Raw genomic sequence first — 57671 nt, forward strand, 5'->3', positions numbered from 1 at the left:
TATTGCCGCGGCCATGGAAGGCATCGAGGCATTTTCCGAACTGGGAAGCTATTTCGATCAGCCGCTGCGTGTCTATTCCAGCGGCATGCATATGCGGCTTGCCTTTTCTGTCGCGACGGCATTTCGCCCGGACATTCTCATCGTCGATGAGGCTCTGTCAGTCGGTGACGCCTATTTCCAGCACAAGAGCTTCGATCGCATCAAGGAGTTCCGCCAGCAGGGCACAACCCTGATCCTTGTTTCGCATGACCGGATGGCGCTGCTCAGCCTTTGCGATCGGGCTATTCTCCTGCACGAAGGTGCCGTGGCGCTCGATGGCGAACCGGAAACCGTTCTCGACTATTACAACGCCCTTCTCGGCCAAAAGGAAGCGCAACCTATCCTCACCGAAGAGCGGGAGGATGGCCGCGTCCAGACGAGCTCCGGTTCGCGCAAGGTTTCGATTGTCGAAGCGCGGCTTGAAGATGCTGAGGGCGGCCTCATCGATACACTGGATGTGGGAGCAGAGGTCGCCATTCGCGTAAAGGCCAAAGCGAGTGAGGATGTGGAATCTCTCGTCTTCGGCTATGCGATCAAGGACCGCTTCGGCCAGACCATGTATGGCACGAACACCTATTACAGCGAGCAGGCGCTGACCGATGTGAAGGCTGGCGAAGAGATCGAGTTCTCCGCGCGCTTCAGGGCGGATCTTGGTGTAGGGACCTATTCGGTGGCTCTGGCGCTGGTGGGTGGCGAGAACCACATCGAGGATAATTATGAATGGCGCGATCTCGCCATCATCTTCGACGTTGCCAATACCAGCAAGCAGACCTTCGACGGGCGAATCTATCTGCCCTCGGCCTTTGCCATATCAAGGCGCTAGCAGCCTTTCATAATCCTCGCCAATGGTCGTGACGTCGAAATCGCGAGATCGGCGCTTGAGAGCCTCGATGTCGTGCGAGGCATCAAGAGCAGAGGTCATTGCCTGCGCTAGTGCGCCCGGGTCTGCGACAGGCACAAGAGTTCCGAATGTGCCATCCTTCAGGATTTCTCGCGGGCCGTGGGGCGCATCTGTCGATACGATCGGAATGCCCGCGGCCAATGCCTCGACCAGGACATTGCCAAAGCCTTCGGTTCTGGAGGAGAGAACGAAGAGGTCACCCGCCGCATAGCAGGCTGCCGGATCATTCACATAGCCAGCGAAGAGAACGCGCTCGGATAGTCCAAGAGACTGCGCATAGTCCTGCAGTTCTGTGCGTAGAGGACCGTCCCCGAAAAGAACCAGCCGAGCACCCCTTGAAGGATCCAGTCGACTGAATGCCTCAAGGAGGGTTCGATGATCCTTCACGGCAACCAACCGGCCAAGCGTGATGATAACGGGGCCTTCACCCATTTCGGCAAGCCTGTCTTCCCAGGCATAACGCTCATGGCTGCGCCGCGCCGGGGAGGGCAGGGGATTGTAGATCGTGACAACCCTGCTTCCTTCAAAGCCACGCTGAACGAGATCTTGTCCTATTCCATTCGAAACGCTGATTGCCTTGGTGCTGCGCCTTGCCGTCACCCGGTCGAGGAGATTGACCACCGTATAGGCGAGGCCGCCAACCTTCATCTGTGAAGCGGCGTGATACGAGGGAAAAAACAGAGCCCTGGATCTTGCTAACAACAGCGCCACAGCCATCAGGGCATTAGCAAAATCCAGCGCTGAAAAAACGGCATCCGGTTGTTCGCGGCGCAGGAAAAGGATTGTCCGGAACACACCTTTCAGGGTGAGTATCTTGCCGAACCGTCCGTGCTCCGCCGCAAGATCAAGGCTGACCAACCGCACTCTCCCGTCGACCAGTTCCCGGTTGGGGCCTTGGCCGTTCCAGACGAAAAGAGTGACCTCATGACCTCGGCGGGCCATTTCATTGGCAATCAGAACACAAACCCGTTCTGCACCACCACCGATCAGGGCGGGAATATGAAAGACGAGCCGACGAGATTTCGTCACTGATGCGCCCTTGCCGAATGGTTCGATCGCATGTCGACATATATACCGCGGATGACTGAAAGGCTAAGACCGAACAGCAGCCCTAGAAATGCTCCGATAACGAAAAGTACAGCTGTGCCGGGGGGCCATGATCGACCATTCGGAGGCAGTGGGGGTGTAACGATCCGAACGGTGTCTGTCGTAATCAATTCCCGCTCCGAGATCTGCCGGACACGAACCAGAAAGCTTTCGTAGATCTGGGTTTTGGCCGATGCCTCTCGTTGGAGATCGCGAAGTTCGACCTGTGACTGAGCATCGTTGAAGGCGGAGCTCTTCAGTTCGACCATGTTGGAGCTAAGGTTCTTCAGGGCCTCATTGGCTTTGTCCAGATCCGCCTTGGCTGCGTTTGCTGCGCGCTGAAGCTCATTCTTGATCTGTTCGCGCACCGAATTGAGTTCGCTTTGCGTGCGGGCAATCGAGGGATGGCGCAAGCCGTAGATCATTTGCTGAGAGCTTAACTGTTGTTCCAGAACAGCAGCCCGCAGCTTCAGGTCGCGCAATGTGTCAGAAACTACGGGTATGGTGGCGGCAGAGCTGTCGCTGGCTCGAATGAGAGCATTGTAATTGGCCTGGGCATCGATCATCCGCGTGCGGGCGGCCAGAATCTGCGTATTCGTCTGCGACATTGTTTGCGAACTGACGAGTTGTCCATTTTCGCCCGTCGTCAGCCCATGGGTCCGCTTATAGGCTTCAACAGCTTCTTCCGCCGTAAGGGCGTCCTTCTTCAGGTCGGTCAGGCGGTCATCCAATGCCTTGGCGGCTCTACCCGCCGTTTCGGACTCCGTATTGGCAAGTTCAGCATTGAAGGCTTCGATGATTGCCTTGGAAATTGCAATCGCCTTGTCTGTGGACTGAGCTGTCACGGACAATCGTGCCACAAAGGAACGATCGTCTAGATTGAGCGAAATCTTCGTTTGAAGAACCTTGAGTGCCGCCAGATTGGGATCCGGCTTGCTGTTGGATGTGCTGCTGCCAAAGATGGAGGAAAGAAGCCCTGCGCTGGAGGGTTTATAGAATTCGGTGTCTTCGCCCAATCTCAAGCTTTCCACAACGCGCGCAAGAACATTGCCTGACGTCATCAGACGCGCGCGGTTGGAAATGACAAATCGCTGTCCTTCGCCCTGTTGCGCAGGTTGTGCATAGAGATCGTTATTGATGACCTGAAAATTGGAAGGCTCGATCAGGACATCGGTACTGACGGAATAATAACGAGTTGCTAGAAGCCCATAGCTCGCCGCCAGAAATGCAAAAATAAGGCTGCTGGCGATGGTGAGCTTGAGACCTGCTTTCAACCAGACGTAAACCCGGCGAAGATCTACTTCTAGAAAGTCGCCTACCTTTTCGAGGGTGACAGGCGCACCCTGTCGGTCAATTTCAAGCTGCTGAGAGCCAGCGGAATGAGCGCTCATCTCATAGTTGAGCAAGGAGGAAGCGTGCGAAGTGCGCGCTGTTGGATCTCGCTTGAGAGCAGACATGATGTTAACGCCTCATTTTCCTTAAGAGGTTACCTTAAGTCCATGAGGTTAATGTCCCACTTATGGATTGCTGGGATACTTGCTTTGCGTCTCATATAAGGTGGCATGACATGACCGATGAGCGGATGATCTCCGCAAGCCGCCAGAACGCTGTCGAACTGGCCTTTCTGTTATTGACAGTCACGGCATTGTTGCTGCGTCTTTTCGTTCCCAACCTTCTGCTCGATCTATTCGTGAGCTACACGAGCGAAGGCGGCAATTTCCTGGTGAAGTTCCATCTCGCAGCTTATGCAATCGTGCTCGTCCTGTTCGGATCGCTCTTTGCAAGGCCTTTCGTGCTGCAGGGATCAGACATTGCCCTTTTCAAGAGTTTCATTGTCTGTAGCGGCCTGATCGTTTGTCTGACGGCTTTCATCGTTGTCACAAACGGCTTTGGTGCCACCGGCTTTTTAATCGATACCTATCTGATTGCGATGCTGGCCGGATTGCTGCTCATCAGTCAAAGCCGGGAGGCACGCTACAGAATCGGAGAAATCATTCTCATCGTCATGATCCTGAGCGCTGCTCTGGGCATTGTCGAAATGGTGTTTCAGCAGCGTCTCATGCCGTTTAGTGAAGGAGAGCCGGTCTTTCGACCGACAGGTTTGACGGGGCATCCCCTTTCCCTCGGCTCACAGACTGTTCTTGCGATTGGTTTCTTGACGCTCACACGCTGGCGGCTTTGGATCAAGGTTGCCATTGTGCTTGTGCTGTTCGTCGGCCTTGCAGCTGCTGGCGCTCGCCTTGCCATGCTCGCCGGGGCGGCTCAAATCGTTCTTTTGCTTTACTTTTCTTCATGGAGCGGTCTTTCAAAGCAGCAGGAAAAGAAGATCAAGTTTTTCGCTATTCTGTTCGTTCTGATCCTGGGAAGCGTACTGATTGTCGGGCTTTTTGCTGCAGGTTTCCTCAGCCGATTTGGAGGAAGCCTGTTTGACGAGAACTTCATGGCGCGCGTGCGCATCTACCAGGTCTTCAGTCTGGTCACATGGCGCGATATCTTTTCAGGCATGGACGCAAATGTTCTATTGGCGCTGGTTCGGGAAAAGCTGGACCTGCCTTTCATCGAAAGTGCGCCCGTCTATATCATTCTGACGCTTGGTCTGCCCGCAGCGCTCGGCTTTACCTATATCATCGTCAAATATTTCAAGGCTCTTTTGACGGAGGTACCGGTTCAGGCAAAGATTGCAGGCCTTACCTATATCATCGTGAACCTGTCCAATAACGGACTGGCGACGAAGACACCGGATATCATCTTTCTGACTGTTCTGGTGGTCGCTTTCCGCCATGCAGGATCATCAATACCTGCAGTGTATGGGGATCGATATTTTCACCAGGTGCTATCGACAATCTCCAATGGGCCGCACCGATTGAGCGTGTGAATTCCCTTCTTTGGCCAGGCCGCACCCGTTGTGACCGGGAAGACATTTCCGAGAATGACCTCTTCGTCGTTAAGGGAGAGGATCTCGCGCATCCCCAAGCCACCACCATAAACCTCACTGCCATCCTGTACTGGCAGAAAAAGGCGGCCGTTCTCTTCAAGGATGCATCCACCCGGTCGTGCGCCGCGTTTGTCGACCAGGATGGGATTTAGTTTATGCGGCAGCCATGGCCCCATCAGATCCGGGGCACTGTAGACGACGAGCGTATCTGAGGCGCTGCCTTTGCCGATCTTCTCGGTCGCAAACATGAAGAAGCTGCCATCGCGTTCAATCAAGGTCACATCATTGATGTTGGCCCCCTCGATCAGCACACTCTCCCTGATCCATCGATCCGGAAATTCCTCTGCTCTGTAGAGAACCACTTCCTGCGCGCCCCCGGACTCCGGGATCATGAAAATGGAATCCTTGTGTCGGAAAACATTCGGATAGGAAAGGTGGTGGGGTTCGCGAAGCACGACACGAGGCTGCGAGAGCGTTCCATTGTCTTGGAGCTCCGCAACGCTGATAACACCTTTGTCCTCCCGATAGGGAAACTCTTCGACGAAAACATAGAAACGCCCCTTGTGCTCGAAGGGAAACGGATCTGCGTAAAAGCGTTCACCATCATCCTGTAATTCAATGAAGGGGGTTGGGTCAGGCCTATCCCGCGAAGGCGAAATGCCACTTCCTTCTGTCAGTCGCCAGGCTGTTCGCCAGTAAAACGGCTTATGGTTCTTTGACAATCGGGCGATTACTTTTCGCAGCACCGCGCAGCCAAAATCATAACCGTAGTGCAGGAGAAAGAACGAAGGTGTAAGCCTGTTTCTAGAATAGGAGATTTCATGGCCATGGCCTGCTGAAAGGCGTGCAATGGCGCTGAGCAGCAGCGTTTCTACTGCGGCGTTCAACTCATCTTTTGTATGAGACAGAAAGGCCTGCCGGGTTATCATCGGTTGGGCTTGCGCGATGGCGCGTCCATCAAGGAAGGCTACGATATTGGCATGTCGTGATCGGGTCTTTGTGCTGGCGAGTGCTGCCAGGAAATCCCTGTGGCCGTTGATCTCGACCGTAAGACGCGGCACCTGCGCATTCACAGACCCCTGGGTTAAATCGACGATCAGATCAGCATCGAAATTTGACGATTTTCCTTCCGCCACCGTAGGCTCGGGCAGTCGCAAAAGCTTTCTTTCGCCCGCAAGAACAAGGCGGGCAAGGATGTTCCTAGAGGGATTGCCGGAACCTTTATGGATACTGACCTTATGACCCAATAATGTCAGACGGTGCTGGAGATTGTCTAAACAAACATCCGCCTCACCGGCAATTTTCAACATTATATCCATTCTGCTCCCGCCCCGATGAGCTCAAACTGTAAGCAATTCCCCAATATATTATTAACTTTGGATACTTCTGAGTGTCCCTAAGTGCGCCTAGATTAAAATTTTACGTATTTTAGTTTGCGAATATTCATTGCTCCTGCGCCATTTTGCCTTCCAGAAATTCAGGGAGAGAGTGTGCGTGGAATTCCCCCGGGTTTGAGCAATGATTGCCAGACCATACCGGAAGCAATCCTACGCTGCACTTTACAACAGAACCTTGCATTCTGTCAGTTTGCGTGGAGTGAGGCAGTGATGAAAGTAGCGATTTTTGGCCTGGGCTACGTCGGGTTTACTGCCATGTGCTGCATCGCGGCAGACGGACATTCGGTCGTCGGTTTTGATGTCAGTGAAAAAAAGGTTTTGGGAATTCGAGCCGGACATCCTCCGATCATCGAAGCAGGTCTTGAAGAAATGCTGCAATCGGGCCTCACCAAGGGCTTGATCTCCGCCCATACGAAGATCGGCAACCGTCTAGCCGATGTCGACCTCGCGATCGTTTGCGTCGGAACGCCAAGTGCGCCGGATGGCTCCCACAATATGACCTATGTTGCGGAAGTTTCACGCCAGATTGCCTCGGCTGTCAAATCAGCTCGCCGCAGTACGCCTCTGGTTGTTGCCTATCGTTCGACAATTCGTCCCGGCACTATAGAGGGACTGATCGCGCCGATCTTCCGGGCTGAACTGGGCGCTGATTTCGACGCTTCCGTCGAAATTGTCTACCATCCTGAGTTCCTGCGTGAAGGTTCGGCCGTCAAGGATTACTTCGATCCGCCCAAGATTGTGGTGGGGACCGCCGACGGACAGCCCAATGAGTGCCTCGCTCTTCTCAACCGGAACATCAAGGCACCAACGTTCGTGGTGAACTACGGTGAAGCGGAACTCACCAAATTCGTGGACAATACCTGGCACGCGCTGAAAGTCGCCTTCGCCAATGAGGTGGGCCGCGTCTGTCTTCAGCTTGGTTTGAGCGCATCGAAGGTCAGTGAGATCTTTCTTTCAGACACCAAGCTGAACATTTCGAGCTATTACATGCGCCCCGGCGGTGCCTTTGGCGGCTCCTGTCTGCCCAAGGATGTGCGTGCCTTTCAATATATTGCAGCTGACTGCGGCGCCCACACGCATGTTGTGGATTCGCTCCTGCGCTCGAACGAGGCACACAAGTATCGGCTTTATCAGTACGCCGCGAATGGCTTGAAGCCAGGGGGCAGAGTGCTTCTCGTAGGGCTGGCCTTCAAGGCCAATACCGACGACTTGCGTGAGAGCCCGAACATCGATCTGGCGCGCGCTTTCCTGCGCGACGGCTATGACCTGCATGTGTTTGATCCCGCAATTGATGCCACCAAGCTGGTCGGTGCCAATCTGGGCTATGCCTATACGCAAATTCCGACCCTCTCAAAGCTTCTTGTCGACAAGGCAACCGCTGAGACGACCGCCTACGACCGCATCGTCGTAACCAACGCTACGGGCAAGCTGCTCGACCTCGCAGACAAGGCAAACATCGTCGAGATCGCACACCTGCCTTGAGCAGATCAGTCGATGCTGGCGTCCCCCGGAAGGATAAGAAGATGAATGTCAACCAGACATGGAAAACAAGCACTAGCTTCGGGCCTGTTCTGGCTGGTCGCAAGATCCTGATCGTCGTTGAAAATCTGCCTGTCCCGTTCGATCGGCGGGTCTGGCAGGAAGCGCGCACATTGCAGAAATCAGGCGCGCAGGTTTCCATCATCTGTCCGATGGGGAAGGGGTATACCGAGCGTTACCAGTTGCTCGAAGGTATTCATATCTATCGCCATCCCATGCCACTCGAGGCAGACGGTGCTCTGGGTTATCTCCTGGAGTATTCTGCAGCCCTGTTCTGGGAGACGGTGCTATCGTGGAAGATACTCTTCAAGCACGGCTTCGATACCATCCAGGGCTGCAATCCGCCGGATCTGATCTTCCTTATCGCATGGCAGTTCAAGCTGTTGGGAAAACGCTATATATTCGATCATCACGATATCAATCCGGAGTTGTTCGAAGCCAAGTTCGGCAAGCGCGGTCTATTCTGGCGGTTGCTGCGCATGTGCGAATGGCTGACATTCAAGGCGGCGGATGTGGTCATCTCCACCAATGAAAGCTATCGCAAGATTGCGATCGAGCGGGGCGGCAAGAAGCCGGAAGATGTTTTCGTCGTTCGCAGTGGGCCGGACCTCAACCGAGTTAAGGCGGTCGAGCCGAACCTCAGCCTCAAGAATGGCCGCGATTATCTTGTTGGCTATCTGGGTGTCATGGGAGACCAGGAAGGGATTGATCTGCTTCTGCAGTCCGTTGCGCATCTGGTTCACACCAAGGGACGGCAGGACATTCAGTTCGCATTGGTGGGCGGTGGTCCCGCACTCGATAGCCTGAAATGCATGGCTCATCAGTTGGGCGTCAGCGACTACGTCACCTTTACCGGCCGCGCACCGGATCAGGTCCTGTTCGAGGTCCTGTCTACATCTGACGTCTGCGTCAATCCGGATCGGGTCAATCCGATGAACGACAAGTCGACGATGAACAAGATCCTTGAATATATGGCAATCGGAAAGCCGATCGTACAGTTTGATGTCACGGAAGGCCGTTACAGCGCACAGGCAGCTTCCTTGTATGCGAAGGCGAATGATCCGATCGATTTTGCCGACAAGATTGAAGAGCTTTTGGCTAATCCCGAAAAGCGCGCCTATATGGGCGGGTTCGGAAAGCGTCGGGTTGAGACGGAAATGGCCTGGACTTATGAGATTCCTAAACTTCTGAGTGCCTATAAGGCTGCAAAGCGCGCCTAATCTCATTCACAGGATCTCAGTTCATGAACTTTGTCTGGCTTGTCAATCGGCTTCGCTCCATGAGCCCGGCCGAGATCGCCTGGCGGGTTCAGGAACAGGCTTTGCGAAAGGCGGCGAAAGGCCGCCTGGACCGATGGGATCGATATGATCCGACCGGAAGCGAGGCTCCGAGAATGCCGGGCCTTCTGGCCTCTCTTGAGAGTGCCGCACCGCAACTGCGGCTAGCGGTTCAGCTTGCTGCTGAGCGCATTCTTTCAGGACAGTTCAGCGCGCTTGGCGTGACCTGGCCCGAATTCAATTGGCAAAACGGATTTCCCGAGACAATCTGGACCCTTGACCCTGTAACCGGCAAACATTGGCCGGGCGCGGATGCCTTCTCCTTCGATATCGGATATCGCCACGCCAAGGACTATGGCGATATCAAATATGCCTGGGAATATCACAGGCTCCAGTTCCTGCAGCCGGTTGCGGCCCATTATGCCTTGAGCAGGAATAAGGATGCGCTGGTCTTTATCGAGGCCGCCATCGAAAGTTGGTTTGCGCATAATCCACCCTATCGCGGCATTGGCTGGAATTCCGGGATCGAGCTTGGCTTGCGCGCCATCAGCCTTCTGTTTGTCAGCAGCTGCTGTGGATCCGACCTGTCGCTCGAAACACGCAAGCGCATCCGGCTTATTCTGGTGTCGCATCTTGCCTGGATGCGGCGTTTCCCCTCTGGGTATTCCTCCGCCAACAACCATCTCATCGCTGAATGCGCTGGTGAATTTCTCATTGCGCTGTGTATGCCGGAATTGCCGGACGCCTCCGCGGTTCTGGCCAAATCCGGCCATATTCTGGAGCGGGAAGCGGACAAGCAGATCCTGAGCGATGGTGTGGGGGCCGAACAATCGCCCACCTATGGTGCCTTCACTGCCGAATTCCTGTTGTTGTGCGCTTGCATGGCGCGCAACGCAGGCCGCCCACTTGCGGCCAGTGTCGATCAGGCCTTGTTGCGATATGCCCGTTTCGTCAGCTGGGTAACGTTGCGTGATGCGACGACGCCGCAGATCTGCGATGATGATGAGGGGCGTGTCATCACGCTTGCTGAAGCAGAACATTGCTATCCTGCGTCCGTTTCCGCCGCCATCTGGGGCTATCTCGGCCTCGATGCGGAAGGAGCTGTGCCTGCTCATCCGACATTGAGGGATTCAGTCTTTTCAAGCTGTACGGAAACGGCATCAATGCCGCAGGGCGTCCGTGTCTTCGAGGCTGGAGGCTATAGCGTCTTCCGAGGAAAGATCACCAACAAGGATGCACTTGTGGTTTTCGATCACGGACCGCTCGGCTATCTTTCCATTGCCGCACACGGCCACGCCGATGCCTTGGCCTGGCTGCTTTACGTGAATGATCGCCCCCTTCTGGTCGATCCCGGTACCTATCTCTATCATTCGGGCGGTGTCTGGCGTGACTGGTTCCGTGGCACAGCGGCGCACAATACCTTGCGGCTCGGCGGTCGGGACCAGAGCATTATTTCAGGTGCATTCAACTGGTCGCACAAGGCCAATGCCCGACTTATAGAACAGGCAGACGGCGAGCATCCCGCCTTCCTGGCCTGTCATGATGGCTACCTGAAGGAATTCGGTCTCCTGCACGAGCGCAGCATTTGCGTGCTCGGCTCTTCCATTCGTGTGCTGGATCGCCTTGTGGGGGATCGAAAACCGCCCCTCGTCGAGATGAGCTATCAGCTGGCACCTGCTGCCATAGCCAGGATCGAAGACAATAGCGTATTCGTTTCACTGGAAGATGAGCCGGTTCTTCGGATTGCCTTTCCTGACAATGGCAGGCTTGCAGTCATCGTTGGTGCAGGGCCCGATCAGGGCGGATGGGTCTCCAACAGGTTCGGCACAAAGGAGCCTGCGCCACGCATTGTCTGGACCACGGACAATTTTCCGGCAGAAGCCGTAACGGAATTCCATATCCCTTGATTTCAATCCGAAGATAAGATCAGCTGGTCTCGCCTCGTACTGACAAACGAACCCTGATCATTGCCAGTTTTTCCAGCGTAACCTTCGGATGCAAGGCCGCATTCAAGCCGAGGAAAACTAGTCCGCCAGCAAGGCTGGCGAAGCCCAAACGAAAGAATACTGGCAGGAATTGAAGCTCCTGCGTTGCAAGGGTTGCAGCACCTGCCGTGCCCAGAGCCACAAGGACAGCATAGGCAATGGCGCGCCATGGAACCGAGATGGGCGTCAGGCGATGACTGATGATGATAGAGACGATCATATTGGTTACCGCGCCACCGGCCAGTGCCAGTGCCGCACCGACTTCCGACATGCCGGGGATCAGCACGAAGCACAAAGCAATGCCGACCATGGAGCCGATCGTATTGTTGACGATCAAAAGCTGCGGCCGCTTGTGGGCATGCACCATGGCATTGAACACGAAGCTGGTCACATTGGCGATGATGACCGTCAGGGTGATGATGGCAAACAGGATGGTGTGGTGTCCGCTGTAATCCGGTGGCAGGATAAGGGTCACCAGATCGTCGCTCAATGCAATAAGCAGGGCAGCCGCAGGCAGGCTGAGGGAAATGATCAGCGCCATGACCTGTGTGAAGAAGGCGCTAGCCGCTTCCGGGCCACGCTCATCGAAGCGCCCTACCGCTTCTGGAAAGGAGCCCGTATTGACGGCATTTGCAATGGTGTTGATGGGCTGGCGCGCCAGCGAGAAGATTGCGGCAAAGATCGCAACAGAGGCGGCGCCATGAAACTCGTTCAGCACGACACGCTCGACACTATGCAATCCGAAGCTGACAAGAACGGCTGCGATGATCGGCATCCCCAGCGAAAAGAACTCCCTGCTGGTAAAGCGTGATGGACCAGGGACGATTTTTCGCGCAGCGATGGCGCCTGCAACGAGACCGGCAATCAGGGTGCCAAGATTGGATGCGATCGACACGGTCAGGAAGGAATTATGGTCCGTGACCATTGTCATGAGCGGAAAGGCCAATTGCAAAAAGGCGCGCAGGAATTCAAGCAGCATATAGGCCGTATGACGCTGCTGCAGTTGCAGAACGAGCAATGCAAATCGCGATACAGCCCCTGCAATCAGGTAGACGCAGATCGCGATGAAGAATTCCAGCCAGCGCTCCGGCAGCACAAAGAGCGAGGCGGGGGCTGCCAACAGGAATGCCAGCACCGTTGTTCCAGTTAGAATGCGTCCGGCCTGCAAAAGGCTGCCGCGGCTGACTTCTCCCTTGCCGCCGAGACGCAAGAGCGCGATGCGCATCCATTCGGTCACAGCCAGATCAATCAGTTCGCCGACCGTAACCACCAGCGTCAGAATACCGTATTCATGCTGATCGACGATCCGCGTGGCAACAACCACAAACAGCAACGCGCCCAGGCGCGTGAAGAGTGTGGCTGGAGCGTAAATGAGCGTCGAACGCAGAAGCATGCAGGGTTCCTTGCGGGGGATCGGGCGAACATCCCGCTATAATTTACGAAATCCTTAACGTCGAAACCTTAACAATGGCTCGGTATAATCATTCGAATTAGAATTGAGACACATAATGATCCAACGGCTCGAAGCTGACAGATCGCTGAAGGTCATGATTGCGACTCCGGGTGGCCGATTGGGTCAGGGTGGCATCGATCGTATTATGATGTCTCTTCACGATGAGTTAGCACGACAGGCTGCTCACGACGGATTGAAGATCGAAGCTCGTTTCGTTCAAACCCGAGGCAACGGGCACATCGTTCTCTCGCCCCTTTACCTCATCGGGTTCTGCCTGCGCATGGTGCTGGCACGGCTCTTGGGCCAGTTGGATCTCGTCCACATCAATCTCGCAAGTGAGGGTAGTACCTATCGCAAGCTGGTTATTGCGGCTTTGGCCCGGCTACTCTCCATCCCTTATGTTCTCCACCTTCATGGCGCGGAATATATGATCTTCTGGTCCGAGCGCGACAGTTTCATCAATCGCCAGATCAGGACGATGTTCGAAAAGGCCAGCCGGATCATTGTTCTGGGCCGGCCCTGGCGTGAATTCGTGCGGCGGAAGGTCCCAGAAGCCGCCGATCGCATCGTCATTGTCCCGAATGCAACGAAAGCACCAACCCAGCCCCACATGGGTGGCGGGGATAAGGTTCACATTCTTTTCCTAGGGCGCATCGGAGAAAGAAAGGGTGTTCCCCAGCTTTGCGATGCGCTGGGCGATATGAAAGACCTCTCCGGCTGGAAAGCGACGCTGGCAGGCGATGGTGAAAATGAATGGTTGCATCAGCGTCTGAAGCAACTGCAGCTTGAGGATCGCGTAGCCGCTCCCGGATGGCAGGGTCCTGAAGATGTTGCACGGCTGTTGTCTGAGGCAGACATTCTCGTGCTTCCGTCCTTTGCCGAGAATCTGCCTGTCTCGGTGATTGAGGGAATGGCGGAAGGCCTTGCCATCGTTGCAACGCCGGTTGGTGCAATCGAGGACATCATCACACATGAGCAGAATGGCTTGCTCGTTCCCCCCGGAGATGTTGTGTCCTTGCGGACTGCCCTTGAGAGGTTGCTGCGTGATCCTCAATTGCGCCAAGGCTTAGGCGAGGCTGCCCGGGAGACCCACAGGCGGCAGCTTGATTTGCCGCATTATGCCCGAAATATTTGTTCTGTCTGGGCAAATGCTGCCTGGCGCAACCAACGGTATTAAGGATTGGCGATGAAGGCACTGGATATTCTGCGCGGGCTCTATGTTCGTAGTCCCCGCTTTGTACAGAATGCGGCAAGGCCTTTTGTTTCACTGGTTCCGACCAAGATGAAATTCGGTCGCAATTACGCCGAATGGCGCCAGAGGATCGCCAGGGCCGCAAGCGATCCAACCTATTGCGCCGAACAACACCTCGCCGCTCTGCGTGCGCTTCTCGCCAAGGCCCATGCGGGAAGCCCTTTCTACCAGGCCGAAATCGAGCGTGCCTTTGGAACGTCCTTCAATCCATCAAACATCATGCCTGTCGATCTTCAAAGGCTTCCGGTTCTGACCAAGGCTCGTCTGAGGGCGGCGGGAGACGATGTTCTGGCCGTGCCCCGTCGACAGGTGGATAGTGCTGAAACCAGTGGCTCCAACAGCGAGCCCAGTTTTCCATTCTACCTCGACAAGGATCGTAGTCCCCGCGAGATGGCCTTCGTCTATGATGGCTGGTCGCGGATCGGCTTTGACGAAAACACACCACGCGCCAGCTTTCGAGGCTTCGCACTTCATGACACAAGTCAGATCATGGATTGGGATCCGGCGCTCAAGGAGCTCAAATTTGCCGTCTTTCCTTTGAGTGCGCAGGATGCGTCACTTTATCTCGATGAGATCGACAGACGAGAGATCCGGTATTTCTATGGTTATCCTTCCGCCATTGAACTGTTTTGCCGCCGCCTTCTCCAGATTGGCCGCAGACCGAAGTTACCGATCCTGGGGATTTTACCGATCTCCGAACCTCTCCATGATCATCAGCGGAGCTTGATCCGTTCGGTGCTGGGTCCGGTCAAAATCGCTCCTTTCTACGGTTTGAGCGAAAAGGTTGCCTTCGCCGTAGAGATCGAGGAAGAGGGCGGCATCTATGAGTTCAATCCTCTGTATGGACTGACGGAACTGCTGGACGACGACGACCTGCCCGTGACTGAGCCCGGTCGGGAAGGGCGGATCGTAGCAACCGGCTTTCTCTCCACCGGCATGCCCTTCATCCGGTATGATACCCGCGATTTTGCCCGGTTGGTTCAACTGCCCGGGCCTGAAAACGGTTACAGGTTACGCATCGGTGGCCTTGCCCCGCGCCGCAAGCCGGGCTTTCTGATTACATCAGAGGGAAACCGGATTGTCGCGACTGACTTCTCGCCGGAAGATACAGAATTCTTCAAAGGCATCAGGGAATATCAGTTTTATCAGGACAAACCGGGCATTGTCGTGATGCGCTATATATTGGATGAAAACGGCTCTGATGCGGATGTACGTCGCATGACGGACTATTTCGTTGCGAAGGCGCGTCACACACTTTCATTCGAGTCCGAGCAGGTCACGCAGATTGCAAGCGGTCGAGGCGGCAAACGCGCCTTCATTGATCAGCGCCTCGATCTGGAACTCTATTGAGGCACTGAAAGACCAAGAGCCTGTAGCATCGGCTTGTCCGGGACAGCCGGGCCTCTTGGTTCTATGACGGACATTCCGTGCGGATTGGAATACTCCCAGACCGACCAAGGTATTCCATGGCCTTCAGCGATCTGGCGAACGGTCTGCAGATAGGCAAGCCGGTCCGCGTCATAGGCACCTGAGCGACCGTCTGTAGACATCCGCATGACGCCGAACTCACCCATGAAAAGCCGCTGCGGCGGGATGTTGTATCGTTTTGCCCAGTCAACGGCCTCACCAATGCGGGCCTTCAAGGTTGCGGCGTTCGAGCCCTCTTTGAAGTACTCGTTTATCTCAGACTTGAGGCGGGCAATATTGGCTGCCTGCTGGAGGCTGTTCAGGCCCTCTGCCAGCATGTGAACGCGCAATCCCTCGATCACGGTTTCGGGCGAGCCGGTATTGGCCGGCCAGGGGAAGCCGGAAAAGAAGCCGTTGGTCCAATCGGCCTTCTGGTGCGTGAAGCTGTGCGGCTCATACATATGAAAGCTGTAATAGATGTTCTCGTCGTCGAAATTCGGATCGAGATTGGTGAGCCCGGTAATGCTACCGCCACAGGCTCCAGTGACAATGATGGTCATCCGACGATCGATCTCACGGATGTCTGCGACCGTAGACGCCATGATCCGCTGCCAGTCATCCGTGCCACTGGCATCGCAAGGGTAATAGGCGGGCTCATTATAGGGTTCGAAGGCAACTTTATCGGCTCCATGCCTGGCCAGCATGGTGGCGACGGCCTTGACCATGGAACGGTAGCGGGCAACGCCTTCGCTGTCGGCGCCATTATAGAGAATATCCATGTCATAGGCGGGCACCTGACTGACACCATGAAGATTAAAGACCACCTTCAGGCCAACCTTGGTCAGGCGATCTATGGCACGGCTAAGGACATCAAGAGCCTGCTGGCGACGTTGGCCTTCACTGTCGAGCAAAGGGCCTGGATCGACGGTCAATCGCACAAAGTCGAAGCCTAGCAGGTAGATTTTTTTAAATGGATCGCCCTTCGGCCAGTCGCTGAGCGGGCGCTCGCCGGACTGCCATTCTTCAACGCTGCGATACGGTGGCCAGCGATAGGTTTTGTCTTTCGTGAGAGGGGACCAGTTCAGCCAATCATGCAGGCCAACGCCCCGGTGAAGGGCTATTGGTTGGGCAACAGAAGGAACGGCAACAAGTGGTAGTGTGAGTAGCAGCAAGGAAAAAATAATCCGGCGCATTATCTATTCACCCACTTGTAGAAGATAAAATGCAGATGTTCTGGCATATATTGCAGCATAATACGAATGAAACTGCATTTCCTAAATTTTAAATTCAGAATTTCGATTTAAATTTTAATCAATTATCAAGCGTTAACCTCTTTGCCCGGTGTTATTCCCTACATGTTACGTTACGCTCGAATTCCTCGTATATTCAATATATCTGAAGTGAGCAATGCTGGCACAGATATTGCGGGCGGTGAGGCGATATTCAGGAGCGATCTTTCTTCACCAAAGAGGCTTGGGCACAGGCAGGCCAAGGAGACGGTATGCTTTCGGATTTCGTGACAATGGTCGCGGCGCGAATTGCCAGGGTCGATCTCATGACGCCCGGTATCATTCTCGTTACAGCGCTTATCTGCGCTTTGATTGCCTATTGGAAAGTGGTCGAACACAAGTCGCTGCGTGGTTTTTTTGATTTTGCCTTTCCGCATGAGATTATGACGCATCCATCGGCACGGGCCGATGTTCTGTTCTGGATTACCAAGAAGCTGGCCATGCCGTTTCTGGCAATTCCTGCAGGCATTACCTTTGTCACTTTGATGGGCTATGCGACCAATCAGGTTGTTGGCGGACTGTTCGGGATCGAAGCGCCTTTGGTCGACGGCCCAGCAGGTCCCGTTACCATCCTGCTGTTCACCGTCACCATGCTGCTTGCCTATGATATTTCCTATTACAGCTATCATTATGTGCAGCACAAAGTGCCGTTCATGTGGGAACTGCATAAGGTTCACCATTCTGCCGAAGTCATGGTGGGGATTACCAAGGATCGGGTACATCCGTTGGATGATCTCATCAATCGGGCCTGGGATGGGGTGATCGCCGGCTTCTTCTTTGGCCTGTGGACACTTGTCGCGCTGAACCCGGTCGAAGTGACGATATTCGGGATCAATGTCTATCTGATCCGCAACATCCTGATGATGGATTTTGTGCGTCATACGCACTTCAAGATTTCCTTCGGGCCATTGAACAACATCATCCTCTGTCCCCACTGGCATCAATTGCACCACAGCGTCGACCCACGGCACTATGACAAGAATTTCGGTTTGCTCTTTTCCTTCTGGGACCGACTTTTCGGAACGCTTTTCGTTCCAAAGCCGGATGAGGATTTCAAATTCGGTCTGATGGACCGGGATGTCCGCGATTATCAGTCCCTGCAGGGGCTTTGGATCCTTCCGTTGAAAAAAATGACCAGGCAGCTGATGAAATTATCCCGCCGGACTATAGGCCGCTTTTCAAAGAAAGCGGATGAAGCACCAGCTGAACCGCAGCAAGGCGGATAGGAATGGGAATTGCAGTTTCAGGTACGGAACGGACTTTGACGCGGGCCGAAATCGTGGTGACCACAGAGCGCCTTCAGGCGGTCGCTTCTGATTGGCGACTGCTTTGGCAAGCTCAAAGAGGCTCCATCTTTCAGAGCCATGAATGGATTTCTGCCTGGTGGGACAATTTCGACGATCAGCGCCATCACCGGTTGCGGATTGGGCTACTGTGGAGAGAAGAGCGGCTGATTGCAGTTCTGCCCCTGGCGATCTGTCATCGAAAGGGTTTCCGTTTTCTGGAGTGGGCCGCGATCGTCCATAGTGACTATGGCGGTGCCCTGAAAGCCGCGGACTGTTCCTTGTCGGAACTGCGCGATCTCTGGAATGAGATCGCAGCAAGCGGTGGCTTTGACATTTTTTCCATAACGCGCATCGTGCCAAACAGCGATGCCGCGCGCCTGTTCGATGGTGTGGCATTAAGTGAAACGCATGCGACGCGAGGCGAAAGACCGGAAGTCAGCTACCGCGTCGGAAACGGCGATGGCGATGGGACCACATGGTATAACAGTCTCTCAAAGAAGATGCGCAAAACCTACCGCCACGGCTATAACGTCCTGGAGCGGTCCGGCAATCTGCAGTTCCGGCGGCTGGCAGAGGATGAACCGCTGCAACCCGTTCTTGAGCGCCTTGCCGATCTGAAACAGCGTTCCCTGCAAAGTCGCGGACTTTCCTCCCAGCTTTTTTCCGCGGACATGCGCTTGCTGACAGCTTTCGTCGATGTCATCCGAAAGCTCAGCAAGCTGCATATCTTCGTGTTGGAATTGGATGGTTCCATTGCGGCCATCTCGGTAAATTTCGAAGAACACGGCACTATGATGTGTTGGGTTACCACCTTTGATGCGGGGATTACCCAGACATCGCCCGGGCTGCTCCTGATGATCGATTATATCAAATGGTCGTTCGATCAGGGTTTGGTTTGCGTGGATTTCCTGAGTGGTGGCGAGGCATTCAAGAACCGCTTTGCCACGCACTCTGTGGTGCTTGAATCCCTGACCGGTCCTCGAAACCTCAAAGGTGCCCTGGGCCTGAGGGCGTACAAGCTGCGTGGAAAATTCGTGGCTCTCAGATCATCAGGTTTTGCAAAGACGCAGAGTGACGAGGAGTAATTTCAAAGGTCGAACTCCGCTCTAGCCACATCATACGCACCAGCTTTACCCCAGCCTGCTGTGTCATCACCCCCTATCTGCATTGAGATGCGAAGGTAATGGGGGTCGGATTTGAGCAGGGTGCTTGTTGTTGGGGCCGGTTTTGCCGGAGCCGTCTATGCCAGGGAACTGGCCGAAGCCGGATATGAGGTGGAGGTTATCGACAAGCGATCGCATATCGCGGGCAATTGCTATGACTATGTCCATTCCAGCGGTGTGCGGATCCATCACTATGGCCCCCATCTGTTTCACACTTCCAACATGCGCGTCGTGGAATGGCTGAACACGTTTACCGACTGGGTGCCTTATGACCATTGCGTCGTCGCTCGTCTGCCAGATGGGCGACTGGTGCCTGCGCCTGTCAATCTCGATACCGTCAATGCTGTCTTCGGTACGCAGTTGGAAACGCCACAGGAGGTTGCGGATTTCCTGTCGACCCGCGTCATTGCGCGCGACCCCATCACCAGCGCTGAGGATCATCTCTATTCGAAGATCGGACCGGATCTGACAGATCTCTTCTTCCGCCCCTATACGCAGAAGATGTGGGAGCTCGATCTCAGCGAAGTGGATGCATCGGTTGTGCAGCGCTTGCAAATTCGAACCGATCGCGAAAATCGTTACTTTCCGTCAGACACGTTCCAGGCCATGCCAAAGGACGGATACACGAAGATCTTCGAGCGGATTTTCGACCATTCGAAGATTTCTGTGCGCCTGAATACGGAATTCAGCGCGAGCATGCTGGCGGACTATGATGCCTGCTTCAACAGCATGCCGATCGATGAATTCTTCGGCTACGAATTTGGAGAACTTCCCTACCGCTCGATCCGCTTTCATCTGACGGAAGTCCCGAAAGCGGATGCGCCTGAGCATGTCGTCATCAATTATACCGACACGTCTCCCTATACCCGCGAGACCTGGTGGCATCGGATCCCTGCGCACCTCGTCTCGGATACGGGCACGGTGTTGCGAACTGTGGAAGAGCCTTGCGATTACAAGGACAATCACCTGGAGCGCTATTATCCGGTCAAGACGAGCGATGGCCGTTTCGAGAAGATCTACAAACTCTATCAGGAAAAAGCGGCTGCCAACGACCGGCTGGTCTTCATCGGCCGATGTGGCACCTACCAGTATCTGGACATGCACCAGGTCATCAACCAGTCGCTGACCCACGTCGGGAAGTGGATCCAAGATCACCGATGAACAACGAAAAAGGCCATCCCGGTTTCCGGGATGGCCTTTATTATGAGGTATAGCTTATCTATCAGGCTGCGAGTTCGAGGCCGAAGAAGTCGGATGCTGTCAGGTTCTTCTGGCCCGTCAGCACCACCTGGAATTCCACAGTGTTTGCATCGCCATCGGCATCGCCGAAGATACGGGTGTTGCCGCTGACGAAGTCAAAGGCCAGGCCATTGGCCTGGGCCGTAGATGTCTGGCCAAGGAATCGGAACTCCTGGTTGCCAGCCACTTTCAGGTTGGCGTCGATGAGGCGCAGATCGATCTTGTCGGTTCCAACCACGAAATCGGTGATTGTGTCGGTCGCCTGGGCGGTCGATTCATTGACATTTCCGTACATGAAGACGTCGGCGCCGCCATTGCCCGTCAATGTGTCGGCCCCGCCATTGCCACGCAGAACATTGCCGACATCATTCCCGATCAGGGTGTCGTTGCCAGCACCACCGAAGGCGTTTTCGATCTGGACGCCCGCCGCGATGACGAAGCTTCCGCCCGCAATGGTCGAGGTCTGGCCCGCATTGAGGTTGATCGTGACTGCCGAGCTGACAGCCGCTGCATCAATGAGATCGGTTCCGGATGCATCGTTGACCGTCTTGGATCCAGTGAAGGAGTCCGCCAGCACATAATGGTTGTCGGAGGTCACGTCCGAACCCCAGGCGCGAACGGTCAATTCCTTGAACTCCGCAACCGTGCCGGTGTTCTTGTCGATCAGCTGCAGCGTCCAGGTGCCTGCGCTCTGTTCGCCGAAGAAGGCGGTCGCGCCGATCTGGAATGTGCCGGGCCAGACGGCAGAGGCGGCATCCTTGCCGACCATCGGTTCATCGAACAGCGTGATCGTTGTGCCGTTTGGCGAAGTGATGACAGCTTTCAGATCATTGGATGTTGCCGTGGTCAGGTTGAGGTCGAACTCCATGCGCTCGATGATGACGTTCTTGGTGAGGTTTGCCGTCACCGTCGTGCCTGTACCGCTGATCGTCGCGGCTGCAGAACCGCTCTTTGCCTCGGAGCTCACCCAGTTCGTTGCAGTCTTCGCGGCGTCCGTCCAGGAGGCCGCCAGGCGAACGGCTGCGCTAACGTCGATCAAGCCAAAGCCGACATCACGAGAGAACTGCATGCCGCCGAAGTTCAGCCCATCGCCCTTCGTCGTGATATAGTTGTTGGTCGTTCCAACAGCGCGGGCCGTCAGCGCCAGGATGTTGGCAACATCGCGGAAGCCGAGAAGCGGGTTTGCCTGCAGCATGAGGGCGGCGGCGGCTCCGACCATGGGGCCGGAATAGGAGGTACCGATATTCTGGAAGGAATAATCGCCATTGGCAGCATCGGTCTTGTTGTAGCCCAATGTCGAACCGGTGATGTCGGCAGAGGTAATGCCAAAGCCCGTATTGATGGACTGGTCCTTGCTATCGGGGTTTTCACCACCGAAGGAGGAAACGAGAACGGAAGCGCCGGGCGTGGAATAGCTGGCCTTGTTGCCGAACTCATTCATGGCACCGGCGGTGATGATGTACTTGTTGTTGGTGGAGCCGGTCATGGCCGTATCAGCCTTGGCGGGTCCTTCGTTACCTGCCGAAACCTCGACCACAGTTCCAAGGCCGCCACGACCCTGCTGGCCTGCCTTTTCGACGGCAGCCAGGTAACTTCTGTCTGCCTGATTTGGCGATTGCGACCAGAAATTTTCGGAAAAGGCCGGATCCAGACCGTAGGAGTTGACGGAGACATCGACCTTCGCAACATCTGTCATATAGTTGTACAGGGCGGGTACATCGACACTGCTGCCCTTGCTGACCGCAAGGCTGGAGACGAGATTTGCATTGGGGGCCATGCCCACCATGCCCTTGCCATCAAGCGCCATCGCAACGATGGAGCCAACCACCGTTCCGTGTTCGTTGGCGTCGGCATCGGGAGCATAGCCACCATTTCCTGTGGTGTAGGCATTGGCGCCGGTCACCTTGGTGGCGGAGTTGAAGGTGAGATCCTTCAACAGGATGCCCTGGAATTCGGAATGGTTGATGTCGATACCGTCATCGTTGATCGCAACGCGAATGCCCTTGCCGGTATACCCGCTTGCCCAGGCACCCGCGATATTGACGTCGAGGCCCGCGGAAGCGCCGCGATCGCCATTGTTCTTCAGGTACCACTGCGACTTGAACAGCGGATCAGAAATGCTGTTGACGTTGACGCCGGTCAGGGCTTCCTGCGTGAAGGATTGGCCAAGCAATGTCGGGACAGGCGCTGCCGGTGCTGGGAGAGAAGCCACCGCAGTATCTGCACCAGCCTGCGTAGGCACGGTGCTGGCCTGATCTGTGATGCTTACCAGAAAGTTACGGCCAATCGCTATAGCCGCCGAGCCATTGTAGGCTTGGATTTCCGGGGTGGTATCGAGGGCCGCAGTGAATAGATTAGCAGCCTGGATCTTATTGTTGACCGTCGTCAGATCTACGTTACGAGCTCCATCCAGAATAGCGATCGCAATATTCTTGATGTTGAACGTTCCATTCGTCAGGCCATCAACAAAGAATTTCAAGCCATCCGCTTCGGCATCACGATTGAAAAGCGATCTATATATTGAATTGACGATCTGACTGTTTGTCTGACCTGCAAAACGTTGCTGATACTCTGGAGTAGAGGCAAGATCGCCAATGGCAGTCAGATCGACACCATTTTTTGTCACGCCGTTGAAGTAAGAAAGACCTGTTGGATCGGCCGGACGGCCGAACAGCGCAACATAAATCCCTTGAATGGTAGCCATGAAATCCCTCGGAAATAGCCCTTAATCTAGAGGGGTATTTCGAGGCATTTGTTTCGTCAACGAGAAAAACATCAACAGGTATTGAGAGACAATCAGATTTTGTTTCGGAACCTGACAGTCACAAGATGAATATCTGTCATTATTTGCTTTGGATGATCTGAGCTGCGCGAAAGCCACCCTTCCTCTGCGGGTTTGGGCGCTTTCGGTTCAGATAAATGCCGGTGCGATCTTCGGCATTCAAAACGGATGCATTGGTCACGAACAGGCGCACGGCAAGCTGATTCACGGAAAGCCCTTCGGCTTTTGCCTCACTCAAAACTTTATGCCAGTCGATACCCGTACCAGGAGCGTGGGTGGCCGGATAGACGCGCTGACGATTGAGTTTTAGGCCGGTGCGGTTTTCCATGCGCCGAACAGCGCTGGGGCTCACGCCAAGCCTCTTGCAGAATTCGCCGATCGTGAGCCCCTGCTCAACAGCCGTTGCCAGTGTCACAGTCCAATCTACAGAATGCTCGACCGCGTCCATATTAGTCTCTCAATAGGTGGGACTCCAGCAGTAGCAGCCGTTTCTCTAACTCCTTCAGGGAGGGCTTGGCTGCATCCTGTGGCTCTTGCGCTAATTCTGCTTCCGGACCGAAAAGCAGATTGTAGACCACGGTATCGTTATAGCGCAGCATGGTCTTGGTAAACTCGCGCGGGTTGATTCCTAAAGCTTGGGCATAGGCCTCATAGCGCTCTGCTGGCACGCGACCGCGCCCCGCCTCTATCTGCGAGATGAAGGTGTAGTATTCAAAGCCGATTTTTGCCGACAAATCCCGCTGACTCAAGCCGGCCGACTCGCGTCGCTCCTTTAGCCATTGGCCTGCTTCGCGCCGCAGGGCAACTGTGCCGTCCCGGCTCAAAACCTGCTGAACTTGCGAACTCATCGGCGCTGTACCCTTGCGAATAAAGAGAAGCAGCATAAAAATGTATAGTTAACACTTAACAGTGTGAATGCTAAACATTTCCTAAACGGGATAATTTCGCCGAACCACATCTTCGCCAAATAGAATAAAAGATCCTTGATAAAAACTCTTATAGGTTGAAAAATAGTTCGCAAAAAGGGCAATTTGCCGGTAAAATATCCTAAAGTTGCAAATTTGAATGCAAAGAGACAGTAATCACTATAGCATCTTATTGACCAACGATTGTGCTAAATATAGCAAGCACTACCGACCACCAAATCGGTCGTTCCGATCTCGAGAGGAATTCTACAATGGCAACTATTCAGGGCGTATATCTCGCGCTGTTCGGCCGTCCGGCTGACCCGACGGGTCTCTCCTACTTCAACTCCGTCACCAACAATGGCGCGAACCTGAACGCGATCGGTAACCTGGCTACGCAGCCTGAGTACCTGAACCGCTTCACTGGCCAGTCCAATGTTCAGATCATCAACTCGATCTACCAGTCGCTGTTCGGCCGCGATGCTGACGTAACGGGTCTGACGTTCTTCTCGAACGCTTTGGCCGCTGGTCGTCTGACGATCAACACGATTGCAATCAACATTCTGGACGGCGCAACGGGCTCTGACCTGACGACCGTCAACAACAAGATTGCTGCTGCAAACCTGTTCACGGCTTCTCTGGACACCGGTCCGGAAATCGTTGGTTACTCCGGTACGGCTGCTGGCGACGCTGGCCGCGCCTTTATCGCTGGCGTGACGACCACTGTTCCGACGCAGGCTGCTGTCGATCTGGCCATTGCCAACATCGTCAACAACCCGGCTCCGTCGACCACGACGGCCCTGACGACCGGCGTAGACAACTTCCCGGGCACAGCTGGCAACGACCTGTTCACAGGCTTGAAGGCTGCTGCGAACGCGACCCTCACGTCTGCAGACACCATCAACGGTGGCGCTGGTACCGATACACTGAACATCACCGTCAGCGAAGCTGGTGACGTTCTGGCTGGCGCACAGGTCTCCAACATCGAAGTTGTTGGCATCCGTGCAATCGCTAACACGGCCAACGAACTCAGCGCGACAGGCCTGACGAACGTCGTCCTGACGGGCACCAACACAAGCACCACTGCCCTGACCAACCTTGCCAATGGTGCAACGGTGACCGTAGGCTCTGGTGCCAACCTGACTGGTGCAATCACTGCTGGTTACGTTGCTGCTGCGACGACTGCCAATATTGCTTATGCAGGCGGCACATCTGGCGACCTGACTGCAAACGGCGCTACTGCTTTCACAACTGCTAACATCACATCCACGGGTGCAGCGAACACTGCTGCCAACATCAATGTGGGTGCCGCAACCACCATCAACATCAATGCAACGACAAACTTCACTGCTACGTCGATTGCAACGACAGGCACGAACTCGACGCTGAAGGTTTCCGGCGCAGCTGAATCCGTCAACGTTGGTACTCTGGCTGCAGCTTTGCGCACGATTGATGCTTCTGGCCTCACCGCAGGTGGCCTGACGGCAACGCTTTCCAACGCTGCACAGGTTGTGACCGGTGGCGCTGGCAACGACGTCATCAGCACGGGTGGCCAGGGACTCCTGACCGGCTCCGTAAACGCTGGCGCTGGCACGGCTGACCGTCTCGTTCTGACGGCAACCGCTGACCTCGACACCGCTGCAAAGGGCGCAAAGTACACCAACTTTGAAGTCCTTCAGGTGGAAGACGGCATTACTGGTAACGTGGATAACATTGCTGGCATCACCGCAATCCGCATCAACGACGCAGGAGCTGCCACAACTATCAACAACCTGAACGCAACACAGGCTGGCGCGATCACGGTTCTTGCTGGTAACGCAACCGGTGCGATTACCATCGGCGTCAAGGGTGCAGATACGGTTGGCCAGATCGACACTGTAAAGATCGACGCTAACGACGGTGCAACAACTGTCGGCACAATCGCCCTTGGTCAGCTGAAGGCTGTTGGTGTTGAAAATCTTGAACTCACCGCTACTGACAACATCACCGTAGCATCCCTGGTTGACTCGGCTTCCGTTTCTAGCGTTGTGCTGAAGGGCGCGGGCACCATCAACATCACAACTGGTGCATTGGCCACCGTCAACACTCATATCGATGGCTCTGCTGCAACTGGCGTTCAGACGATCGATGCAAGTGGCTTTGCAACCAACGGCATCAAGATCACCACTGGCTCTGCAGCTGATACCATCACAGGTTCCGCACAGGCTGACAACATCACATCCGGCACAGGCAATGACACTCTGTTCGGTCGCGCCGGTGCAGACACGATCGTTGGTGGTGATGGCAATGATACGATTCAGGGTGATGGTGTAGGTGTTGCCGCCGTTACTACAGCCGTTGCCGAAGTTCAGACAGTCACCGTCGGGAACACAGCTGATGCTGGTGGCGACAATATTGTCACTTTCGCTGGTGTTGATGTCGGGATCGCAGACAACGCTACCGCTGCTCAAGTTGCTGCGGCTATTGCTGCAGCACAGGCTGCTATCAAGGCCGCGAATGCCAACATCTCTACGGTAACGGCGAATGGCGCGGATGTTGTTGTTACTTATACGAACACTTCAGGAGATGTCAGCAACTTCAGCGTGGCGGATAAGGGTGGGTCGTCCGGTCTCCTCTTCAGCGGTGTTTCTGAAACGACAAAGGGCGTCACTACAGCCGCCGCAACGATCAGTGCAGGTGGTGATGCTGCGGGTGTTGACATCCTGACCGGTGGTGCCGGTAATGATGCGTTCCGTTTTGTCGCTGGCACATCGCACGACACGGTGACGGACATCATCACTGACCTGAACCTCGGCACAAATGATGCGGCTGGTCAGGTTGATACGCTTGTCTTCCAGAACCTGAACGGAACAGCTTCTGTTATTACGCTCGCTTCCGGTGATCAGAGCAATGTGACGGCTGCTGGAAGCCTGACACTTGCTGCTGGCTTGGTCGCAAACGCTGCACAGGCAGATGGTGCGACTGTTCAGTTCACCTACGGTGCGAACACCTATGTGTTCCACAATGTAGATGGCAACGGAACGTTTAACGCTGCTGCCGATATTCTTGTTCGGGTGACCGGCGTAACTGGCACTCTGGACGCATCGGACATCGTGCTGGTCTAACAGCCGAATGGCCCTGGATTCAGGGCACTTTGGGCGGCGTGAGGCAGGTTTGCTTTTCGCCGCCTCTATAGGAATGCACCCGCCTTTTAACGGTTGCCTGAACCTCGGATTCCTGTCCTTATTTCAATGGGCAGGGATCTTTTGCATCAACAGTCGAATGACTGTACGGCAAGGCCGCGCTGCAGATCCCGACGCGTGAATTTACGCTCAAGATGCTCTCCTATAACGAACCTACAATCTACCGCCTGCTCCAGATCGATGATGTGGCAAGCGATGGCAGGGGCGAAGTGAGTGCCGAGGAATTGGAGCGCCGCCTTGCCCGGCTTGAGCAGGTTCTTCTGCGCCGTAATGGCTAAGACAGAGGAATAAGTCAGGTTCCGGAAGTGCCGGAACCTGACTGCTTGGTTACACCACCTTCACCTCACCGCTCACCTCTGCCTTCCGGGCTTTGCGCTTCGTGCGCCAGTCGCCGAGGAAGAGCAGAATGGGCGCGGCAATGAAGACCGAGGAGGAGGCCGCCACGAAGATGCCGAAGACCATCGGGATGGCGAAGCTTTCGACAGCACTACCGCCCCAGATCGCCATGGGGATCATGGCCAGGAACGCCGTCGCCGATGTGTAGAGGCTTCGAGCCAGGGTCTCGTTGATCGAGAGGTTGATCAGGTCGCGGAACGGCATTGATTTGTAGAGCCGCATGTTCTCGCGCATGCGGTCATAGACCACCACCTTGTCATTGACCGAATAGCCAACCAGCGTCAGCAGGGCGGCAATCGCCGTCAGGTTGAAATCCAGCCCTGTCAGTGAGAAGAAGCCGACAGTTTTTGTCACATCCAGAACAAGGGTCGCGATGGCGCCGACGGCAAAGGGCCATTCGAACCGCACCCATATGTAGACCAGCATGGCAAGGCTGGCGAGGATGACCGAGAGGATGCCGGCGGTTGCCAGTTCATCGCTGACCTTGGGACCAACGACTTCAGTTCGTTCGATCGAAGCGCTCGGGTCGATAACGCGGATCTCGCTGCGTACCTTTTCCACGGCTTCCGTCTGCTTTGTCTCAGGCCCTGCCTGCCGCTCGAGACGGATCAGAAGCCGGTCATTGCTGCCGAACTCCTGCAGTGCCACTTCGCCGAGGCCGAGATTGCCAAGTCCGCTGCGGAAGGCGGCGAGGTCGGTGGGGCCGGAGGTCTTCACCTCGACCTGAATGCCGCCCTTGAAGTCGACGCCGAAGTTCAGCCCATGCGTGAAGAGCAGCACGATGGAGCCGATCGACAGGAAGGCCGAAATGCCAAGACCGGCAAGCCGTGCCTTCATGAAGTCGATCGTCGTGCCATCCTTGATCAGGCGGATCGGCAGCAGCGGCTTGATATCGATCGTCTTCAGGCGCCGGCGGGCAGCGATTGCCACCATGGCAACGCGCACCACCGAGACGGCGGTAAACATCGAGATGGCGATCCCGAGCCCCATGGTCACCGCAAAGCCGCGCACCGGGCCGGAACCGAACCAGAAGAGCAGGGCCGTGGCGATGAGCGCCGTGACGTTACTGTCGATGATCGTGGCATAGGCCTTGTTGAAGCCGAGATCGATGGCTGCAAAAGCGCTTCGCCCTTTTCGGCTCTCTTCGCGAATACGTTCGTTGATCAGAACATTGGCATCCACAGCAAGGCCGATGCCCAGCACGATACCGGCAATGCCGGGCAAAGTGAGGGTCGCCCCCAGCATCGTCAGACCGGCAAAGGTGAGGATGACGTTGAGCGCCAGCGCCAGAACTGCCAGCAGTCCCCAGCTGCCATAGAGCGCCAGAATGAACAGCATGACGAGCGCAAAGCCGCCGAGACCGGCAACAATGCCCATCTCGATGGCGTCGCTTCCGAGATCTGCCCCAACGGTGCGTTCTTCGATGACGTCCAGCTTCGCAGGCAAGGCGCCGGCGCGCAAAAGGGCCGCCAGCGTATTGGCGTCCTGGACATTGAAGGAACCTGAGATCTGCCCGGAACCGCCGGTGATCGGTTCACGAATGACCGGTGCGGACAGAACCTTGCCGTCGAGCACGATGGCAAAAGGCAGGCCGACATTCTGGCGGGTGACTTCCGCAAAGCGTGTAGCACCTGCCTGGTCGAACCGGAAGGAGACCACGGGTTCGCTGGTATTCGGGTCGAACCCGACGCGGGCATCGGTCAGGCGATCACCGGAAATCAGAACACGATTTTGAACGGGGTAGGGACGGTCTTCCGCATCCTTCATCATCGTGATGCCAGGTTCACCCTCGCGGCCCAGGAGATGGAAGCTCATCTTGGCCGTGGAGCCAAGCAGCGCCCGTACATTGGAAGGGTCCTGCTCGCCCGGCAGCTGGACGAGAACACGGTCGCCGCCAACCCGTTGGATGGTTGGTTCGGCAACACCCACCTGATCCACGCGCTGGCGAATGATTTCAAGGCTCTGGGTGACGGCCTGCGTCATGCGATGGGTGAGACCGGCCTCGGATGGCAGCACGCGCAAGGTGTCCGCGCCTGTCGCCTCGATGGTCAGATCGCTGGCGGTCAATGCTGCGGCCTGGACCTGATTGGCGATGCCATTCAGCTCGCTGATCGCCTGCTGCACCTTGGCAGGATCCCTGAGACGAACCTCGATGGCGCTTTGTGTCCGCCGAAGAGAGGCAATGGTGATCTGGCTCTTTTCGAGGGTGGACCGTACATCCTGCTGAAGGTTTTGCAGCCATTCCGTGACCAGTGAATCCCGATCCACTTCAAGGACCAGATGGGAGCCGCCGCGCAGATCGAGCCCCAGCGATACACGCTGGTGAGGAAGCGCGGATGGTAACTGTGCGAGCATCCTGTCGCTCAGCACGTTGGGCAATGCAACCAGCATGCCCGTGATGATGACGACCACATAGATCGCCACCTTCCAGAGGGAGTTCTTCATTATTTTATCCTGAAACACCGGACCGCGCACTGCATGCCATGCGGCGTCGGTCAGTCATCTGTCCTGACGGGCCGGGCCCGTTGCAAACATCAGAGGGTCAGGAAAGGCGGCGCGCGGGCAAGAAAGCCGGTTTCAACTCTGCTTGGAGGCCGAGGAGGAGGGGCATTGACGGTCAGAATGAAACCATCGACCGGATGCAGAACCGAGATGGCCGTTGGCAGGAAGGGATCAGATTGCGTGCTGCGCCAGTTCTTCTGCCCACGCTTGTCAATCGGCTGGGCAAAACGTTGATCGTCATGCCGATCAACCAGCAGAAGGGAAACGGGCCGCTGCCTGAAGGCTTCGGGTTCTTCCGCCTGCCTTCCATGGGAGATGCCCGGTGTCCCGGTCAGTGCGAACCCGACAAGCAAAAGCGCCAGTTGGCAGAGATATGCCACCAGTCTTTCGGGTTTCTCCCGTCGGTTGCCGCCGCAGGTCAAGATCGTTTTAAGTCCTCTTTTTTGCCCGTGCCGTCACTGCTGAGCATATTTCATATCCTGAAACAATCCTTCAGACGATTATGCGACAGATAGGTGGGATAGCCGATGATGAAAGGTCGAGCTTGAGCAATGGACGCGCAGCTTCTACATCGTCCTGATGTTTATTCTCACTTCCCCGTCACGTTTCGAGCAGGATATCAAGAAAAGCCGATTTCTGGCACTGGCCGCTCCGGTATCAGATGAGGCGGAGGCGAAGGCTTTTATTGCAGAGAATTCTGATCGCAACGCCAATCATAATTGCTGGGCCTGGCGGATCGGACAGAACTATCGGTTCAATGATGACGGCGAACCGAGTGGAACAGCCGGAAAGCCTATTCTTCAGGCCATAAATGGTCAGCAATTGACGAACATCGTAGTTCTGGTCACCCGATGGTTTGGCGGCATTCTTCTGGGAAGTGGAGGGCTGGTGCGCGCTTACGGAGGAACTGCTGCCCTGTGCCTGAACGGTGCAACGAAAGAGCGAGTGATTCCATCGATCACAGTCGTCGTCGATCTGAATTTCTCCGATCACGCTTCCATCAAGGCAAGGCTTCCCAGTTTGGGATCGGTTGCCATCATCCAGGAAACCTTCACTGGCGACGGCGCCTCATTGTATCTGCAGATTCCAGAAGAGAATGCCGACGCAATCGTTGCAGCGATCCGGAACCTGACCAGCGGGAGAGCATCCCTGAAGCAACAATGACATTCAGGGAGAGGAAAAATCCCGTATCACTGATGCTTCATCTATTGTTCAAACAAAAGCTGATGTTTATGAAAATCGAATAGAAAATATGTATGTCCATCTTTACGCAAACTTAGCAAATCTCCCGGCGAAGCGCAAAGTATTTCAACATTTGCTCATATAGCTATAAATTTGAATTGAAACGATTTTTCCGATTATCAACAGCAGCGTGTAATAACCGCTCTTCTTTGCAGCCCATTAATCCAATGTTAAAAGCTTGGCCCTACGTTTAAGTGGAAAGACGAGCCATGTTAACCGCCCGCTCCTAAAGGGCTTCAGGTGGTAGCCGGTAGATGATTGACCGGTTTGGATTTCGTTGTTCAGGCTAGGGGTCAGAAGCCGCGGGGTTTCTGGATGCATGATGCCATTCCGATGCGACGGCTCGCTCGAGCCATGTTCCTTGCAGTGTTGTGTAGTGCCGACGGGCGGTTGAACTGCTTTTTGTAGTATCCAGCGTAAATCCGGGCATCCAGCAGCATTTAAATCATCGAATCTGGAGAGAAATCCGTGGCAATTGATTCCTTTATGTCCAAACTATCCGTAAGCCAGGTCAAGCTGCTGTCGACGGCGTCGGTAGCGGGCCTCAGCAGCACGGCCATCAATGCTCTGGCCAGCGACAGGATTGCGGCTCTGTCTTCCGGGCAGCTCGCTGTCGTAACCACCGATGCTATCGCAGGTCTGGATACCGCCAAGATTTCGGCATTCTCCAGCAGCGCGCTCGCCGGTTTGACTGCAGCCCAGCTCGGCGCCATCACCAACGGCATCACCAACTTCGAAGAGTCCCAGCTGAAGGCTCTGAAGACCGACATCATCGCAGGTCTCGTTGAAGCCGACCTGACGGCTCTTGCAACCGCCGACAAGCTTGATGCATTGACGACGACACAGATCGCCGTTCTGACCGGCGACAAGTTCTCGACCGATGCCATCATCGACCTGACCTCCGCTCAGGCTTCCAAGCTGACGGCAACGCAGGTCACGGCCTTGACGTCCGACGCGGCGGCTGCTCTGACCAGCGACCAACTCGACGTTCTGACCACGGCTGCTATCGCAGCTCTGGAAACGGCTGACGTTGCTGCCCTCTTCAACGGTGCTGGCTCTGCCAAGCTTGCTGCTCTTGATGCCAAGCAGATTGCAGCTCTCGGCTCCGACATCACCGAACTGGACAGCGTCGGCGGTGGTGCATTGTCTGCAACGCAGATCGGCGGCCTGACGACGGCACAGCTCGGTGCTCTGACGAGCGACGAAATGGCTGGCTGGACTGGAACGCAGATCAACGCAATCGGCTCCAAGCAGATCACGTCTCTGGCTGTTGGCGAACTGACCTCGGCGCAGCAGAACCTGCTGACCTCGACCCAGGTTTCCGGCCTGAGCTCCACGCAGATCGGCGCAGTCACCTCTGATGCATTCGGCGCATGGAGCACTGACAACCTGGCTGCCATCTCCAGCACGGCTATCGCCGGTCTGACGACGGATCAGGCTGCAACGCTTGCCTCTGCTGACGTCAACGCCCTGAACATCAAGGCCCTGACGGCAATGTCGACGGCGAACCTTGCCGCTCTGACCACCGATGCCATCGCAGGCCTCGGCTCTGCACAGATCAAGGCTCTGACGACAGCTCAGATCGTTGCCCTGACGACCGATCAGGTTACAGCGCTCGGCACGGATCAGATCGCGGCCCTGTCCTCTGCTCAGGTTGCAGCACTGGAAAGCGGCGATATCGCGCTCTTCTCGACGGCAGAAGTCGCGGTCATCTCGACAGCTGCGATCGGCGCGATCAGCTCCGACGACTACATGACCCTGACGAACGACCAGCTGGATGCAATCTCCTCGGATCAGGTTGCTGCCCTGAAGGACAACGTCAACTGGGTCATCGCTGCCTACAACGACAGCACCGTATCCTAATAGACACCCGGCACGGTTCAAACCGTGCCGGATTTCCCACCACGAAAAGGGCGGTGCATTGCATCGCCCTTTTTGCGTTATCTTCCGCACCAATTGCACCGCATCAGCCTCAGACAAGCTCATTGTCGCAGAAGAACAGAGAGCATGCGAGCAAAGCGACGTCCGGCCAGGGACTGCCGGAGCGTCCAGGGTGATGTGGGGAAGCTAATGAACATGACCGTGCCAGCGACGAGCGTCGATCCGGTAGCAGTGATACAGGCTGTTTTTCAGCGTGCGCGCCAGCAGCAATTGCCTCTCGCAGAACTGATCCAGACGGTGGAAAGGTTGTCCAGTCTTGGGGCTTCAGCGCCAGCGCTCGACCTGTACAAGACGTGGATCGCCTTCAACGACAAGAACCCCATGGTTCATGTCGCATCCTTCAACTATGCCGTCATGCTCAACCAGACCGGCGATGCTGCAGGTGCCATTCAGGCCCTGAAGGCAACGATCGCCTACAAATCGGACTTTGCTCCTGCGCATATCAATCTCGGACGCGTCTACGAAGACTGCCAGATGGTTGGCCGCGCGGTAGAGCAATGGCGCAATTTCGCCAATACTTCCAATGAGATCACGGCTGAACGCCTGAGCTTCCGCCTGATGGCGCTAAAGCACATGGGTCGTGTGCTTGAAACCGCAGGTCTTCTGGAAGAAGCGGAAGCAGTTCTCTGGCTCGCCATCGAGCTTGATCCCACCAAGCAGGATGCGTCGCAGCACTGGCTTGCCACGCGTCAGCATCAATGCAAATGGCCGATCTTTACAAGCTCCGAACATGTCACGCGTCAGCAGTTGACCGATGCGATGTCGCCGATGACCATCGCCTGCTTTGCCGATGATCCGCTGTTCCAGCTGGGCAAGGCCTATCGCTACAACAAGAAACTCGTCGGCAGGCCGGATACGAGCGGGTTGCAGCGCAAGCCGGTGCGCAACAAGTTGGCGTCCGGCCAGCGCATTCGTGTCGGCTATCTGTCTTCGGACCTGCGCGAACATGCGGTCGGCTTTGCGCTCTGCGAAGTCCTGGAGCTTCACGACAAGGAAAAGGTCGAGGTTTACGGCTATTATTGCGGCATTCCGCGCAGCAACGACAAGACGCATGATCGTATCCGCGCCGTTATGGATGGCTGGTGCGATATTAACGGCATGAGCGATATCGATGTCGCGAAGAAGATCATCGACGATGAAATCGATATTCTGATCGATGTGAACGGCTATACCAAACAGGCCCGTGCCGGCGTCTTTGCCTATCGGCCCGCGCCTGTCATCGTAAACTTCTGCGGCTATCCGGGAACGCTTGCCAGCCCGTTCCATCAATATCTCATCACCGACAACTACATCGTTCCGCCGGAGCGCGAGCTTTATTACAGCGAAAAGGTTCTGCGCATTCCTTGCGAGCAGCCGGTTGACCGCAAGCGCGAGATTGCGCCAAAGCCCACCCGCGCGGAATATGGATTGCCGGACGATGCCTTCATCTATGCCTGCTTCAACGGCATGCAAAAGATCACCGAAGCCTGCTTCCTGCGCTGGATGAAGATCTTGGCGGCCACGCCGGGCAGCATACTCTGGCTGTTGGGCGACAAGGACCCCATCCATCAGAGACTGCGCAAGATTGCTTCCGAAAATGGTGTTGATCCGGATCGCATCTACTTCGCGACCAAGGTTCCAAACCCCAAGCATCTGGCCCGCATTGCGCTTGCCGACCTGTTCCTGGATACCTTCCCCTATGGCGCCCATTCAACGGCGGCAGATGCCATTACCATGGGGCTTCCGGTCCTGACGGTTCCGGGCATGGGCTTCCCGTCGCGCTTCTGCGCCAGCATTGTTTCGGCCGCCGGTATTCCGGAAATGATTTGTGGTTCGGCGGAAGAATATGTTGCCAAGGCAATTTCCTTCGGTCGCAATCGCAAGGCGATCGACGCCGTCAAGGCAACGCTCGCCGCCAAGCGGGAAACCTGCACCTTGCGCGACATGCCAGGTCTTGCACGCCGTCTTGAGGAACTGTTCCAGGAAATGCAGGAAGCTGCCGAGCAGGGCAAGCTGCCGGTTCCCAACCTTCGCAACCTCGATGTCTATTATGAGATCGGTGCTGAACTGATCCACGAAGGGCAGGAGATGCAGGATGAGGCCGCCTATCGCCAGCACTACCGCGACAAGCTGGCTGCACGCGACGCGATCGAGCCCCTGTTGGCCGATCCGCGCCTTTGGCCGGAAGGGACCGCCTGATCGGAATTCCCAAGGGCAGGGCTGTCACAAGCCCTGCCAGCTACAGACAAGTTTTACGCTTTAACAAGACGGTATTATCAACGGACAGTGGAGACAGGGTCCGGTCACAGCTTCGGGATATCCGCTCTGGTTCCTGTTGTTTGTGGGCGTATGCTCCAGCTCCTTCTCGTCAGGCTGATCACGTGGGGACGGGATGAAGCTTTCAGTCATGATTCGTGGAAACAACTTCCTCGAAGCCGATCGTTTTGGTTTTCCGATGGATGGCCGGGACAATGTAAAATCGCTTCTGGAGAAGATCGTCCAACCGGTTCGCAGCCTCAACCCTGGCGCCCGCATCTTCCTCGTCACATATCCGAGCGCAGCGCTCGACGAGATCAAGGCCGCTCTCGAGCCTTGCGAGCTTGTTCTGCTGGATCCGAAGGGAAGCAGCCAGATTGAGACCTTCAAGCACGGTATCAAGCACATCTTCGAGCAGGATGATTGCGATGCGGTGTTGAGCGTCCGCTTCGATCTTGAATTCAAGAAAAGCTTCTATTCCTGGGATCTGCAGCTCAGCGATGATGCCATCTATTTCCCGTGGAAGGAATATCTGGCGGCCTGGCGCGATCATCGCCGCGTCGGCGATGCGGTGCATATCATTGGCCGCAAGGCGCTGCCCGATTTCTATTCCGGGCTGACGCTGTGCCAGGTTGCGGGCCGCAAGGACCTGCATCTGCTCTACTACATGACACGCACCCTGAACGGCAATTTGCGCTTCATCGAAGATGGCTATTGGGATTCCAACACGGTCTATCTCAACCCTGAATGTGACAATCCCCTCTATCGGATTTTCAACCGGCCGAAGCTGGATGGTTACGCACCCTATACAGGCCGGGTCGTGACCGAGATCCGGGGCGAATAGCCAACAGCGCCGACCTGGGAACGGCAGATCAAGGATGAGCAAGGGAAGTCGATGAAAATTCTGGCGCACCGGGGATGGTGGAAAGAGGATTCGGAAAAGAACAGCGAGATCGCGTTCCGCAGGGCGTTCGAAGCGGGGTTTGGCGTCGAAACCGATGTGCGCGACCAGAATGGTGTTCTGCGGATCGCCCACGATATTCCTGTCGGTGACGGGCTCATGGCGTTCGAAACGTTCCTGACGCTGCACAAGGCCTATCCGCAAGCCGGAACCATTGCCTTGAACATCAAGGCGGATGGCCTGCAACGCCCTGTCAGGACGTTGCTTGATGAGGCAGGCATTCAGGATCTCTTTTGTTTCGACATGGCCGTGCCGGACGCGCTCGGCTATTTTCGCGAAGGCTTCGTGACCTACACCCGTCATTCCGAAATCGAGCCCGTTCCTCCTTTCTACGACAAGGCACATGGCGTCTGGATCGACTGCTTCTACTCGGACTGGATTCAGCCGGAAGATGTGCATCGCCATCTGGAGGCAGGCAAGGCCGTCGCGCTCGTCTCGCCGGAGCTGCACAAGCGCGATCACAAGGCTGCCTGGAAGGCCTGGGCGGATATTCGAAGCGAAAACGTATTCCTGTGCACCGATCTGCCGGATGCGGCAGCGGAATTCTGGGCATAGGCTAGAGCATGTCGCGCAAAAGTGTACCGCGGTTTTGCGATAACGACATGCGGGAAAACAAGGAGTTAAAGCGACAGGAGCGAATCCGAACGATCGCGACGCGCTTTAAGACAAGGCGAGGGTGGAGTAAGGTCATGGGGAAGGCACGATGATCAAGGCGGTGCTGTTCGATATGGATGGCGTTCTCATCGATGCCAAGGAGTGGCATTACGAGACGCTGAACGATGCGCTGGCGCTTTTCGGCCTCAATATCAGCCGCGCAGAACATCTTGCGGTCTATGACGGGTTGCCCACGCGCAAGAAGCTGGAAATGCTCAGCAAGTCGCAAGGGTTGCCGACAAGGCTGCACGAATTCGTCAACGCCCTGAAGCAGAGCATGACCTATCAGGCCGTGATCAGCAAATGCCGCCCTGTCTTTCATCACCAATATGCGCTGGCCCGGCTGAAGCGGGAAGGGCGCAGCATCGCCGTCTGCTCGAACTCGGTGCGCTCTACCGTCGAAGCCATGATGCGCCAGTCCGATCTGCTGCAATATCTGGATTTCTTCCTGTCCAATCAGGACGTTGCCAAGGCAAAGCCCGACCCGGAAATCTATCTGACCGCCATTGAGCGCTTCGGCTTCCAGCCAGGTGAGTGCCTCATCATAGAGGACAACGAACACGGCATTCAGGCCGCACGGGCATCCGGTGCCCATGTGCTCGTGGTTGGCTCCACCAATGATGTGACCTATGACAGGATCCAGAACGAAATCCGCAAGATAGAGGCGTCTGCAGCATGAGGTACCTTATCCCGATCGCCTCGAAGGACGACCTTTTCCCGAAGGATGAATTCCACTTCCCCAAGCCTCTGATCGAGATCGACGGCATGCCGATGATCGCGCTGGTGGTCAACAATATCCGTCGCCGCGATCCTTCCGCCTCCTTCATCTTCGTCATCCTCAAGCAGGATGCGGTCGAATACAGCTTGGATTCGATCCTGATGCTGCTCGCAGGAGCGGATACGAGCGTCATACAGCTGGCGCATCCGACCATGGGAGCTGTCTGCTCCGCCTTGATGGCCGTCGATCATATCGTTGAAGGCGAGCCCCTGATCATCTGCAACGGTGACCAGATCATTGATGCCGATCTTGGTGCCATTGCCTGGGAATTCACGTCGTCCGGCGTCGAAGCCGGTGTCGTGACGTTCAAGTCAGTGCATCCGCGCTGGTCCTATATCCGCGAGGACGAAGCCGGCATGGTCATCGAGACGGCCGAGAAGCGTGTTCTCAGCCGCAAGGCCATTGCGGGCTATTACTATTTCAAGACTGGCTCCCTGTTTGTCGAGGCGACCAAGAGATACCTGCTGAAGGCGGATTCTCTGGGAGGCCGCTACTATCTCTCTCCGGTCCTCAATGAAGTCGTGCTCGAAGGCGGCAAGGTCAGCCAGTACGAGATCGAGAGCGAGGCCTATATCTCCTTCTATTCGCCGCAACGCATCGAGTTCTACCGCAACGAGATCAAGGGTAAGCGCGGCGTCATCCAGACGGCGGCTCCCGCCATTCAGGTGGTCATCCCCATGGCGGGTTTGGGAAGCCGTTTCGCCAAGGAAGGCTATGCCAAGCCAAAGCCCTTCATCGATGTGAAGGGCCAGACCATGATCGAACGGGTCATGGACAATCTGCGTATCGCCAATGGCCGCTTTGTCCTCATCGCGCGGCAGGAGCATCTCGATGCGGAGCCCGATGTGGTGCAGGAACTCGAGGGACGCGGCGATCTCGTCTTCTCGCCGATCAATTTCGTGACGGAAGGGGCCGCCTGCACGGTCCTGACATCGAGGCGCCATCTCAATCCCGATGCGCCGCTTTTGATCGCCAATTGCGACCAGATCGTCGATTTCGCCGTGGAAGACTTCATTCGCGACGCCATCACCCGCGATCTGGACGGCTCCATCCTGTGCTTCAAGGACAAGGATCGCGATCCGAAATGGTCCTTTGCCCGCATCAACCAGCAGGGACTTGTAGACGAAGTGAAGGAGAAGGTGGCGATCTCCGACAATGCGACTGTCGGGATCTACTATTTCAAGCGCGCCGGCGACTTCATCAACGCGGCAACCGATATGATTGCCCGCAATGAACGCACCAACAATGAGTTCTATGTCTGCCCGGTCTATAATGACCTGATCCGCGAAGGTGCCAGGATCGGGATCTACATGATCGCGCCTGAGGCCATGCATGGAATTGGCACGCCCGCCGATCTCAACACCTATCTGAAGCTGATCTGACCGCCATGAAATGTGTCGTGCCTCTAGCTGGTCCTGATTTGTGGACGGAGACTTTCGGTTTCCGCCCGCTTGTGCCGGTGGAGGGCAGGCCGCTCTTGCAGGTGGCGCTGGACCAGCGCGCCTGGAGAGGCAGGCTGGAGAGCCGCGACTACATCTTCGTTGTGAGGGAGGTCGAAGGGCTCGAGCAACTGGAGCAGGCCTTGAGAGCCCTGTGGCCGGAGTGCCGGATCGTTCGGCTCTCCCACCTGACCGGCGGCGCGCTTTACTCCGCGCTCGCTGCAATGTCGCTGGTGGCGCCGGACGAGCCGGTCATTGTCGATCTGGCCGATATCCTTTTCACCGAAGGCCCGGAAGACCCGGAACATCTGTTCAAAGCCCAGGACTGGGGAGCAATTGTTCCGGTCTTTCAGTCCACGGAGCCCTGCTACAGTTATCTCGAAATAGAGGATGGCAGAGTTCTGCGCGCGCGCGAGAAGCAGGTCATTTCCGACCATGCTTCGGCTGGTGTCTACATGTTTGCCAGTCCGCAGCTTTACCTGACGGCTGCCGTTCATAGCCTGCAGCAGAGAGACGAGCTGAGCTATCGCAATCTGTTGTTCATCTGCCCTATGGTGAACGGCGTCATTGCCGCCGGACGGGAAGTTCTGGCGCCTGCGATTGAGGCGGTGCAGCCCGTCGGCAAGCTTTTTCATATCTAAAGATCAGTCGAGCCAGCATGGTCGACCCATGTCTTCAGCAGGCACGATCGGTTCCTGACCGTATTCCCTTACACCTGTGCGTAGGCGGCGAGGACAGCATCCAGCTGGCTGCTGCTGAGCGCGCGGACTTGTGCCGATGTCAGCACATCCAGCTGATCATCGCTCAATCCCATGATCTGGTCGGTCTTCAGGCTGGTGATCGAGCGCGTCGAGATGGCCGCGATGTCGCCGGTGCTGAAAGACTGGAGATCTTCCAGAAGCATGGCGGCAATCTGGGCGCCGGTCAGGACGCTGACCTGGGCAGAATCGAGCGTTTCAATCTGGTCAGAGGACAGTGCAACGATCTGAGCGGTCGTGAGACCGAAGACCTGTGCGGTTGTGAGCGCCTGGATCTGGGTGGTGGTCAGCTGTTCGATGGCAGCGGTCGACAGACTGCGGATCGTCCGGCTTGAAATGGCGGCGATCTGCGATGACGTGAAGGAGCTCAGCGCATCACCGGCAAGACCGGACAGCGAGTCAGGCTTCAGCGCCGCGATCTGGCCTGTCGTCATGGCGCCCAGTTGCTGGCTCGTCAGGCCGGCAACCTGCGCGCTGGACAGGAGATTGATGAACTGCGAGGAGAGGACGGCGATCTGCGTGGTCGAAAGGGCTGCCAGATTGAGACCGGGTGCCTGCCGCAACGATAGTGAGGCAATCTGGTTTGTCGTCAGATTGGCAACCTGCTCGGAAGAAAGCGATGCGATCGCGCCACTTTGCAAGGTCTTGAACAGAGGTGTCGAGATGGCCGCGATCTGGTCCGTCGACAAGAGTGAAAGATCAAGTGTCCCGATCTGACGCGAGTTCATGACAGCGATCTGATCAGTGGTAATCGCCGCCAGCTGGGTTGAGGAAAGGCTGCCGATCTGCTGGGATGTCAGGTTGGCAAACTGCCGTGTCGAAAGACCCTGGACCTGGTCATCGGACAATGCCGACATCACGCTGGTCGAAAGCCCGCGCACGGAGGAGGAGACAATCGCTGCCATTTCATCGGTCGTGAAAGTGGCTATGTCCTCGCTTTCGAAACCGGACAGCGCAGTCGAGCGCATGATGGCGATCTGGTCGCTTGTAAAGGCTTCAGCCTGCACAGAAGAGAGGTTGGCAATCTGTGCACTCGTCAGGAGACTGATGAGACTATCGGACAGGACGCCGATCTGATCCGGCGATAGCGCTGTTATGTTCAGTCCGGCTGCCTGACGGCTCTTGAAGGCGGCAATCTGGCCAGTGGTCAGGGCCGCGATCTGATCGGTCGAGAAATCCGCAACGAAGGTGCTGCTCAAACCACTCAGCGTGTTCGTGGACAGAACGCTGATCTGGCCCGTCGTCAGCGCATCGGCATTCAGTTCCATCAGCTGACGGGCAGTCATTGCAGCAATCTGGTCATTACTGAAGAGACCGATCTGGCTGTCGGAAAAGGCGCGGAGCTGCTGGGATGTCATCCCGGCAATCTGGCCGCTGGACAGGGTCTGGATCTGGCTGCTGTTCAAGGTCGCGATTGCCGCGGTCGAAAGGCCGCGAATATCATTAGCCTTGATGGCCGCCACTTCGTCATTGGTCAGGGAGGCTATATCTGCAGTCTGCAGACCCGACAGGCCGCTCGTGCGCATGGCTGCAATCTGCGTACTTGTCAGCGCCTGGGCCTGATCGTCTGAAAGGCCTGCAATCTGGCTGCTGCTGAGAACGCTGACGAAGCTCGTGGAAAGTGCCGCGATCTGTTCGGTCGAGAGGGCCGACAGGTCGACCCAGGCCACCTGACGCGAGGTCAGTGCGGAAATCTGCGTCGTGGTCAGGCTCGATGCGTTGGAATCGATCAGGGCAGACAGCGTGCCGCTGGCGAGGCTGCCAATCTGGCTGGTTGTAAGCGCAGTAATCTGCGCATTTGAGAGGGCCGCGAGGTGGCCGGTATTCAGGCCCTTGATACCGCTTCCGGAAATTGCTGCGATTTCATCCGTCGTGAACGTGGCAAGGGCGCTGGGCGAAAAGGCCGCAATATCGCTCGAAGCCATCGCCTTGATCTGGTCGACGGTAAAGGCCGACACCTGCGCATCCGAGAAGCTGCTGAGCTGGCTCGTATAGAAAGCCGTGACCTGCGAAGCAGAAAACCCTTCGATCTGCTGGGAAGAGAGAACCGCCAGCTGACTGGCGTTGAGACCCACCAGAGAGCTGGCCGTGACCGCAGCGATCTGCGTGGCGCTGAGCACGGCGACATTGCTCGCCCCCAACGCCTGGAGCTGATTTGACCTTAAAACCTTGATCTGGTCTGTCCGAAGGGAGGCGACGTCGGCCGTCGTCCAGGCACTGATCGCAGCCGTATCCAGCCTCCGGATCTCGGCGGGCGTCAAACTGGAAACTGGGTCGCTCATCAGCACTTTCCCTACAGATTAAATAATGTCTGCCAAAGCCAAAAGCCGCAAAGCTGTATCGGGGACGGAGCAATTTCTAGACCGCGAAGCTTTTGCAAGGCCTGCGGCAAGACGGCAGACAGCATATTTAAGGCGTGAGATCATGGCTCGTATGAGCCTCGCGCAAGAGATGTACATCATGCAGCGGAAACGATCCGCTTCTTGCGCCGTAGGTATTGGAAATTTCTAAAATGCCAGCGAGGCACTTTAGTCATCCGGTTAAAGGTAACGAAAGCAGGTTTAATTTTTGATTAATTTCCTGGCTCGTTGATACCATAAGTATGTGACGAGGCAATATTTTCTGGAAAAATCACGTTATGCGCGTGAGTTGCGCACGTTGTCGGCTTTGAAAAATGGGCTCCCATTCTTCCTCGTGACTGCCCGCATGATTTGCCATTCCGGGTTTGGTCAGGCAGCCTGACGGTTTCACATAGCTGTCGATCCTGCGCACTGGTCGTTCATGCCAGGTAATGTTGAAAGCCCAGTATTTCGGGAAGAAATAAAGTGAGGAATAGGGCAGGTGGTCGTGAATCCACCAGGCCAGCTTCTGCCAGTCGCCTTCCGCGTTGAAGCGGTCCCAGAAGGATGGCACCACAATGCAGGCCGTGGCCCCCATGCAGCCTTCTGCATCGAGTCTGTCCCAGATATGGCCTGCATAATTGGCTTCGTTGACGGCACAATTGTAGCCGCTCTTCCCGGCCCGCTGCATGTCATTGCCAAAGCCGTTCACCTCCGCCGAGCGATAGGCCGAACGAACGGCGATACGGCCAAACCTGTCCTGCAAGGGTTCGAGCAGGTCTTCGCAAAGTCTCGTGCCGGCGGCAATCGCCAGATCCGGATTGTCCGGCACGTTGTTGAAGCCGTGAATCGAGGCGATATCCGAGAACAGGAAGTCCCGCATGAAAAAGGTTTTCGAAAGCCGGACACGTCCGAATTCGGTGAGGCTGGCCACACTGGCGGGCTTCTTCATCAGACGTATCCATTCCGAAATCTGTCACGCCTCCAAGGCTGGGGCGTGGGAGATACTGGATCGAAGAGCTATTCCGATGCCACCCGAAACCTGCGAGGTTTCGCGGTGGCATCCGGATTATCAGCTGTTGGCTGCGTAAGCCGCAGCGATCATAGCCACCTGTTCCGGGCTCATCATCTTGATCTGGTCTGCAGTAAAGGCGCTCAACTGAGCCTGGCTGAGTTGAGAGATGCCGTTCGAGCTCAGACCGGCCACGCCCCGGCTGCTCAGGCTCGCAATGTCCTGTGTCGAGAAAGTTGCAAGGGAAGCGCCCAGAGAGGCAATCTGAGCCGAGGACAGGATGGTGACCTGAGCCGGTGTCAGCGCTTCCACCTGTGCCGATGTCAGGCTGGAAAGAACCTCCGTGCTCAGACCTGCAATGGCCGTCGGATCCAGTGCCGCAATCTTGGCGGTCGTCATCGTTGCCAATTTGTCGGAACCAAGCGCTGCGATCTGAATTGCATTCAGGGCGGCCACCTGACCTGTTCCCAAAGCCGCAATCTGTCCGCTCGAGGCTGCACGGATCTGCGCAAAGCTCATCTTGCCGACCTGTGTCGGGACAAGGGCTGCAAACTGTTCATGATCCAGCGCGGCAACCTGTGCCGTCGTCATGCCGGCGATGGTTTCCGGACGGATCGCCGCGATGTCATTGGTCGAGAAGGTGCCGATGGCGCCAAGGCTCAGCACCCCGATCTGGGCTGATGTCAAAGCACCGATCTGCGCTGTCGAGAACGCATCCAGCTGGATGGTCGAAAGTGCGGCGATCTGGCCTGTCGTCAGGCCGGTAATCGCGCCGGATGCCAGCGACATGACCTGCTGCGTCGTCAGTGCAGCGATGTTGGCCGAGCCGAGCATGCCGATTTGCAAGGCGGAAAGAGCGCCGATCTGCGTGGTCGAAAGAGAGGCAACCTGCGTCGTTGTCAGGGCCGTGATCTGGCTTGGCCGCAGGGCTGCCAGTTGCGCGGTCGAGAGCGTTACGATCTGCTCTCCCGTCATCGATGCAAGCCCGGTTGCGGAAAGCCCCGCCAGCGCAGACACGTTCAGGGCAGCGATATCCGCTGTCGAAAGCGTTCCGATTGCATCAGCGCCGAAAGCCGCAAGCTGTGTGGATGTGAGAGCGCCGATCTGGGCCGTGGACAGGCTGTCGAACTGGGCAATGCCCATGGCACCGATCTGATCGCTGGTCAGTCCGGCGATCGCTGCAGCGGGAATGGCCTCGATCTGGCTGCCCAGAAGTCCCGCAATCGCTGCGGGCGACATGGCCCCGACCTGCGCACTGCTGAGTGCCGCAATCTGGTTCGTCGTCAGGGCGCCGATCTGTGCAGCGGGCAGAGCAGTCAGCTGGGCCGTGGTCAGCTTCGCGATCTGGGCCGTCGTCAGGGAGGCCAGCTTGGTCTGGCCAAGGGAGGCAAGACTGGACGGAGAAAGGCCTGCCAGGGCATCCGGAGTCAGCTGCGCCAATGCATCCGTAGAGAAAAGCTGCAGATTTGCGTCATCCAGGGTGGCAAGTTGCGCGGATGTCAAGGCGCCAAGCTGGGATGACGTCAGCGCACTGATCTGTGTTCCGGACAGTGCATCTATCTGCGTTGTCGTCAGGCCGCTGATGGCCTTGGCCGTCAGCGCCTGCATCTGCTCTTCGGATAGCGAGGCCGTTGCGTCCCCGCTGAGGGCGCCGATCTGAGTGTTGTCGAGCGCGGCCAGCTGGGCGGTGGAAAGCGAATCGATCTGCGTCGCCGTCAGGGCGTTGATCTGACTCGTATTCAGTCCGGCCACCTGTGCCGTCGTCAGGGCCTTCAGATAGGGATCCGTCAGGGACGAGACGACGCCGCTTTCCAGCCCGGCAAGCGCTGCGGGTGTCAGTGCGGAGACCATGTTGGTCGAGATGTCACTCCAGATCGCATCCGGCAGGGCCGTGACCTGTGCGGCAGTCAGCGCTGCAAACTGCGTTCTGGTCAGGCTCTTGATCTGGTCGCTGGAGAGAGCCGTTACCTGATCCGTGGTCAATGCGGCAACCGATGTGGCAGGCAGCGCATTGATCTGGTCGATCGTCAGGGCGGCGATGCCGCTGGACGACAAGGATGCGACCTGCGCAGTCGTCAATCCCTGGACCTGCGCTACGGACAGCACTTCGATCTGGGCAGGCGTCAGAACGGAAACCTGGCTTGTCGTCAGGGCGGCGATCTGTGCCGAAGAGAGAGCCCGGATGTTTTCAAGCGGCAATGCCGCCGTCAGGGCTGTGGAGAGACTTGCCAGTGCGGCAGGTGATATGGCCGCGATTTCCGTACTGGTGAACGTGGCAAGCTGGGTGCTGGTCATGGCGCCGAGCTGGGCCGATTGCAGTCGGGCAATCTGGGTGCTGGAGAGAGCCTCGGCCTGCTCTTCCGTCATGAGCGAAATTTGCGCAGACGAAAGACCTGTTACAGCGGCAGCCGACAGTGCTGCGATCTGCTGGCCGGACAGGGCGGAGAAGCTGCCCGTGCTCAGGCTTGTCATCTGTGCGGCATTCAGGGCTGCAACCTGCGCCGTTGACAGAACGCCGATCTGGGCAGAGGTCAGCACGGCCGTCTGTGTTGTCTTCAGCGCGGCAAGCGCTGCGGTGGGCAGGGCTTCGACCTGGTCAAGCTGCAATCCGCCGATGACGGAGGCGTCCAGACCGGCCAGAGCTGCCGGTTTCAGCGCTGCAATCTGGGCCGGCTGCAAACTGGCTATCTTGCCGGACCCCAGCTGCGAGAGCTGGGCTGATGTCAGGCCGTTGACCTGCGATGTCGAAAGATTGCTCAACTGATCGGTGGAAAGGCCTGCGATCTGTGTCGAGGTCAGACCGGCGATGGCATTGGCGCTGAGCGCACCCAGTTGCTCGATCGTCATCCCGCTGACGAAGCTGGCCGGAAGAACCGCAATCTGGGCCGAGGTGAAGGCCTTGAGCTGTTGCGAGGACATAGCCTGAATCTGGCTGCTCTTGAGCGCGGCCATGTGCTCCGTGCGCAGGGCTATCACCTGGCTGCCTGTGAGGGCGGCAATCTGGTCTTCCTGAAGAGCTGCCAGTGCAGCGGTCGAAATGCCGCCAATGGCCGTGGGCTTGATGGCGGCGATGTCGCTGGAGGTGAAGCGTGCGATGCCGGCCGAGCTGAAGGCTGCGATCTGCCTGCTGCTCAGGCCATTGATCTGGAACGATGTCAGCGCATCGGCCTGATCTGTCGAGAGGACGCTGATCTGGTCCGTGGTCAGGCTGGTCACGGCCTTCTGGGTCAAGGCCGCAATGCCGTCACCCGAAAGCGCGGCCAGCACTTCCGTCTTCATGACGCTGACCTGGCCTGCGGTGATTGCCGCAATCTGGCTCGTATCCAGTCCCTTGATCTGTTGTGAATTGAATACGGAAAACTGCGAAGGCGAGAGGGCCGCAATCTGGCTTGGTAGCAAGCCTGCGATTTGATCGCCGGTGAGTTCCTCCAGATGGGCGGTCGTCAAAAGACCCATAGCCGAGCGATTGATGGCGCCGATTTCCTGAGAGGTGAACGTGGCAAGACCCGCCGGAGTGATTGCTCCAAGCTGTGTTGCGCGCAGGCTCGAAACCTGCGAGGCGCTCAGTGCTTCGATCTGATCGACCGACATCGCCTTGATCTGGTCGACACTCAAGCCGGTGATTGCCGTCTTGCTGATCGCGCCGATCTGGTCGGAGGTGAAATTCGAGATGAAGCTCGCCGGTATCGTTCCGATCTGGATGGCACTGAGTGCGGCAAACTGGCTCGAGGTCAGGGCCGCAGCCTGAGAGGTGGAGAAGGCCGCAATCTGGCGCGCTGTCATGCGCTGGACCTGCTTGACCGTCAATGCCTGCACCTGATCATCGCTCAGGGCGGCAATTGCCGTGCTTGGCAGACCACCGATCGACGCTACGCTCAAGGCGGCGATGCCTGCCGTCGTGATCGCGTTGATCTTGGCTGGATCCAGGGCCGCGATCTGGCGTGGGCCCAGAACCGACAGCTGTGATGTGGACAGCGCTCCGACCTGATCGGCGGATATGGCGCTCATTTGCGTTGTCGTCAGGGAGGCCAGGGCGCGCGTGCTGATGGCACTGATCTGGTCCGTGGTCATCTCCACCAGCGTGTCGGTGGACAGGCTGACCAGTTGGGACGGGGTCAGCATGCGGATCTGTCCCGTCGAGAAGGCTGCGACCTGCTCCGGTTCCAGTGCTGCCAGCTGGACCGGCTTCAAGGCTGCGATCTGCGATGTGGTGAGTGCTGCCAGCTGCGCGGTGCTCAGCGACGCAAAAGCCGCCGTTGTCATGCCGGAAATCGCGCCGGAGCTGATGGCTGCGATATCCGATGGCGGAAATGTTGCCAGTCCGTCCGATGTCAGTGCGGCCACCTGACGTGCATTCAGGCCAGCGATCTGGTCAGGCGTCAAAGCTTCTGCGTGGTCATCGCCAAGTCCGGCAAGCTGCGCCGATGTCAGTGCGGCGACCTGGGAGGCGGTCAGTTTCGAGAAGTTGTCCGTCGAGATGGCAGCCAGCTGGTCAACGGTCAGACCGACGACGGCCCGGGCCGAAATGGCTGTAAGCTGACCGGAGGAAAGATTGGCCAGGGCATCTTCCTGGAGCGCTGCAACCTGCGTCGCCGAAAGCTCGCGGATCTGCGTCGACTTCAGTTCAGCCACATCGCTGGATGTCCAGGATGCGATTGTGGAGGCTGAAAGGAGACGGATCTGGCTGGGCGTCAGTGAACCAATGGACGTCATAAGGGCGCTTTCCGGTCAATCAGGTTGATGCGGCTGAAAATTCAGGATTTGAAATAAGCCGAGGGACCACTCATCCGGATGCCCATGCAGACAGGCCAGCCTCCCGAGGAGGGAGCCGGGCAGGTGCATTTTAGGAAACGTTCATGTTCCCGCGTTTCTGGCATCCTGCGCTACAGGTAGAATACGACCCTTGAGCGAAGCTGGCTGCGTGCGTATCGAAATCGGATGGGCACGATTGCTTGTCAACGAAAGCGCTTCAACAGTGGAACAAGCGGCAGCCGGACATTCATGTTCATGCACATTAGTGCAGTTCCGGAAATCTTGCGTTGAATGAACATCTTGTCAGGCGAGGGCAGGCTCCAGCCCTGGCGATCTGCAATGATCGGTGCTGCACGATCCCGCACATCCGCCAACGGGCTGCGATCGGAGAAATCCACCGTGCCGTCCGCATTCCTGTGCACGTGATCCAGCACGAGACGAATCATCGCCTCCAGTTCCCTACCATGGCGCTGCATCTGGACCGGCGAGAGGTAATCCATCGCCAGCAACGCATCCCTGACCTCCGACGTGGCGTTATCAAGCCCGGCCTTCAGAAGCCGCCTGTAATGGCTGGCACTTTCGGGAGGAACGGGGCGGGTTGCGCCAAAATCCAGAAGCACGATGCGGCCTGTCTCCGGCTGCCAGCGAAAATTCGCGAAATTCGGATCGGTTTGCATCAGGCCGAATTCGAAGAGTTCACGCAAGGCCAGTTCCACAACGGCGCCCATAGCCTCATTGCGGGTGGCAGGCGGCGCCGTCTTGATCGTTTCTATGGGTGAACCCTTGATGTAATCCATGGGCAGGATCGTTGGATGGAGAAGTTCATCCACCGGTTCCGGCAGCACGAAGCGCGGGTCGTCGGCCAGTAACCTGCGATACTGACGCATCTGCTCCGCCTCGCGCAGGTAATCCGCCTCCTCGTGCAATTGACGCTTTGCTTCTGCCAGATGCGCCTTGATATCGAGGCCTGCAGGCAGGATGCCGGAGATCTTCAACAGCGTCGCGACATTATCGATATCAGCATCGATGCTGGCTGCGACGCCCGGATATTGAACCTTGACCGCAACCTCTCGCCCTGAAACCAGCACAGCCTTATGAACCTGACCTATGGAGGCTGCGGCAATGGGGATCATGTCGAAACGGGAGAAATGACGTTGCCAGTCCGGCCCCCAGGCGGCTGCCAAGGCCGACCGCAACTGGCTCCCCGGCATGAAATTCGCGGATTCCCGCAATTGTCCCAGAATGGCGGTGAGTTCCGGCGGCAGCACATCGCCCGGATCGAGCGAAAGCATCTGGCCGAGTTTCATCGCCGCACCGCGCAGTCGCGATAGCTGGTCGGTCACCCGGCGCGCATTGGACGGCGTGAGAAGCAGATCGCGTAAGTGCGGCCGCTCTCCCTGGGCCAGCCGGCTCAGGCCTTCCGACAGCGCGCCCGTGGCAATGCCGCCCGCCAGTTGACCGAAAGCCGCGAGCCGACCCAGACGGCTCTGCGGAACTGGTCGATAGCGATCTTTCATGAAGAACCCCACAAAGCTGCATGCCCATCTCGGTCTCGATACGATGGGAGGATCGGAGCAGATCAAACCCTGCTCCGATCATTGTGGAGACTTATCCCTTCCAAGATCCCGGCAAAGGGCAGGATGCAGGATTTACATCTTTGTCGCCGAATCCCAGTGTTCGTCGGCCTTTCCGTCTACGATGCGCCAGGTATCGTACCAGGTGGTCGTATAGGTCTTGGCGGGATCTTTCGGATCCTTCTCCGTGCGGACAAACCCAACCGTCACCAGATCGCTCTCTGCCGTCACGAAGACGACGGGAGCGGCAATTTTGGCCGGCAGGGGTGTCTTTTGCTTCTTCAACACCTGCGTAAAGAACGCGATGACAGGCGCTCTGCCGGAAGCGACATTCGGATTGTGCTGCAGATATCGCTCGCTCAGAAGTTCATCAGCCTTGTCCCAATGGTTGGCCTCCAGCAATTCGCGGATAATGCGGTAGACGACCTGCTTGTTGGCGTGGAGCTTGGGATCCGTGCTGGTAAACAACGCCTCTGCATCCGGCGCGGCAACCACCGCTTCCTGGGCTCGGGCAATACCCGACAAACCTAAAGGGGCATTCACGGCTAGAGCACAGATGAGAACAGCGAGAGTATGGGGGCGTGCGAGGGCAGACATGCGTTCATTCCTTATGGTAGATGACACTGGAACTGCATGGTAAGGAAGCACGCACAATGGCGTAAGGAGGCAGTATTGCCGCCCATGGTATGGAAAAGGGAACCGCCAACACCCCGTTTAAGCAGTTTGGGAACTTGGGCGATTGATCCGCGCTTCGGATCAATCGCCTTTCATGTCAGATTTGGCCTGGAAGCGGCAAAACGCGGATTTCAGGCTTCGACCGTTTCGCGAACATCATCCAGAAGAAAATGCACAATCACATAGCGGGTTGTGTAGCGCTGACCGCTGGCCGAGACGCTTTCCTCACTGCCGCCATCGGATGGATGCCAGCTCTTGTAATGCGGGTTTGTGGTGATCAGCGTGATCGCCTTGCCTGAGAAGCGTCCGCCGGGCCGATAGCGGGCTTCGGCAAGCGGCCAGATTTCCTCGAAATCCTGCTGGCTGATACGGACTTTCAAAGCCTTGCGCGTGATTGCCTTGCCGGGCGTTCCATCCTCGCGTGTTGCAGGCGTGATATGAAGGTCTACCTCTTCTGCATTTTCCAGCAGAAAGGCATATTCGTCTGGCCACATCCGTTTCACGTATTGCTCCTCCCAAAGCTTTCCGTTCACTGAGAGAGTGTAGCGCTTATGCTGGCAGAGGCAATGCGGATACCGGTGGTATTTATCCTTTGTTGGAAAAGGTCAAATCATTGCCGTCTAAATTTATGGTTGAACCGGAAAACTAAAAGTTGACGAATGGGATAAAGATCCCTATGTAGTGTTCATCGATATTTTCTTGCTGAGCTTTGGTTACCGCGCGATTTGCACCGCGCTCGCAACGAACCCTCCCTTTAAAACAATCGTTATCACCATCTGCAGCGTCTTTGCGCTGCGGTCGTTCCGTATTTGCTATGAGAGGGTTCATCATGACCACTGGCACAGTTAAATGGTTTAATTCCACCAAGGGCTTCGGCTTCATTCAGCCTGACAATGGCGGCGCTGACGCCTTCGTGCACATCTCTGCTGTCGAGCGCGCCGGAATGCGCGAAATCGTCGAAGGCCAGAAGATCAGCTACGAGCTTGAGCGCGACAACAAGTCGGGCAAAATGTCGGCCTGCAATCTCCAGGCTGCTTAAATCGGTATCTGCTTTCCTTTGACCACGGATGTACTGGCACTGTTGAAAGCAAAACCCTTGATGAAGGCCGGGCATTGCCTGGCCTTTTTCATGTCGCTCGCCCGCTTGAGAGATCGACGCAAAACACCGTGTGTCTCCCGGCATTCCCAACAACAGGACTAAAAGTTTGAAATACAACAAAGCGAATGATGTTTCCGATCGTCGTAGTGCTGCCAGCAACGCCAAGGCTGCACTTCTGCAAGGCTATCTTGCAGCAAAAGACGCCGCCGAACCAACCCGTACAGCAAAACAGGCCGAACGCCTGGCTCTTGCCGAGGCACGGGAAACGCGGCGCACAGAGCGTGAGCAGGTCAAGCGCGATGAACTTGCCCGGATTGCGGAAGAAGCGGCCGCACGCGAAGCCGTGATCGTAGCGGCAGCCAGGGCTGAGGTTGAAGCGCGGGAATTGGTTGAAAAGAACCGTGTCGCTCGCGTTCTCGAGGACGAAGCAGCTCGCAAGCTCGAGCGCGATCGGCGCTATGCCAATCGCAAGGCGCGGCAAGCCTGAACGGTCCAGGTAGGACCATCAGAGGTTCTAACCGATATGGCGATGGGCGACCGTAGCTGCTAAACGAGCGCCATTCGTTCATGAAAAGAGGGACCAGCGATGATCCAGCCCACCGCGTCGTTCAAGGATAATCTGCAACTGCTGCCATCGATTGAAGGCCTGGCGCGTATAGATCTTGTCGATCAGACTGGCGCTGTTGTCGCAACCATCGAAAATCAGCCAGGCAAGCAGGGTTCGCTGGCGGTCTATCAGTATCTGCAGCAGTCATTCGGAACGCTGGATAGCCAAGCCGCTGCCTACGCCCTCGACATTTTTGCCGAACATACTGCCGATGCCAGAAACCGCCCCGGTGCCCATCCCAATATTGACCGCCTGCTGGAAATCGTTGCCGGAGCAACTCCTTTGAGCATCAGGCTTGTGTCTCAAGAGCAATAAATATCCGGCTAAAATGGTTCGAGACCGGCCTCATCTCGCCCTCATCTACGAAAACTCCTTGGCAAGCAGTTGATCCCGCAATGTGCGGGATATTCTCGACAAGGTTCACTTCTGGTAGAAATAGTTTGGCTTCAGGATTGTTTTGTTGAAGCCTTTCTCGTGCCAGACCCAGGATAGATTTGCAGACAGGGGTGGAACGATCCATGGCCAGTGTCCGTGGACAGTGCGGTTCTGGATCTCTTCGCGCTGGCAAAACTTTTCGAAACTGGAAGCAAGCGTGTGGTGGTCCATTATGCGCACGCCCTTGCGATTGAAGGAATAGAGGACCGCCCGGTTCAGCTCCACCATAGCCTGGTCGCGCCACAGCGGATTGTTCCGGCTGGTATCAAGTCCCAGCGCTTCGGCAATCGGCACTAGCTGATTATAGCGTCTTGGATCGCCAAGATTGAAACTGCCGATTTCTGTGCCCTGGTAGATTCCGTTGGATGGTGCGGCACTATACTGCACGCCCCCCAGATCGAGCGCCATGCCAGACACTGCGGGAAGCGCGAACCACTTGAGGCCGAGTTTTTCGATGGCTTCACACTCTTCGTGGCATATTTCGACTTCCAGAACCTTCTCTGGCGGGATTTCAAAGATCTCCGGCTCTCTGTCACCTATCCTGATCAGCAGCGGCAGGATATCAAAGCGGGTACCACGCCCTCTCCAGCCGAGGGATTGAGCCAATTCGGTTATAGCAAGGTTCTTGGGGTCTCCTAAAACGGTTCCATCCGGTTGTTGGTAGCCGGCATACAGCAGAAGCTGGGAGTTCAGGATCCGAATTTGTGGTTCACCCGCGCGGAAGATGGTAATTGCGGCGCGCAGGTCGCCGCCGTTTGTGCCCCAGTCGATATGAGACAGGATGGCGTCAAAAATCTCCTGGGGAGTTTTTGCATCTCTGGCATCAAACACGGTCAGGGACCGCCAGAACATTCTGCCGACGCAACGAACACTGTTGCGCCAGGCAAGTCGCGCACCGAATGTCAATTCGTCCAGATTATGAGTCCAGGTTCCCCTTTCGCTGAACTCCTGTTGCATCTGCGCGAGCCTGGCCTCAAGGCCGCCTGCAATGCCATTTTCTTCAAACATTTGATGAAGAAAAGCTTCGCCCTCCCGCAAAGGGTCTTTTATCGGCTGAGTAAAGAAGCTGTCGGCCTTTACAGGTGCGCGATCCTTTACGCTTGAATGCCCAAATGGGCATTTATTTATCGATCTTCCTTTCTCTTCATCATGCAGAAATATATTCTCGGCCGTATTATGATTTAAATATCTCATATTAACCCCAGAATTTTAAAAATATTTATATATATATATATCTATTATTACTGCGATTAGCTGAACCGTATCGACTTTGCCAAAGGAGAAAAGTTGAAGAACTTATGCCCCGCTGGATTCACGTTGAAATTGATTTTTCTTTTCAGAGCATTCTCCGTTTGAGAAATCAGATCTCTGGAAATTTCCAGATCGATATCTGGGAGTGTTATCAATGATATAGACGCTTCTGAATCGCCAAGCGACACGTCGAAGTGCACAACCTTTCCAAGCGTCTGTTCTCCACTCCAGAGCAATGCATCAATTCTGTCAGTTTGAACGGGTGAAAGCCCCGCGATGCTCGCCCTTCCGTGAGAGCGGAAGATGATGTCCTGGCTGTGCGGATCCGGCCAGCACGAGAACAGATCGCCCGTGTCGAACCTGACCAAGGCCATTATTCCATCCCGTAGCCAGCTGACAGCCAGGCGACCGAAAAGCGTATTTTCCGGAAGTTGCCCGACAATGGTATCTTGCCACTCCGCCTCTATTGGAATGATCTCGAAGACAAAATCCTGGGTGTAACCGACATAGTCTCCATCTTCACGGCCGTACATGACGGAGGCAGCTTCGCTCGAACCATAGATCAGCGGGCGGGCTGCACCAGGAACGCCCATCAATGCGTCAAGGGCGTTCAGTAAAGGACGGGAAAGATGCTCGCCGGTCACCAACAGCTTTTCGAGCGATGGCGTGCTCAGCTTCATTCTGCGAAGTTCAAAGAGAAGCTTCAGAATAAGAGTTGGCGTCGACATGATGGCAGTGATGGCATAGTCATTGATCAGTCTGCCAATGCGCTCCCATCCACAGATTTCCGGAATCGGGAATGCCCGCATGTGCGCCACTCCCAGATCGAAGAGTGCACGTGCCGATCCCTCAATGAATGGACTCATCACAGACGGGTTCAACAACAGCACACGATCCTGACCCGCTATAACGTGGCGCCGATAGGCGAGGGATTGATTATATGTGTTCCAGGTGAGATCGGTTCTGCCACGCGGCGTCAGAAGAGGCCGGGAGCCACTGGTGCCCGAACTTTCTGCAAACAGTAATACGGAGCGGGCACTCTCCTGGTAGGCCTCTGTTCCGTGCCGACTGTAGAAATTCTTGTCCGTCAGGGGAAATGCATCCAGCATGCTTCTCAATCCCAGTTCCGGATCAGGTGGCTGAACGTCACGGAAAGCGGGTATCTCAAGCGCTCGAGATGCAAGGATCCTTGCCGCAGCGTCAGGATCAGCCGTTACAAATTTTTCATGCAGGGTTTGCCGATCCATATTTATCGTCATGCCGTCTCTCCCCCATCAATAGGAATGTGAGTTCCTGTGAGATACGACGCTTCCGATGATGCCAGAAATGCAACGAGAGCAGCGACTTCGGCTGGATCGGCATGCCTGCCCAGCGGTATCTTCTCATCAACTGCACGAAGCATGTCGGGTGTATATTCCGCCTTCTGCATGGGGGTCAGGACATAGCCAGGACATATCGCGTTGACGCGAACAAATGGGGCGAGTTCTAGCGCCATGGAGCGAGCCAGCATGATAACCCCCGCCTTCGAGACGTTGTAATCTGCATAATATCGATGGGCGTTCATTCCGTTGGTGGACCCCATGATGATGATCGATCCGGATCCTGCCGCATGCATCAGCCGCGCGGCGGGCATGACGGTGTGGAAGACGCCATGAAGATTCACATCGATGACCTGCTGCCAATCCTTCGGGGACATGTCGAGCAGGCTATGGCGAATGCTGATCCCGGCATTCGCAAACACAACGTCAATTCCACCGTGATCACGGGCAATCGTGTCGTAGACCGATACCATCGCGTCATGATCGGTCACGTCGCACACAATCGGGCGAAGTCGACTTTCAGAGAGATCCTGCCAGCTTTCCGATAGCGCCTGGGCATTGACATCAAGCGCGAATACGAGTGCCCCCTCGTCAAGAAATCTCTGTGCCGTAGCAGCGCCGATGCCACTGCCCGCACCTGTTATAAGAATTTTTTTCCCCGAAAGATCCGGATGTCGCGCTGTCATGTAAATACCCTAAAACTCGCGTTATTAAATAATATATTATTCTTCTTTGTTTTTCTATTTTACTGAGTAAAATCAGTATTTTATCAGGATTTTGGCTAAGTATTATTCTTTCGACGGATATTGATGGAGTGATATTCGCCAGGAAAACATTAGGAGAAACTGATGTGGAGAAAGAAGGCCTATCTCCACATCCAGAATGGGTTTCCTCTCAATGCAAAGAATACCTGCGAACCCAGCGCGGGTTTTGCAGAATTCGCCAGCATCAGGGGAGATGAGGTGTGTAATCCAGGACCATATCGCAAACGCCACAGCGTCTAACGAAATCACGGGCCGTTTCATCGCGATAATAGCGACGTATCAGCGCCTGAATTCCCACGACATTGTTGGCCAGAGCAGTTTCAGTGAAGGTCTTGGCCAGAGCGACCATTCCATCATAGATTCGTGCATGCGTCGTGTGGATGCGAACCCTGCTATGATCAAGGTCGATAAAGCCATGCTGATGCAGGAAACTCATTTGAATAAGCGCGGCGCCGGCATCCGGGAAATCGTCACCTCCCCGGCATAGATAGCGTAGCATTTCACGGATATAGATATTGGATGCCAATTCCAGGCTGGCGTTTGGCGCGACTTCCGTCCATGGGCCACTTGTGCTGAGAAGAAAGCCAAAAACATCTGCCATCGCTTCCTGCATGACCATTGAGAGCCAACGGCCCTCACATCGCATGACCTTGTATTCGGTTTGCGGCAACCGTACCTCGTGTCCGGTGTCATGCCCCCTGAACCACAAAGCCAGTTGCAGATCGATCACGCCTGCCGCAGCATCGCAGATCTCAGGTATGATATCCTTTGAGAAGGGCGTACTGATGCGGTTATACATCTCACGATAGATGTTGGATAAAACGAGTGTTTTCTTTCGCGGAGCCCGCTTCACTCCCTCATCTTCAGGGAGAAAATAGGCGAAGTGTTTTGGATAGAGATTTGCCTCGCCACCGCAAAACATCAATTCGGCGAACTTGATCGCGGGTGGCGCACCCAGGACGAGTTCGGGGTGAACGAGATCTCTCAGAAAGACTTCACTTTGTGTCTGGCATGCATCGACCTGGGCAATGATGCTATTCAATTCTGCGTCGACGATTGCAAACAAAGCAGAATGATATGTCCCTTTGCTTTTGCCGAGCCACGTTCCCAAGGGACCGCACACCGACATCAGGACTTTCTCGTCGAGTCCGGATAGATCTTCATAAAGCTTTCTGTCAGGGCCATGACGCAGCATATGCGCCCTCCATCTCAGACTTGCGGCAGAATCCGGGCATGACAACTCCGCCGCAGCCCTTTCCAGTGCGTCGGCTGTCTTCGTTCTTGCGACGAAGCCCAGGCCTTCCGCTGCCCGCAAATCTTCCAGATCTTCTACATTCCGGATGATTTCAGCAAGTTGTGTCGCTTCTTTAAGGGCTGCGATAGCTGCCTCAGACAGACCGCTTTCCGTTGGATTGAGCAGCTTGATCGCGGCAACAGAATGCCTACTCCGCTCCGGCCAGAAACGAGCCGTAGTCGCAGCAGTTTCATCATGGACAGGACCCAGAGATGAGCTGCCAATTGATGATGGACTAACAAATTTTGTTGAATCAATTTCGTGAATAGACATTGGCGAATTTCCCTGAAATTAATTGAATAAATATATTTTTTTAAAAATTTCGGATGTAACCCATCCGTGAATTATTGACATATTTTCAGGAAATAGTGATTTCTTTTCCAAATGTACCGTTGGATAGATCGCGCAGGATTCGGATAGGATTTGGAAACATTAGATTCGTGGTCTTGGAATAGTTGATCCACTCTTCGCCAAGGATCCGTCTGCCGCGGCTATCCTGATGCATTGTTCCGAGATATGTATAAATG

44 protein-coding genes (2 of these 44 cut by a window edge) are annotated in these 57671 nt (G+C 56.1%); 23 read left to right on the forward strand and 21 right to left on the reverse strand.

Going from position 1 to position 57671, the window contains the following annotated elements:
• Positions 1-862: the 3' portion of an ABC transporter ATP-binding protein gene (locus tag G6N80_RS00560; RefSeq protein WP_165130481.1), read on the forward strand. It extends 365 nt beyond the left edge of the window; only the last 862 of its 1227 coding nucleotides appear in the window; its start codon lies off the left edge, out of view; the stop codon is at positions 860-862.
• On the opposite strand, the gene G6N80_RS00565 is transcribed toward G6N80_RS00560, so the two are convergent.
• Together G6N80_RS00565 and G6N80_RS00570 are read right to left on the reverse strand one after the other, a co-directional pair.
• Entirely contained in the window at positions 851-1969 is a 1119-nt protein-coding gene (locus tag G6N80_RS00565) for a glycosyltransferase (protein WP_246251351.1), read from the reverse strand. The genes G6N80_RS00560 and G6N80_RS00565 overlap by 12 nt on opposite strands.
• Positions 1966-3483 (reverse strand): GumC family protein, encoded by a 1518-nt coding sequence (locus G6N80_RS00570; RefSeq protein WP_165130483.1) that lies wholly within the window; start codon positions 3481-3483, stop codon positions 1966-1968. Before G6N80_RS00570 ends, G6N80_RS00565 begins: the two co-directional genes overlap by 4 nt.
• Before the next feature lie 110 nt (positions 3484-3593).
• Between G6N80_RS00570 and G6N80_RS00575 the strand changes: the two genes are divergently transcribed.
• Entirely contained in the window at positions 3594-4901 is a 1308-nt protein-coding gene (locus tag G6N80_RS00575) for a VpsF family polysaccharide biosynthesis protein (RefSeq protein ID WP_165130485.1), read from the forward strand.
• Here G6N80_RS00575 and G6N80_RS00580 read toward each other — a convergent pair.
• Positions 4850-6271: a glucosamine inositolphosphorylceramide transferase family protein gene (locus G6N80_RS00580; protein WP_165130487.1), complete on the reverse strand. Its 1422-nt coding sequence runs from the start codon at positions 6269-6271 to the stop codon at positions 4850-4852. The two genes, G6N80_RS00575 and G6N80_RS00580, sit on opposite strands and share 52 nt — an antisense overlap.
• Before the next feature lie 297 nt (positions 6272-6568).
• Between G6N80_RS00580 and G6N80_RS00585 the strand changes: the two genes are divergently transcribed.
• The 3 genes from G6N80_RS00585 to G6N80_RS00595 are packed head-to-tail and all read left to right on the forward strand — an operon-like array spanning position 6569 to position 11081.
• Positions 6569-7840: a nucleotide sugar dehydrogenase gene (locus tag G6N80_RS00585; protein ID WP_165130500.1), complete on the forward strand. Its 1272-nt coding sequence runs from the start codon at positions 6569-6571 to the stop codon at positions 7838-7840.
• Between the two features lie 41 nt (positions 7841-7881).
• Entirely contained in the window at positions 7882-9117 is a 1236-nt protein-coding gene (locus G6N80_RS00590) for a glycosyltransferase family 4 protein (RefSeq protein ID WP_165130502.1), read from the forward strand.
• A gap of 23 nt (positions 9118-9140) precedes the next feature.
• Complete coding sequence (locus G6N80_RS00595; RefSeq protein ID WP_165130504.1) at positions 9141-11081, forward strand: heparinase II/III family protein; 1941 nt, start codon at positions 9141-9143, stop codon at positions 11079-11081.
• A 19-nt stretch (positions 11082-11100) separates the two neighbouring features.
• On the opposite strand, the gene G6N80_RS00600 is transcribed toward G6N80_RS00595, so the two are convergent.
• Complete coding sequence (locus G6N80_RS00600) at positions 11101-12552, reverse strand: oligosaccharide flippase family protein (RefSeq protein WP_165130506.1); 1452 nt, start codon at positions 12550-12552, stop codon at positions 11101-11103.
• A 115-nt stretch (positions 12553-12667) separates the two neighbouring features.
• Between G6N80_RS00600 and G6N80_RS00605 the strand changes: the two genes are divergently transcribed.
• Positions 12668-13789: a glycosyltransferase family 4 protein gene (locus G6N80_RS00605; RefSeq protein WP_165130508.1), complete on the forward strand. Its 1122-nt coding sequence runs from the start codon at positions 12668-12670 to the stop codon at positions 13787-13789.
• Between the two features lie 9 nt (positions 13790-13798).
• Positions 13799-15214 carry a phenylacetate--CoA ligase family protein gene (locus tag G6N80_RS00610; protein ID WP_165130510.1) on the forward strand — a complete coding sequence of 472 codons (1416 nt, stop codon included), beginning with the start codon at positions 13799-13801 and terminating at the stop codon, positions 15212-15214.
• Here the strand turns inward: G6N80_RS00610 and G6N80_RS00615 are convergent.
• Entirely contained in the window at positions 15208-16443 is a 1236-nt protein-coding gene (locus tag G6N80_RS00615) for a glycoside hydrolase family 5 protein (RefSeq protein WP_246251347.1), read from the reverse strand. The two genes, G6N80_RS00610 and G6N80_RS00615, sit on opposite strands and share 7 nt — an antisense overlap.
• Before the next feature lie 329 nt (positions 16444-16772).
• Here G6N80_RS00615 and G6N80_RS00620 point away from each other — a divergent pair, with 329 nt between their 5' ends.
• The 3 genes from G6N80_RS00620 (at position 16773) to G6N80_RS00630 (ending at position 20170) form a co-directional block, all read left to right on the forward strand.
• Positions 16773-17786, forward strand: a complete 1014-nt coding sequence (locus G6N80_RS00620) for a sterol desaturase family protein (RefSeq protein WP_165130514.1) — start codon at positions 16773-16775, stop codon at positions 17784-17786.
• 2 nt (positions 17787-17788) lie between these two features.
• A complete protein-coding gene (locus G6N80_RS00625) occupies positions 17789-18931 on the forward strand; it encodes a GNAT family N-acetyltransferase (protein WP_165130515.1) in 1143 nt (380 codons plus the stop codon).
• Between the two features lie 120 nt (positions 18932-19051).
• Positions 19052-20170 (forward strand): UDP-galactopyranose mutase, encoded by a 1119-nt coding sequence (locus G6N80_RS00630; protein ID WP_246251353.1) that lies wholly within the window; start codon positions 19052-19054, stop codon positions 20168-20170.
• A gap of 61 nt (positions 20171-20231) precedes the next feature.
• Here the strand turns inward: G6N80_RS00630 and G6N80_RS00635 are convergent, their stop codons facing one another.
• From G6N80_RS00635 to G6N80_RS00645, 3 genes are all read right to left on the reverse strand, one after another.
• A complete protein-coding gene (locus G6N80_RS00635) occupies positions 20232-22952 on the reverse strand; it encodes a S8 family serine peptidase (protein ID WP_165130517.1) in 2721 nt (906 codons plus the stop codon).
• Positions 22953-23091: 139 nt separating this feature from the next.
• A complete protein-coding gene (locus G6N80_RS00640; protein WP_165130518.1) occupies positions 23092-23478 on the reverse strand; it encodes a MerR family transcriptional regulator in 387 nt (128 codons plus the stop codon).
• 1 nt (position 23479) lies between these two features.
• A complete protein-coding gene (locus tag G6N80_RS00645) occupies positions 23480-23878 on the reverse strand; it encodes a helix-turn-helix domain-containing protein (RefSeq protein WP_165130519.1) in 399 nt (132 codons plus the stop codon).
• A 329-nt stretch (positions 23879-24207) separates the two neighbouring features.
• On the opposite strand from G6N80_RS00645, the gene G6N80_RS00650 reads away from it, so the two are divergent.
• Entirely contained in the window at positions 24208-27039 is a 2832-nt protein-coding gene (locus G6N80_RS00650; protein WP_165130520.1) for a beta strand repeat-containing protein, read from the forward strand.
• A gap of 212 nt (positions 27040-27251) precedes the next feature.
• Positions 27252-27395 (forward strand): hypothetical protein, encoded by a 144-nt coding sequence (locus tag G6N80_RS00655; protein WP_165130521.1) that lies wholly within the window; start codon positions 27252-27254, stop codon positions 27393-27395.
• A 49-nt stretch (positions 27396-27444) separates the two neighbouring features.
• Here G6N80_RS00655 and secD read toward each other — a convergent pair whose 3' ends face one another.
• Positions 27445-29958 carry a protein translocase subunit SecD gene (secD, locus tag G6N80_RS00660; RefSeq protein ID WP_165130522.1) on the reverse strand — a complete coding sequence of 838 codons (2514 nt, stop codon included), beginning with the start codon at positions 29956-29958 and terminating at the stop codon, positions 27445-27447.
• 89 nt (positions 29959-30047) lie between these two features.
• Complete coding sequence (locus G6N80_RS00665) at positions 30048-30395, reverse strand: hypothetical protein (RefSeq protein ID WP_165130523.1); 348 nt, start codon at positions 30393-30395, stop codon at positions 30048-30050.
• Between the two features lie 199 nt (positions 30396-30594).
• Between G6N80_RS00665 and G6N80_RS00670 the strand changes: the two genes are divergently transcribed.
• The 8 genes from G6N80_RS00670 (at position 30595) to G6N80_RS00705 (ending at position 39906) form a co-directional block, all read left to right on the forward strand.
• Complete coding sequence (locus G6N80_RS00670) at positions 30595-31179, forward strand: IMPACT family protein (protein ID WP_165130525.1); 585 nt, start codon at positions 30595-30597, stop codon at positions 31177-31179.
• 546 nt (positions 31180-31725) lie between these two features.
• Positions 31726-33120 carry a hypothetical protein gene (locus tag G6N80_RS00675; RefSeq protein WP_165130527.1) on the forward strand — a complete coding sequence of 465 codons (1395 nt, stop codon included), beginning with the start codon at positions 31726-31728 and terminating at the stop codon, positions 33118-33120.
• A gap of 207 nt (positions 33121-33327) precedes the next feature.
• Positions 33328-35376, forward strand: a complete 2049-nt coding sequence (locus tag G6N80_RS00680) for an O-linked N-acetylglucosamine transferase, SPINDLY family protein (protein ID WP_425503855.1) — start codon at positions 33328-33330, stop codon at positions 35374-35376.
• 193 nt (positions 35377-35569) lie between these two features.
• The gene (locus G6N80_RS00685) at positions 35570-36277 is read left to right on the forward strand and encodes a hypothetical protein (protein WP_165130529.1); all 708 of its coding nucleotides are present in this window, start codon (positions 35570-35572) and stop codon (positions 36275-36277) included.
• 51 nt (positions 36278-36328) lie between these two features.
• Entirely contained in the window at positions 36329-36949 is a 621-nt protein-coding gene (locus G6N80_RS00690; RefSeq protein WP_165130531.1) for a PI-PLC domain-containing protein, read from the forward strand.
• A 148-nt stretch (positions 36950-37097) separates the two neighbouring features.
• Positions 37098-37727 carry an HAD family hydrolase gene (locus tag G6N80_RS00695; protein ID WP_137136954.1) on the forward strand — a complete coding sequence of 210 codons (630 nt, stop codon included), beginning with the start codon at positions 37098-37100 and terminating at the stop codon, positions 37725-37727.
• Entirely contained in the window at positions 37724-39208 is a 1485-nt protein-coding gene (locus G6N80_RS00700; RefSeq protein ID WP_165130533.1) for a glycosyltransferase family 2 protein, read from the forward strand. The genes G6N80_RS00695 and G6N80_RS00700 overlap by 4 nt, the downstream gene beginning before the upstream one ends.
• Before the next feature lie 17 nt (positions 39209-39225).
• Positions 39226-39906 carry a glycosyltransferase family protein gene (locus G6N80_RS00705; protein ID WP_165130535.1) on the forward strand — a complete coding sequence of 227 codons (681 nt, stop codon included), beginning with the start codon at positions 39226-39228 and terminating at the stop codon, positions 39904-39906.
• A gap of 68 nt (positions 39907-39974) precedes the next feature.
• Here the strand turns inward: G6N80_RS00705 and G6N80_RS00710 are convergent, their stop codons facing one another.
• The 6 genes from G6N80_RS00710 to G6N80_RS00735 form a co-directional block, all read right to left on the reverse strand.
• Entirely contained in the window at positions 39975-42305 is a 2331-nt protein-coding gene (locus G6N80_RS00710) for a hypothetical protein (RefSeq protein WP_165130537.1), read from the reverse strand.
• A 349-nt stretch (positions 42306-42654) separates the two neighbouring features.
• The gene (locus tag G6N80_RS00715; RefSeq protein ID WP_165130539.1) at positions 42655-43314 is read right to left on the reverse strand and encodes a hypothetical protein; all 660 of its coding nucleotides are present in this window, start codon (positions 43312-43314) and stop codon (positions 42655-42657) included.
• A gap of 120 nt (positions 43315-43434) precedes the next feature.
• The gene (locus G6N80_RS00720) at positions 43435-48087 is read right to left on the reverse strand and encodes a beta strand repeat-containing protein (protein ID WP_165130541.1); all 4653 of its coding nucleotides are present in this window, start codon (positions 48085-48087) and stop codon (positions 43435-43437) included.
• 242 nt (positions 48088-48329) lie between these two features.
• Complete coding sequence (locus G6N80_RS00725) at positions 48330-49643, reverse strand: ABC1 kinase family protein (protein WP_165130543.1); 1314 nt, start codon at positions 49641-49643, stop codon at positions 48330-48332.
• Positions 49644-49775: 132 nt separating this feature from the next.
• On the reverse strand, positions 49776-50297 hold the full coding sequence (locus G6N80_RS00730) for a nuclear transport factor 2 family protein (protein ID WP_165130545.1): 522 nt from the start codon (positions 50295-50297) through the stop codon (positions 49776-49778).
• A 209-nt stretch (positions 50298-50506) separates the two neighbouring features.
• A complete protein-coding gene (locus tag G6N80_RS00735) occupies positions 50507-50869 on the reverse strand; it encodes a hypothetical protein (protein ID WP_165130597.1) in 363 nt (120 codons plus the stop codon).
• Positions 50870-51204: 335 nt separating this feature from the next.
• On the opposite strand from G6N80_RS00735, the gene G6N80_RS00740 reads away from it, so the two are divergent.
• The 3 genes from G6N80_RS00740 (at position 51205) to G6N80_RS00750 (ending at position 52396) form a co-directional block, all read left to right on the forward strand.
• Positions 51205-51414 carry a cold-shock protein gene (locus G6N80_RS00740; protein ID WP_062553467.1) on the forward strand — a complete coding sequence of 70 codons (210 nt, stop codon included), beginning with the start codon at positions 51205-51207 and terminating at the stop codon, positions 51412-51414.
• A gap of 166 nt (positions 51415-51580) precedes the next feature.
• Positions 51581-51961: a DUF6481 family protein gene (locus G6N80_RS00745; RefSeq protein ID WP_165130547.1), complete on the forward strand. Its 381-nt coding sequence runs from the start codon at positions 51581-51583 to the stop codon at positions 51959-51961.
• 99 nt (positions 51962-52060) lie between these two features.
• Entirely contained in the window at positions 52061-52396 is a 336-nt protein-coding gene (locus G6N80_RS00750; protein ID WP_165130549.1) for a DUF2322 family protein, read from the forward strand.
• A gap of 105 nt (positions 52397-52501) precedes the next feature.
• On the opposite strand, the gene G6N80_RS00755 is transcribed toward G6N80_RS00750, so the two are convergent.
• From G6N80_RS00755 to G6N80_RS00775, 5 genes are all read right to left on the reverse strand, one after another.
• Positions 52502-53710: a nitric oxide synthase oxygenase gene (locus G6N80_RS00755; RefSeq protein WP_165130551.1), complete on the reverse strand. Its 1209-nt coding sequence runs from the start codon at positions 53708-53710 to the stop codon at positions 52502-52504.
• A gap of 56 nt (positions 53711-53766) precedes the next feature.
• Positions 53767-54876, reverse strand: a complete 1110-nt coding sequence (locus G6N80_RS00760; protein WP_165130553.1) for a phenylacetate--CoA ligase family protein — start codon at positions 54874-54876, stop codon at positions 53767-53769.
• Positions 54877-55022: 146 nt separating this feature from the next.
• Complete coding sequence (locus G6N80_RS00765; protein ID WP_165130555.1) at positions 55023-55772, reverse strand: SDR family NAD(P)-dependent oxidoreductase; 750 nt, start codon at positions 55770-55772, stop codon at positions 55023-55025.
• A gap of 262 nt (positions 55773-56034) precedes the next feature.
• Positions 56035-57417 carry a hypothetical protein gene (locus G6N80_RS00770; protein ID WP_165130557.1) on the reverse strand — a complete coding sequence of 461 codons (1383 nt, stop codon included), beginning with the start codon at positions 57415-57417 and terminating at the stop codon, positions 56035-56037.
• An 85-nt stretch (positions 57418-57502) separates the two neighbouring features.
• On the reverse strand, positions 57503-57671 hold the final stretch of the coding sequence (locus G6N80_RS00775; protein WP_165130559.1) for a hypothetical protein. Its footprint extends 491 nt past the window's final position; 169 of the gene's 660 nt are visible here — the last part of the coding sequence; its start codon lies off the right edge, out of view — the gene reads right to left on this strand; the stop codon is at positions 57503-57505.

The organism is Rhizobium rhizoryzae (genome assembly GCF_011046895.1).
In the GTDB taxonomy this organism is placed as follows: Bacteria; Pseudomonadota; Alphaproteobacteria; order Rhizobiales; family Rhizobiaceae; genus Neorhizobium; species Neorhizobium rhizoryzae.

Bases quoted from the DNA above. Each gene is read 5' to 3' on its own strand.
- G6N80_RS00570 (WP_165130483.1), bottom strand. From the start codon at position 3,483: ATGTCTGCTCTCAAGCGAGATCCAACAGCGCGCACTTCGCACGCTTCC.
- G6N80_RS00575 (WP_165130485.1), top strand. From the start codon at position 3,594: ATGACCGATGAGCGGATGATCTCCGCAAGCCGCCAGAACGCTGTCGAA.
- G6N80_RS00580 (WP_165130487.1), bottom strand. From the start codon at position 6,271: ATGTTGAAAATTGCCGGTGAGGCGGATGTTTGTTTAGACAATCTCCAG.
- G6N80_RS00585 (WP_165130500.1), top strand. From the start codon at position 6,569: ATGAAAGTAGCGATTTTTGGCCTGGGCTACGTCGGGTTTACTGCCATG.
- G6N80_RS00590 (WP_165130502.1), top strand. From the start codon at position 7,882: ATGAATGTCAACCAGACATGGAAAACAAGCACTAGCTTCGGGCCTGTT.
- G6N80_RS00595 (WP_165130504.1), top strand. From the start codon at position 9,141: ATGAACTTTGTCTGGCTTGTCAATCGGCTTCGCTCCATGAGCCCGGCC.
- G6N80_RS00600 (WP_165130506.1), bottom strand. From the start codon at position 12,552: ATGCTTCTGCGTTCGACGCTCATTTACGCTCCAGCCACACTCTTCACG.
- G6N80_RS00605 (WP_165130508.1), top strand. From the start codon at position 12,668: ATGATCCAACGGCTCGAAGCTGACAGATCGCTGAAGGTCATGATTGCG.
- G6N80_RS00610 (WP_165130510.1), top strand. From the start codon at position 13,799: ATGAAGGCACTGGATATTCTGCGCGGGCTCTATGTTCGTAGTCCCCGC.
- G6N80_RS00620 (WP_165130514.1), top strand. From the start codon at position 16,773: ATGCTTTCGGATTTCGTGACAATGGTCGCGGCGCGAATTGCCAGGGTC.
- G6N80_RS00625 (WP_165130515.1), top strand. From the start codon at position 17,789: ATGGGAATTGCAGTTTCAGGTACGGAACGGACTTTGACGCGGGCCGAA.
- G6N80_RS00635 (WP_165130517.1), bottom strand. From the start codon at position 22,952: ATGGCTACCATTCAAGGGATTTATGTTGCGCTGTTCGGCCGTCCGGCC.
- G6N80_RS00640 (WP_165130518.1), bottom strand. From the start codon at position 23,478: ATGGACGCGGTCGAGCATTCTGTAGATTGGACTGTGACACTGGCAACG.
- G6N80_RS00645 (WP_165130519.1), bottom strand. From the start codon at position 23,878: ATGAGTTCGCAAGTTCAGCAGGTTTTGAGCCGGGACGGCACAGTTGCC.
- G6N80_RS00650 (WP_165130520.1), top strand. From the start codon at position 24,208: ATGGCAACTATTCAGGGCGTATATCTCGCGCTGTTCGGCCGTCCGGCT.
- G6N80_RS00655 (WP_165130521.1), top strand. From the start codon at position 27,252: ATGCTCTCCTATAACGAACCTACAATCTACCGCCTGCTCCAGATCGAT.
- secD (WP_165130522.1), bottom strand. From the start codon at position 29,958: ATGAAGAACTCCCTCTGGAAGGTGGCGATCTATGTGGTCGTCATCATC.
- G6N80_RS00670 (WP_165130525.1), top strand. From the start codon at position 30,595: ATGTTTATTCTCACTTCCCCGTCACGTTTCGAGCAGGATATCAAGAAA.
- G6N80_RS00680 (WP_425503855.1), top strand. From the start codon at position 33,328: ATGAACATGACCGTGCCAGCGACGAGCGTCGATCCGGTAGCAGTGATA.
- G6N80_RS00685 (WP_165130529.1), top strand. From the start codon at position 35,570: ATGAAGCTTTCAGTCATGATTCGTGGAAACAACTTCCTCGAAGCCGAT.
- G6N80_RS00690 (WP_165130531.1), top strand. From the start codon at position 36,329: ATGAAAATTCTGGCGCACCGGGGATGGTGGAAAGAGGATTCGGAAAAG.
- G6N80_RS00695 (WP_137136954.1), top strand. From the start codon at position 37,098: ATGATCAAGGCGGTGCTGTTCGATATGGATGGCGTTCTCATCGATGCC.
- G6N80_RS00700 (WP_165130533.1), top strand. From the start codon at position 37,724: ATGAGGTACCTTATCCCGATCGCCTCGAAGGACGACCTTTTCCCGAAG.
- G6N80_RS00710 (WP_165130537.1), bottom strand. From the start codon at position 42,305: ATGAGCGACCCAGTTTCCAGTTTGACGCCCGCCGAGATCCGGAGGCTG.
- G6N80_RS00715 (WP_165130539.1), bottom strand. From the start codon at position 43,314: ATGAAGAAGCCCGCCAGTGTGGCCAGCCTCACCGAATTCGGACGTGTC.
- G6N80_RS00720 (WP_165130541.1), bottom strand. From the start codon at position 48,087: ATGACGTCCATTGGTTCACTGACGCCCAGCCAGATCCGTCTCCTTTCA.
- G6N80_RS00725 (WP_165130543.1), bottom strand. From the start codon at position 49,643: ATGAAAGATCGCTATCGACCAGTTCCGCAGAGCCGTCTGGGTCGGCTC.
- G6N80_RS00730 (WP_165130545.1), bottom strand. From the start codon at position 50,297: ATGTCTGCCCTCGCACGCCCCCATACTCTCGCTGTTCTCATCTGTGCT.
- G6N80_RS00735 (WP_165130597.1), bottom strand. From the start codon at position 50,869: ATGTGGCCAGACGAATATGCCTTTCTGCTGGAAAATGCAGAAGAGGTA.
- G6N80_RS00740 (WP_062553467.1), top strand. From the start codon at position 51,205: ATGACCACTGGCACAGTTAAATGGTTTAATTCCACCAAGGGCTTCGGC.
- G6N80_RS00750 (WP_165130549.1), top strand. From the start codon at position 52,061: ATGATCCAGCCCACCGCGTCGTTCAAGGATAATCTGCAACTGCTGCCA.
- G6N80_RS00755 (WP_165130551.1), bottom strand. From the start codon at position 53,710: ATGAGATATTTAAATCATAATACGGCCGAGAATATATTTCTGCATGAT.
- G6N80_RS00760 (WP_165130553.1), bottom strand. From the start codon at position 54,876: ATGCTGGATGCATTTCCCCTGACGGACAAGAATTTCTACAGTCGGCAC.
- G6N80_RS00765 (WP_165130555.1), bottom strand. From the start codon at position 55,772: ATGACAGCGCGACATCCGGATCTTTCGGGGAAAAAAATTCTTATAACA.
- G6N80_RS00770 (WP_165130557.1), bottom strand. From the start codon at position 57,417: ATGTCTATTCACGAAATTGATTCAACAAAATTTGTTAGTCCATCATCA.